Below are 53,783 nucleotides of genomic sequence, written 5' to 3' on the forward strand. Positions count from 1 at the left end.
TGAAGCTTCTGCATCGCACGACTCGGCGTCTTATATTGACGAGTGAAGGAGAGGCATTTCTCGCCAGTTGCCTTCGGGCCATTGACGAGCTGGCAGAATCGGAAAGTTTCCTTACCACCGGCCAGCAGGAGCCCGTTGGTCGGCTGCGTGTAGACCTACCGGCTGCGTTTGGCCGGCGGCACATTTTACCGACACTGATTGATCTTTCGGTTCGATATCACAAGCTTGATCTGTCAGTGAGCTTTAGTGAGCGGCTTGTCGATATCATCAATGAAGGGGTCGACCTGGTGGTAAGGATTGGAACGCTCAAGGATGACGGAGAGATTGTCGCGCGAAAGCTCGGTAGCCAGAGCTTGCTGATTTGCGCCACACCCAGTTACCTTGAGCGGCGCGGTGTCCCGCAGACCCGAGAAGATTTACTGTCTCACGATTGTATAGTCGGTTGGCGAAACGGCACTCGAAAAACTTGGATGCTGCTGGATGATAAAGGGCATGTCAGCGAGCAAGAGGTATGCGTGAAGCACGAGATGGGTGATGGAGAGATGTTGTTGGAGATGACACTTGCGGGGGGAGGGCTGGCGCAACTTCCAACCTGGCTCGTTCACGATCAGATCGAGCAAGGCCTCTTGATTCCTGTCCTTCAGCAGTATGAGGGGGCTGAAATGCCAATCCATGTCATCTGGCCGCGTACACGCTACATTCAGCCCAAAGTACGGATGATCGTCGATGCGCTCCTCGAACTCGCTCAACGGGACTCGAAAATTTTCCGTCCTGACAGATGAAGCGTGACTTTCTATATGAAAAAGGCGACCCACGTTGAGGTCGCCTTTTTGTTCGCAGCGTGCTTGTTGGCCGACGCATGCCACCACCGCCAGGGACTGGGCTCAGGCAGGTTCAGCGCGCAGATGCTCTTCAGGCTGGGTTGTAGAATGGATAATCGACATATCCTTTTTCGCCACTGTTGCCGTAGAACGTTTCACGGTCAGGGGTGGCAAGGGGCCAGCTATTCTTCATGCGCTCAACTAGATCAGGGTTGGCGATGAAGGGGCGGCCAAAGGCGATTAAGTCGAGCTCGCCCGCCTCCAGAGCGGCTTCAGCGGATTCGCGATCAAACCCTCCCGCCGCAATGAGCGTGCCCCGGTACGATGCTCTGAATTGCTTGGCGAATCCTTGAGGCATCCGTTCCGCACCAATGGTCAGTTGGTCGCTCAAATGCACATACGCGATGTTTCGCTTTTGCAGTTCGGCCGCAACCGTTACCCATGTCTCGGCTTCATCTTCAAATGGCGCCATGTCGAAAAGCCGTCCGAATGGGGAGATACGTACGCCCACTTTCTCTCGGCCAATTGCTGCCGCGACTGCATCGATGGTTTCGAGGAGAAGCCTGATTCGATTTTGGATCGAGCCTCCATACTCATCAGTACGGTCGTTCACAGTTGGATTGATGAACTGCTCGAATAAGTATCCATTGGCGCCATGGATTTCAATACCGTCGAATCCTGCTTCCATCGCCCTGCATGCAGCACGGACGAAATCGCCTTTGATGTCAGCAATTTCAGGGACGGTCAGGGCGCGCGGCTTACTGGCCTGGATCGGGCCAGGCTGATTGTTTTCATCGTAGGCGTACGCGTTGGAGTTAGCTGCCAGCTTGGCGCTCGAAGAGACAGGCGCTTCACCGTTGGGTTGCAAGCTGGTGTGTGATACACGGCCCACATGCCACAACTGGGCGAAAATGCAGCCCTGCTTCTGGTGAACGGCTGCGTTGACCCTTTTCCATCCTTCGACTTGTTCTTGCGTATACAACCCGGGGTTGAACAGGTATCCCCGCCCTTGCACCGAAACGGGTACACCTTCGGTGATGATCAGTCCGGCACCAGCGCGTTGCTGGTAGTACAGCACAGTCAGGTCATCGGGAACTGTCGTTTCAGCGCGTGCGCGCGTCATGGGGGCCATGACCACGCGATTCTTCAACGTGAGGCCTGACAAGAAGTAGGGCGTAAAAAGTATGCTCATTAGGATCTCTCTAGGGCGCGCTGTGATGGGCTGATCATGGAAATATACGCGTATTGCCTCTGCTGATAACCGTTGATTGATTCCAGGCATTGCGGAACTCGGTTCCATAATAATGCGTTGTGCCGAGCGTTAGTCACCGGTACTCTCAGGTACATGTCCCTAGCGCACCATCGCGTAGTGCCGATATTTTAAAGCTTTCATGCCGCCGCATGAGGGAGATTTGATTGTCTACTGAGAATTATGATTTTGACCCGGCGCGCCTGCGGTGCCTTGATCTCAATAAGTTAGTCGTCTTTGTTGCCGTTCACCGGGCGAGGAGTGCAAGTGCTGCCGCAAGGATGCTTGGTGTCACTCAGCCCGCCATCAGTAACACGCTTAGTGACTTGAGATTATTTTTTGGTGATGAACTTTTTGTCAGGCGGGGAAATAGACTTCATGCTACGACACAGGCAAACGCCATCGCTGCAATTTTAGAGCGCTCGCTACATTTGCTTGAGGAAACCTTTAACAGGTTTGCGCTGTAGTTCTTTAGTTGCAGGCTCCCATAGTGGGTTTCGATTATGAGCGAGTCGCTATAATGCGCTGTGTGAGTTGGTGCTTACTTTGTGAATGTGGAGAAAAACCAATTCAGAAAGTGAATCGCTAGGCTAGATTTTTGCAATGGTTGCGCGTGGCTGATCACGGTATTTTGGGCGAATGACGCCTTGCCGATGACGAGATTACATGAGAGTCACACTCACAACCCCGCATGATCTTGCCTTTGCCGACCTGAGCCTTGATCTCCCGAAACGTGAGGCTATCTGCAAAAACAAGCGGATAGTGGTGAAGAGCACTTCTTTCAGGCTACTCACGCTTCTGGTCAGCAATGGGGATCATATCGTTAGCCGCGAAAGTATATTCAAGGGCGTCTGGGGCTTCCATTTTGACCCGGGCACCAAGCGTATTGAGGTGCAACTTTATTACCTGCGTAAGGTGTTGCGTTTACTGGACTCAACGACCGTCATTGAGACACACCGTGGTAAAGGTCTTAGGCTGTACGAGGTCGCAAAGTAAAGGTGGGCCCGTCCGTTGTCACTTGGGAGGCCCAAACCAACTCTGAAGTGAAGCTCTTCAAGGCCATCGTCGATTCTCTCGTGAGGCAAGCGGAACAGACAATCGCGTACCGCCGGCAAGACCGTGCTAGCCCACCTGTCACCATGGGGGGCTGAGCGCCGCATCCGTGGCGTAAGCAGGTCATGACGGCTTGGAAAGGGGCAGGGTGGAATTTCTATCCCTAACCTAGCGATTGAGAGTGATCGTGGCCCTCCTGCGAGGGCGGATCGTTTGCTCTGTACCGTATCTGCCGAAGACTGACGGTTAGGTCTCTCCTGGTTTAACTACCTGAGCCACCTAAGCGCCAGAGGGGTCAATTCGGCGTCAGTACCCATGCTGGGCTTTGATTGCTAGGTGGCCAAAAGAGACGCGTGAGTCCACATAGCGCAGCGCAGACTTCATATCCTTCCACCCGACATAACCCATTAGTGCCTTGATGTCCCAGCCATTCGCCGATGCCCAGGTCGCAAAACCCCGGCGCATCGAGTGGCTAGTGTAAAGGGCCTTCGGCAGGCCCGCTTCTTTGAAGACTCGTCATGCCACTGGCAATTGACCTCAATTGGAAGCTGAAGGTCAGCGCAGGCGAACGCGAGGTCCACTCGTTTAGACTTGGGCATGTCGGCCTCTGTAAGCTCCCAGATACCGAACTGCTCAAGCTCTCGGCTGATGAGCATGGCAAAGCGGTCTCTGCAGATGTTCTCAATGTAGGGCATACCGTTGTCGCTCCAGAACATGCTTATCCGATTTGGCCTCCAGTAAACGTAACGGGGGTTTGCGGGAATTTGACCGGAGGTATGTGGGATTGGACACTGACCCTGGCGCCCTTACATAGAACATGATTTAACATAATATGCATTATGAGCATCTTCTTATGGGGCTGCCGGGGCGTGGGGTGGGCAGATTGCAAGCTAGGCCACGTCCGCTCAGGCGCCTTTCTGGCCTTGAGATGGAACATTTGGCGTCATGCCATGGCAAAGGATAAACAAATCCTCACAGCCTCGTTCGCGGTACCAAGACACGACATTGTCAATCAGCTCGCCAAGGATATGGACCAGCGTGTCGTCATAGCCACCAGGTGAGTCGGCCTCGCACGGATAAGTTAGTGAAAACGTTGCGATAACGCTCAATACATTCCTCGTGCCGACTTAGGTCAAGGTGGCTCCGGAGTGTGGCCGGCACTGCATAAAACAATGTCAGCAGATCATGCTTATCAGCCCATTTTCGTTTGATGTCGACTTTGCCGACACGTTGTAAATCTTGATGAGCGGCCTGGATAAGGTCGATATCCAAGTCGTAGGTTTCATCGACCTGGCCATGATTACCGTTTGGTCTGGCAACGAAGGTTTTCAGCAGAATTTCCATGCCAATGGCTGCATTCACCTGGGCAACTGCCATCATGTCGTACCCCTTAAGGAGGTGCTTTGATGCGGTTGCATCGGGATTTTCCAAGAGTAACGGCCCCGGGATTTGGGCTTTCCCTAGTTCAACAGACTATCGGCGGACAAGCTGCGGGATCACTGAAGCAGCCTCAAGATTAACGCTGTGACAGTGACCACAACGGTGATCAGCCCGACAGAAATCGCCACTGGATACCAAAAATTTTCGCGACTCAACTTGGTCGAATCCTGGTTTAGTGCTGCAGTTTCGGCAATCAGTTTCTGGATTTCCGAGTGTATTTCAAAACCCTTTGACTTGCTTGTACCGCTAGCCATACCCTGCCCCTATAATAACCTTAAGGAATAACTACGCTAAATATTCATTTAGTAGAGTTACACTCAGTAAGTGCCTTATTCTGATATCGAACAGAACTCAATTGTTTACCGTCAAACCCTGCCCTGATGACGGCTGCGAAACGCTTCCGCAACATTGAATAATCCCATACCGGCAAGCATCGCGAGCACAAATAGCCAGGCTTGCCAGTACCCCCCGGCGAGCAACACCAGCACCGGCCCCGGACATACGCCGGCAAGCCCCCAGCCTATGCCGAAAACCAGGCTCCCGCCGACGAGTCGACGGTCGATGTCGCGCCTGGCAGGCAGCTGTATCTTACCTCCCAGCAAGGCCGTGGTATGACGTCGCGCCCAAGTCATCGGCAACAGTGCGGCACCTATCGCACCCACCATGACCAGTCCCAGCGACGGGTCCCACTGCCCGGCAATGTCGAGAAACCCCAGCACCTTGGCAGGGTTTGCCATACCGGATAGCAATATCCCCATGCCGAACAGCAACCCAGCGATAAAGCCACTGATCCGCTTCATTTCATGCTCCTGAAAGTACATGCCTGACCACGAAGACCGTGGCAAAGCCTGCTGCCATGAAGCACAGCGTCGCCACTGCCGAACGAGGCGACAGGCGTGACAAGCCACAAACGCCATGGCCGCTGGTGCAGCCACTGCCATAGCGGGTACCGAGGCCTACCAGAATTCCCGAGACCATAAGCAGCCAAGGCGCCACACTGAAATGAACGGGAGGCATTGCTGAGAACAGTTGCCAGGAAAGTGGCGCGGCAAGGAGTCCCAGCAAAAAGCACACTTTTTCGCCCCGCCCTTCCCCACCACTTTGCAGCATAGAACCGAGCAAACCGCTGATGCCCGCGATGCGCCCGTTCGCAACGGCGAACAGCCCAGCGGCCAAACCGATCAACGCCCCGCCTGCCAATGCCGACCACGGCGTGAAGGCAGCCATATCAACAAACATCTCAGCGCTCCATTGTCGAATCAGAGACAAGAAAAGATGCCATCTTAATGAAGTCAGCTGGCGGGTGCAGACCTGATCGTCAGGATGCTGCACGGTGCATGGCTGACAAGCCGCTCGGTGGTATCGCCGATCACCTTGGCCCAATGCCTGGGCTGCACGGTGCCGACCACCACTGCATCGATTTTCAGCGTGGCGATGTAGGACTTGATCACGCGCAGGGGCGCACCTTCGCTGAAATGCCGGTGCGTGTAGGCGATGCCATGTGCATCGGCCAACGCATCGAAAGGCAGCTGCAGTGACTCGCGTAATTGGTTCACCCAAGGGCCGGCAAGGTCAGGGTTGGCCAGCATGGCGATGGGCAGGTCGTAAGCCGAGAGCAGGTGCAACTGCCCCTTGCATTGAGTCGCCAGTTGCTGACCTGCCGCGACCAGGGCATGGTTGAGGGCGTCGTTGTGTGGCGACGGGTTGGCGACATCCACTGCGACCAGAATGTTCTGGGGGATGGCTGGGGCATCCGCCGGTACGAACAACAACGGCGTCTCACTCCCATGCAGCAGCGCCTGGTCGAGCGAGGTCCGAGCGATCTGCTCGAGCAGGGAGTGGCCCGGGCAGCCCTTGATCACCAAATCAGGCGCGTAGCGGGCAATGCACGCTGGCAGCTGATCACGCGGATTGGAGGTTTCAACTGCCTCGAAACCTGGCCGAGCCCCAACGAATGACTGCTCATCCAGCAGTGCTTTGAGTTCGGTACTGAAATGCATGAACGAGGCCGAATGAAGTGGGGCTTCCTGCAATTCGTGAGGCAGGCGCAGTGCACCAGATTCATGGATGCCCAGTACATGCAAACTCGCACCGGACGCCGCAGACAAGGCCATGGCCCGGGACAGCGCGGCATTGGCTTGGGCCTCGGTCATGATAAGCAGAATCCGGCGATACGGCGTCATGGGTACCTCCCGGCGCGTTGCCTGGGTTGCATGCGATGTCATTATCGAAGCAGGTGCTGGTTCGTTCTTGATAAATATCAATGCCCCCTAGGCGCCACTTTGCACCTGCTAGTGAAGAAATCCTAGCGTTGCTGCCGCAGGCCAATGAGCTACCATCCATGCGTTGGTCGACAACTTGAAATGAACCGCCAATCAGGAACCTGCGATGCTCACTGTCACGCTGATCAACATGCTGGTCGTGATCCTGGTGGTGATCATTCACTACGAATGCTTGCTGCGCCTGAATGACTGGCTACCCCGCCTGAACCTCTGGAGCCGGTTTCGCATCGTGGCGGGTGTGCTCGGCGCACTGCTGGCCCATGCCCTTGAGGTCTGGTGCTTTGCCCTGGTGTATTACCTGATGGCCCATGCCGACGGCTGGGGCACACTCAGCGGCAATTTCGACGGGAGTTTCCTGGACTGCGTGTACTTTTCCTTCACCACCTATACCACCATCGGTTTCGGCGACATCACCCCGAGCGGGCACCTGAAATACCTGACCGGCCTGCAGGCATTGACCGGCCTGGTGCTGATCACCTGGACCGCTTCGTTTCTCTTCCTGGAAATGCAGAAGTACTGGAAAGCCAAATAGCGGCGGTTCAGTCGTCTGGCTGCGGCGTCCGGTGCCAGGGCACCGACAGGCGGGCCGGCTCAAGGCGCGGTTGCCTGGGGCTCCTCGGGCAGCAGGTCGAACTGTTCAAGACAGCGCTGCTCATCATCTGCAGTGAGCACCTTCAAGCCGCTCACTTCCTGCATGGGGGTTTCGAACAAGGCCATGCGCAGCACACCGTTGCGCTCCATGAAGGTCTGCGCCAGGCACGTGCACACCGGTTTGCCGACAAGCGCGGTGAGTTTTTCATCTTCGGGTATATCCACTTGAGCCTGCAGGTTGGCCTCGCAGTTCGCCACGATCTGCGTCACTGAGCGCCCTGCCAACCACAAGGTGCTCGTGCCCAGCAGGGCCAGGCACAACAGCACCACCAGCAGGATGTTCGATTCCCGAGCCACTGAGCGAAGGAACGCCAGTCTGGCCTGCCAGCCAGTCTCCAAGCCGTTGAAAATGGCTTTGCCAACGGTGCGCTTCACGCCCCGCTGCACCGCCCAGCCTAGCGCCACGCTCAAGGTCAGCAAGGCCAGCATCACGACCGGATTGTGCATGGGCAGGCGCCAGGTGGGGCTCAGCCCGCGGTAGGCCGATGCGGCGAGCAGTAACACAAGGATCGCTACGATCCAACCCAGGCTGCCCTTGGGGCGATGCAACCACGCTCTCAGTTTCGCCCTAGCTTGTGTGTTCATGAATACCTCCCGTGCCAGCCTGGGCTGTATGAAAAGCCTTGATACTCGGTGATGTTGCGTGGAAAACAGCCTCTAGCGAACAGGGTCGATGGCAACCGTTTCCTGATATTCAGGCACGCACACTTGCCAGCCGAGTTCGAGGCTGATCCGCCGCCGCAAGGTGTCGGCAGCGTGTGGCTCGCCATGAATCACATAGGTCTGACGGGGTGGCCGGGTGAACCCGCGCAACCATTCCATGATTTCATCGGCATCGGCGTGCGCAGAAAGATTCTCCATCGCGTGCACCTGTGCACGGATGGGCACATCCTCGCCTTGCAACCGCACACTGTGGGCGCCCGCGACGATATCGGCACCCCGCGTCCCCCCGGCTTGAAAGCCGGAGAACAGAATGCTGTTGCGCGGGTTTGGCGCCAGTGCCTTCAGGTGGTGAAGCACCCGTCCACCGGTCGCCATGCCACTGGCGGCGATGATCACTGCGGGCTCGCGCAGCTGGTCCAGGTGCCTGGACTCATCGACCGTCCGGACGATGTGCGTGCCTCTGCACATGGCGGCGCACTCGGCTGCGGTCAGCCGATGCTCACTGCGGTACTGCTGGTACAGGGCGGTGGCGTCGGTGGCCATCGGACTGTTCAGGTAGATCGGGATATCAGGGATCAGCCGGTCGCGCTTGAGCGTGTACAGGTAATACATGAGCAGTTGGGCGCGGCCAACGGCGAACGAGGGTACGAGGGTAATGCCATGGCGCAGGAGCGTTTCGTTGATGACCTTGGCCAGGTACTGCTCGGTCGATTCGGCGGGATGCTGGCGATCGCCATAGGTAGATTCGATCAACAGCACGTCCGCCGTCCTGACCAGCTCAGGCGCACGCATGATCGGATCCTGAGGGCGGCCGAGGTCACCCGAAAACAGCACGGTCTGCCCTTCGGCGCTGATCTGGACCGTGGCCGCCCCCAGAATATGTCCGGCGGTACGCAACAGCAACTCCATGCCCTCGGCGATCATGGTCACCTGGTGTAACGCTACGGGCCGAAACAGTGCCAGGGCACGTTTGGCATCCTGCTCGGTATAGAGCGGTTGCGCCGGCGCATGCTTGGAGTAACCGTGGCGATTGGCATGTTCGGCCTGCTCTTCCTGCAGCCGTGCACTGTCGAGCAGGAGGATTTCCGCCAAGGCGCACGTCGCCGGTGTGGCGTAGATCGGCCCGCGGTAGCCTTCCCGAACCAGCACCGGTAGATAACCACTGTGGTCAAGGTGGGCGTGGGTCAGCACCACCGCATCGAGCGCCCGCAGCGCCGGGGGCAGTGGCTGCCAGTTGCGCAGGCGCAGTTGCTTGAAACCCTGGAAGAGTCCGCAGTCGACCAATACCCGCGTGCTGTCACGGGTCAACAAGAACTTGCTGCCGGTCACGGTGCCAGTGCCGCCAAGAAATGTCAGTTGCATGGCCAAGGCTCCCAACTTTCGGCTATTTGGGGATGAACGGCGAGCACGCTGCACGGTGGGCGGCTGACGATACGCTCGGTGGTGTCTCCCAATAGTTTGTCCAGGCCTTCGGGCTGCACCACGCCCATCACCACCGCGTCGATGTCCAGGGCTGCGACCTGTTCCCGGATCACCTGTACCGGGCCTCCTTCCATGAAATGTCGGCGGTCCGGCGCGACGCCTTCGGCATCGGCCAGCGCTTCGAAAGGCTCCTGCAGTGCCTCGCGCATCTCGTCGATCCACGCCTGGGTGACATTCATGTCCGAGGCAAATACCCCTGCCAGGTTGTAGGCCGATAGCAGATGCAGGTGCGCGTCACACTGTAACGCCAGCGCCTGGCCAGCACGAATCAGTCCACGATTGAAGCACGCCTGGACGGCAGGCGTCTCGCTGAACGCAGTATCCACGGCGACCAGCACACGCCGCGGCAATGAAGTGGCCGCCGCCGGCACGAAATGGCTGACGCCTTTGAAACCTCGCATCAGCGCACAATCCAGTGGGGTGCCGAACATGCGCACCAGGGCCGACGCAGCTTCGCTGTCCTTGATGACCATATCGGGCTGCAGTTCGCTGATGTAATCGATCGCCTGGCTGCGGATATCCTCCGCATTCAGGCTGTCGACCGTCAGCGTTATACCGCTGCCGCGATGCCGCTCGACCAGTCCCGTCAACTGAGCGCGATAATGCTCGTACTGGCGCTTGATATCGGCCTCGTTCAGCCGCTCTTCGCGCAGAAGGTGCTCCTCGCTTGGCTCGAACAAGCCCAGTACATGCACGCTGGCGCCGCTGACATGCGCCAAGGCAAGGGCTCTGCGCAAAGCGGCGGAATGCGGTTCTACCTCGGTCAGCAGCACCAGCAATTGTCGATATTGCCCCATGGTGAACCTCCGCGCTTTCGTGAGTGGGTGTGATGCTGACGATATTCCGCGCACAGGACCGCTGCTGCTTGATGCAGATCAGAAAACCGCTACCCAGGCTGAACTTGATGATTGTCAGAACCGAAACGGCCCGCCACGTTAAAACGGCTGCACCAGGTACTGATCAAGCAACGGGAGGCGTCATGAACGGGCAGCAAACAGCACAGCCACAGACCTGCGAACACTGGGTCGAAAACCTCGAGGACGGTTCGGCGGTGCTGATCCGCCCACTGCGCGAAGAAGACCGCGAACGGGACAAGCGTTTTCTGAGCACAATCGCATATGAATCACGGCGCTTTCGCCTCATTGCCGGACTCAGCGGCGGCTTGCCTAGCTTGGACACGCAAGACATGCCCGTGGACTACCACCAGCGCATGGCCTATGTCGCCTTGGTTCATGTAGACGGTCAGTTGCAACAGATCGGCGTCAGCCGCTATGCGGGCATACCTGGCAGTCAACGTTGCGAATGTGCAGTGGCGGTCAGCGAAGACTGGCAGCGCAAGGGGTTGGGCAAGCGCCTGATGCAACACCTGATTGCAGCCGCGCGACGCAATGGCTTTCAGTGCATGGTCTCCAGGGATCTGGCCAGCAACTATGCCATGCACCGGCTGGTCAAGGCACTGGGCTTCACCTCACGCTACCCGGGCGGCGATGTGAGCGAGATTCTGCACGAACTTGACCTGCGGCCTTGAAAAGACAAGGCCCTTGCGGGCCTTGTGCTTCAGCCTTGGGAGCGCTCTGGAGAAATCACCAGCACACTGCTGGACAACCGATGCATAACGCGCTCGGCAGTACTGCCGATGAACCAGCCGATGCCACGGTGGTGATAACTGCCCATGACCAGTACGTCGATATCATTGTTATCCATGAATATCGCCAGGGCCTTTGCCGGGTCGCCTATGCGCATATGGCGGTGTTCGACGGCGATGCCGTTGCGTTCGGCAAGCTCCTGGAAGGCAGCGCTTTGAGCGTCATGCAAGGTCTGGGCATCGTTTGAATCGAACAGGAACGAATGTTCCCGGCTGCCGCCGGCGTCCAGGTACATGGAACCCAAGTCGTAGGCGTACAGCAACTCGATCTGGGCATTGCACTGCAATGTCAGCTTCAGCGCTTCGCTGATGATCAGGTCGTTGAAGCCTTCAAACTGATCCTCCGGCCTGGACAGGTCCACCGCCGCCAGAATCCTGTGTGGCAACGCATGGCTGGCCTTGTGTACCAGGTGCAAGGGTATTCGCGTTTCGCGCAGCAACTGGATATCCAGCGAGGTGAACATTGCGCGCATCCACCAAGGCTCATGCTCGAGCTCTTTGATCAGCATGGCAAACGGTTGCTCACGCAAGTGTATCAGGATCTCATTCAAGGGCTGCTGCACCCACACCACCTCGGTTGTGACGGTGACACCATTGCGCCGCATCGGCAACGCCTGGGTTTCCAGCCATTCACGGTGCTGCTGCACGTAACCCTCGCGCATGACTGCCAGCGCTTGGTCATTCACCAGGCCCGCCGTGGCAAGCCCTTCCACGTAGTCGAAAGCGACGATGTGCAGCGCCATTCCCTTGGCCTTGGCCAGCGCAGCAGCCCGGTCATAGACCGGGGTTCGGCGCATCAGGGGGGAGGCGATCAGCAGCAGTCTTTGCGGAGTTTCCATGGCACACCTCTGAGGTTGCGATACGTAGGTAAAGCATCTGCCACCTACGTGTTGCGAACTTGATGTTTATCAACTGGAGGCACCTGCCGACCAATGGCATTGCCCAGGGCGCAAGAACTTGACGCGGATCAATACCTCGGGACTTCGCTGGCGCACCCTGTACCCAGATCACAGCCACTTCAGGCCCCGCAGGCGCGCCATGGCGACCCCGCCCTGAGCTTCACCTCCGCTGCCGGCAGGGACGCCTTCCTGCATTGTCGACCGATACATGCTTTGGAGGCCCTGATGAACGTTTACGTCGAGAAGAACACAGAGCAGGGACGCTGTTGGGTGCGCATGGATGACTGGCGGGTGGGTTTCAGTACGGCGGCCGAAGCCGAGCGGTTTGTCGAACGGCTTACAAGCCGCCTCAATGCCCCCCACTCGCGGGACATGCTTGCTGATTGGTCGCCCGTCGGGCTCGGTGCGCGTAATGGCGCGGGGGCCCAAAGCGGCCTCCAAAATGCGAAGGAGGCCTGAAAATGCCTGGCCAGCTGAAGGTCACCCTGCTCGACTCACCCAACCCTTTGCCCAAGGCAAACCCTATTCACCTCAAACCGCTGGTGAACCACTGCTTGGATTGCCGGGTAAGCGGCCTGTGCCTCCCCACTGGCCTGCCAGTTGACGAAAACAGCTGCCTGGGCGCGTTGATAGGCCCACGCATGCGCATTCGCAAGGGCGCCGCGCTGTTCAATGCCAACGATCCGCTGACCATGCTCTATGCCTTACGCTGCGGCAGTTTCAAGACCAGCCTGAACACCGCCGAGGGGCAAGGCGTGGTGATCAACTTCTGGATGCCGGGCGATGTACTCGGCCTCGATGCCATTGCCACAGAGCACCATGTCTGTGACGCCATTGCCCTGGAAGACAGCGAAGTCTGCCCTGTCCCCTATCGCCGCTTGCAAACCCTGGCGCGTGAGTTTCCGGACCTGCAGCAAAGCCTGAATCGCTTGATGAGCCGCGAGATCGTGCGTGAGCACGGGCGTGTGCTGATGCTGTGCAACCTGACTGCAGAACAGCGGCTGGCCAGCTTCCTGGTGGGGCTCTCCAGGCGCTTCGTCAGCCGCGGTTACTCTGCCCATGGCTTCATGTTGCGGATGTCTCGTGAAGACATGGCTTCGTACCTGGGTCTACGCCTGGAAACCGTGTGCCGATCCGTCGCCCGTCTGCGCGCGCTGGGTATCGTCGACCTGCATGGCAGGTTGGTAGAAATTCTTGATATGCCTGCACTCATGGCGCTCGAACAAGGTGGCGTTGAGTGTGAGGCCAAAGGCCCCTGAAGGCACCCTGCTCGAGGCCGTGAATGTTGGCCGCGGCACTGTGAGGCGAGCACTCCCCTCAAGCCAACCCGCCAAAACGCTTGTAAAAACTCTCGCTCACGTCCGGCAATGGGCCATCTGCTGTTTCCAGCGCTGCATTCAACCATTCTTCGGCTTTGGCAAACACCAGTCGGTAGAGGTTACGGCACAACTGTCGCGCAGCCCTTCCCTCCCAGTCCCCTGGCAGCAGCTCGTCGGGTAGTTGCGGGTCGCGCAGCAGCAAGCGGCGGTACTCGTGAATCAGCAGCGTGCGCGCAAGGAAGCAATCTTGGGCATCCAGCAACGGCTGCTCTTTCAAACCTTGCCACAGCGGCCTGAACAGTTGGATAAACTCGCTGTATTGCTGCCCCAGTTCGTCGATACGCCAGCTTTCCCGCACCTGGGCGCGCATCGCCTTGGACGCGAGCACCTCTTGGGTGTGGGTTTCGAAGACGATACTGTCGTCGCCCGCCTCAAGATCACGCAACGTGGCCACCAGGTCGGCACGGTCTGCCCGTGGGCAACCCAGCAGGTTCGGCGCCATGACACCAAACCCCTGCCACTCCAGCTCTTCACGCACGGCCTTGCGTTTACCCGCCTCGAGTTGCGACAGCAACACCAGCGTCCAAGCCCCGTCCCAGGCTGGCTGGCTTGGGCTATAGACGCGCTTGAAGGCTTTTTCGAAACGCCGACGGCCAGTGCCTGTCAGGCTGTAATAACTGCGTCGGCCCACCTTTTCTGCAGTGAGCCAACCTTCTTTGGTCAGGCGAAAGATCGACGTGCGTATCAGCCGTTCATTGATGCCGATCGGCTCCAGCAGGTTGATCAGGCTACCGAGCCAGACTGTACCGCCGTGCGGCTCGATGGCATCGCCGTACAACGTGATGATCAGGGAACTGGCGCGGATCGGCGTCTGTTCCTGAAAGCGGGTGATCAAGTGGTTCAGTGGGGCAAGAGTGCTCATGGGCGAACTGTGCGCGGATAAAGCACCGACTATACCTGTGCGGCGGGCCGCCTGGCCATTGCGTGTCACTGCCAGGCTCATGCGCTCGCCTGGCCCTTGGGCCTGACCCCGGTGTCTTCCATGCGCGGGCGCCCCGGCTCTGCCTCGGCCAGCGGCGGGCATTCGACCATGCTGTTCATGCAGCGCTGCGCCAGGTGCTGGTACTCCGTCGTCCCGCGCTGTTTCCAGGCCAGCTCCTTCTCGCTCAGTGGGCGTTTGACCTGGGCTGGCGACCCCATCACCAGGCTCTGCGCCGCGCATTCGAAGCCAGCTTTGACGAAGGCGGTGGCCGCGACGATGCAGCGAGGTGCTACATGGGCGCCATCCATCACCACGGCGTTCATGCCGATCAATGAATCTTCGCCGACGCGACAGCCGTGCAGCACGGCGCCATGGCCGATGTGCCCGTTACGCTCTACTACGGTGTCGCCCCCCGGGAAACCGTGCATCACGCAGGTGTCCTGCAAGTTGGCGCCCTCCTCCAGCACGATGCGGCCGAAATCGCCCCTGAGCGATGCCAGTGGGCCGATGTAGCAGCGGGGTCCAACGATGACGTCGCCGATCAGGACTGCACTGGGGTGCACGTAGGCTGTCGGGTGAACCACGGGCGTCAGGCCGTCCAGTCGATAGCAAGGCATGGCATCACTCCTGAAATGATTTGAAATTTCTTTCGATCTTGTATCAGAAGCTGTTTGGTCGTCAATCGTGTATCGCTTATGTTGATTTGATTCTGCCAGGCAAAAACCGGCGGTAAATACCAGAAAATAACTAGATGAACCGATTCTTCTGCAGGCATTGCTCTGCGGCTTTGGCCGCTGGAAAATAAAAAAGAGATACGCGAATATATTTTGAACCTTGCATTGATGTATCGCATAGAGCATATACTGACCTCACCTGGTCGTGATCCCGCATTACGCCCCTGCAAACAATTCCAAAAAATGCCGGCCACGCGATGTGCCGTGCGTGCAGCCAGAGGAACCCGAGATGCCGCGATATATCGATGTGCAGGCGCCCGAACACGGCGTTCAGCTCATTACCCTGCAACGGCCCGAGGCCTTGAATGCCCTGTGCACCGAGCTACTGGCAGAACTGGCTGCTGCGCTGCAGGCTGCCGGGGACGACGAGCATGTCCGGGCCACAGTGATTACCGGCAGTGCCAAAGCATTCGCCGCAGGCGCCGACATCCGCGAGATGGCTGATCGCGACCTGGTCGGCATCCTCAATGACCCGCGCGTAGCGCATTGGCAAAGCATCGCCGCATTCGCCAAACCGCTGATTGCCGCAGTCAACGGCTATGCCCTGGGTGGCGGCTGTGAACTGGCAATGTGCGCCGACATCGTCATCGCCGGGACCGACGCCCGTTTCGGCCAGCCGGAAATCAACCTTGGCATCATCCCCGGTGCTGGCGGCACCCAGCGCCTGTTACGTGCTGTCGGTAAGCCGTTGGCCATGCAGATGGTGCTGACGGGGGAAGCCATCACTGCCCTCCGCGCCCAGCAGGCCGGCCTGGTCAGCGAAATCACCCAGCCCGAACTCACCGTAGAACGCGCCATGCAGGTTGCCCGCAGCATCGCCGCCAAAGCGCCGCTGGCTGTGCGCCTGGCCAAGGAGGCGTTACTGAAGGCCGGTGATACCGACCTGGCCAGCGGCCTGCGCTTCGAGCGCCATGCCTTCACCCTGCTGGCGGGCACCGCCGACCGCGATGAAGGCATCCGCGCCTTCCAGGAAAAGCGCCAGGCCCGTTTCCAGGGGCGCTGATCATCATTCTCTCGACTGACGGAGCGAGTCTGTCATGACTTTCCAGCACATCCTGTTTTCCATCGAGGACGGCGTTGCCTTCCTTTCATTGAACCGCCCCGAGCAGCTGAACAGCTTCAATACGGACATGCATCTGGAGGTGCGCGAAGCGCTCAAGCAAGTGCGCCAAAGCAGTGACGCGCGGGTGCTGCTGCTGACGGCTGAAGGCCGCGGCTTCTGCGCCGGACAGGACCTGTCCGACCGCAACGTTGCCCCAGGCGCCGAAATGCCTGACCTGGGCCAATCGATCGACAAGTTCTACAACCCGCTGGTGCGCACCCTGCGCGACCTGCCTTTGCCGGTGATCTGTGCGGTCAACGGCGTGGCAGCCGGTGCCGGTGCCAACATTCCCTTGGCCTGCGACCTGGTGCTGGCCGCCCGCTCGGCCAGTTTCATCCAGGCCTTCTGCAAGATCGGCCTGGTGCCGGACTCCGGCGGTACCTGGCTGCTGCCGCGCTTGGTCGGCATGGCCCGGGCCAAGGCGCTGGCCATGCTGGGCGAGCGCCTTGGCGCTGAACAGGCCGAGCAATGGGGGCTGATCTACCGCGTGGTGGATGATGCCGCGCTGCGTGATGAAGCCCTCACCCTCGCCCGCCACCTCGCCGCCCAGCCCACCTACGGCCTGGCACTGATCAAGCGCAGCCTCAATGCCAGTTTCGACAACGGTTTTGAGGCGCAGCTGGAGCTGGAGCGCGACCTGCAGCGCCTGGCCGGGCGCAGCGAGGACTACCGCGAAGGCGTGAACGCCTTCATGAACAAACGCACGCCAGCCTTCAAGGGGCGCTGAACATGGGCGCACTCGCAAGCAATGTGCAGGTGGCGGTGATTGGTGCCGGCGCCATGGGCGCCGGTATCGCCCAGGTCGCGGCCCAGGCCGGTCACCCCGTCAAGCTCTACGACAACCGCCCGGGTGCTGCCGCCCAGGCGGTGACGGGTATCGATCGCCAACTGACCCGGCTGGTGGACAAAGGAAAGTTACTGGCCGCTGAACGCGAAACGATCAATGCCCGCCTGTGCCCGGTCGATACACTCGAAGCCTTGGCAGATGCCGGCCTGGTGATTGAAGCCATCGTCGAAAACCTGCAGGTGAAGCAGGCGCTGTTCAGTCAGCTCGAAACCCTGTGCGCGGCCGACTGTATCCTTGCCAGCAATACTTCGTCACTGTCCATCACCAGCCTCGCCGCTGGCCTTGAACGCCCGCAGCACGTGGTCGGTATGCACTTCTTCAACCCGGCACCGCTGATGGCGCTTGTCGAGGTGGTATCGGGCCTGGCAACCGACCCTGCAGTCGCCGCATGCATCTACGCCACTGCCCAGGCCTGGGGCAAGCAGCCGGTCCATGCGCGCTCTACACCGGGCTTCATCGTCAACCGGGTAGCGCGGCCGTTCTATGCCGAAAGCCTGCGCCTGCTGCAGGAAGGTGCCGCCGACTGCGCCAGCCTGGATGCGCTGATGCGTGACGCGGGTGGCTTTCGCATGGGGGCGTTCGAGCTGACCGACCTGATTGGCCATGACGTCAATTACGCTGTCACCTGTTCCGTATTCGATGCTTTCTATGGCGATTTCCGCTTCCAGCCTTCGCTGGTGCAGAAAGAACTGGTGGACGCCGGTCACCTGGGGCGCAAGACCGGCCAAGGCTTCTATCGCTATGCCGAAGGCGTCGAGCGCCCGCAGCCGGCCGAACTGCACAGCTCCTCCCGCGCAGAGGCCTGCGTTGTCGAGGGCAACCTGGGGGTGATGCAACCGCTGGTCGAGCGCCTTCGCCAAAGCGGTATTGCCGTGACCCAGCGCGCCGGTAGTGGCCTGATCCAGGTGGGCGACGCCACCCTGGCCCTGTCCGACGGCCGCCTGGCTAGCCAACGTGCCCGTGAGGACGGGCTGCGCAACCTGGTGCTGCTCGACCTTGCGCTGGACTACAGCAGCGCCACGCGCATTGCCATCAGCTGGTCAGCGGATACCTGCGACAGCGCCCGTGACCAGGCCGTAGCCCTGCTGCAGCGTGCCGGCCTGAAAGTGACCGGTGTCGCCGACCTGCCCGGCCTGGTGGTACTGCGCACCGTGGCAATGCTTGCCAACGAGGCCGCCGATGCGGTGCTTCAGGGCGTCGGCAGCGCCGCCGACATCGACCTGGCCATGCGCGCCGGCGTCAATTACCCCTGCGGCCCGCTGGCCTGGGCGGCGAACATCGGTATTGCCCATACCCTGCGCGTGCTCGACAACCTGCAGCGCAGCTATGGCGAGAGCCGCTACCGCCCTTCCCTGTTGTTACGCCGCTGTGAAGCCAAAGGAGGCACCCTACATGACTGAAGTGGAACTGGCACAAGCCTGTGCCGACGCCATGTTCGCCCGCGACCCGGCCACTCAGGGCCTGGGTATCAGCCTGCTGGATGCCGGCCCGGGCCGGGCCAGCCTGCGCATGGCGGTACGTGCCGACATGATCCAGGGGCATGGCACCTGCCATGGCGGTTTCCTGTTCGCGTTGGCCGATTCGGCGTTCGCCTTCGCCTGCAATAGCTACGACCAGGCCACGGTGGCGCTGGGCTGCACCATCGACTACCTGGCCCCGGCACTGCGCGATGACGTGCTCACCGCCCACGCCAGCGAAGTCAGCCGCAAAGGCCGCACCGGCCTGTACGACGTGCGCATCGACAACCAGCGCGGTGAGCTGGTGGCGATGTTCCATGGCAAATCCTACAGAGTGCGCGGCACCGTGCTGGCACAGGAGACGCAAGATGAATGAACCGACTCACGCCGATGCCTTGATCATCGACGCCGTGCGCACCCCCATTGGCCGCTATGCCGGGGCCCTGAGCAGTGTGCGCGCCGACGACCTGGCGGCTATCCCGCTCAAAGCCTTGATCCAGCGCCACCCCGAACTGGACTGGAAAGCCATTGATGACGTTATCTTCGGCTGCGCCAACCAGGCCGGCGAGGACAACCGCAACGTGGCTCACATGGCGAGCCTGCTGGCCGGGCTGCCAGTCGAAGTACCAGGGACCACGATCAACCGCCTGTGCGGTTCCGGCCTTGATGCCATCGGCAATGCGGCACGTGCCCTGCGCTGTGGTGAAGCAGGGCTCATGCTGGCCGGTGGTGTGGAATCCATGTCGCGTGCGCCGTTTGTGATGGGTAAGTCGGAGCAGGCATTCGGGCGTGCGGCCGATCTGTTCGACACCACGATCGGCTGGCGTTTCGTCAACCCGCTGATGAAGGCCGCCTACGGCATCGATTCGATGCCGGAAACGGCCGAAAACGTGGCTGAACAGTTCGGCATCTCGCGCGCCGATCAGGATGCCTTTGCCCTGCGCAGCCAGCACAAGGCTGCAGCCGCTCAGGCCCGCGGCCGCCTGGCGCGGGAAATCGTGCCGGTCGAAATCCCGCAGCGTAAAGGCCCGTCCAAAGTGGTCGAGCATGACGAGCACCCACGCGGCGACACCACGCTGGAGCAGCTGGCTCGGCTCGGCACGCCGTTTCGTGAAGGCGGTAGCGTAACGGCCGGTAATGCCTCCGGCGTGAATGACGGCGCTTGCGCCCTGCTGCTGGCCAGCAGCGCCGCGGCCCGCCGCCACGGCCTGAAGGCGCGCGGGCGCATCGTCGGCATGGCTGTGGCCGGGGTTGAGCCCAGGCTGATGGGCATCGGGCCGGTGCCTGCGACCCGCAAGGTGCTGGCGCTCACCGGTCTGGCACTGGCTGACATGGATGTCATCGAACTCAACGAGGCCTTTGCCGCCCAGGGGCTGGCCGTGTTGCGCGAGCTGGGCCTGGCCGACGACGACCCGCGAGTCAACCGCAACGGCGGTGCCATCGCCCTGGGCCATCCCCTGGGCATGAGCGGTGCCCGGTTGGTGACCACTGCCTTGCACGAGCTTGAAGAAACGGCCGGCCGCTACGCCCTGTGCACCATGTGCATCGGCGTAGGCCAAGGCATTGCCATGATCATCGAGCGCCTCTGAGCGGTTCAGACCCTGCGCTTGTTACCGAACTGAACGCAGCCGTATATGCTGCCTCCATGACACTCACCGCGTGGCCTGCAACCGCTGGCGCGCGGCGTACAAGAACAATTCGAGTGAAGCCATGAACATGTACCATGATGCCGATCGTGCCCTGCTGGACCCGATGGAAACCGCCAGCGTCGATGCCCTGCGCCAGCACCAGCTGGAGCGTCTGCGCTGGAGCCTGAAGCACGCCTACGACAATGTGCCGTTGTACCGCCAGCGCTTTGCCGAGTACGGCATCCACCCTGATGACCTCAAGTGCCTGGAAGACCTGGCGAAGTTCCCCTTCACCGGCAAGAACGACCTGCGCGACAACTACCCCTACGGCATGTTTGCCGTGCCCCAGGAAGAAGTGGTGCGCCTGCATGCCTCCAGTGGCACCACCGGAAAGCCGACGGTGGTCGGCTACACCCAGAACGATATCGACACCTGGGCCAATGTGGTTGCCCGTTCGATTCGTGCGGCCGGCGGGCGCAAAGGTGACAAGGTGCATGTGTCCTACGGCTACGGGCTGTTCACCGGCGGGCTCGGCGCGCACTACGGTGCCGAACGCCTGGGCTGCACCGTGATCCCCATGTCCGGTGGCCAGACCGAAAAGCAGGTGCAGCTGATTCGCGACTTCCAGCCCGACATCATCATGGTCACCCCGTCCTACATGCTCAACCTGGCTGATGAAATCGAGCGCCAAGGCATCGACCCGCACGACCTCAAGCTGCGCCTGGGCATTTTTGGTGCCGAGCCATGGACCGACGAGCTGCGCCGCTCGATCGAGCAGCGTCTGGGCATCAATGCCCTCGATATCTACGGCCTTTCGGAAATCATGGGGCCCGGGGTGGCAATGGAGTGCATAGAGACCAAGGACGGCCCGACCATCTGGGAAGACCACTTCTATCCCGAAATCATCGACCCTGCCACCGGCGAAGTGCTGCCGGATGGCCAACTGGGCGAGCTGGTATTCACCTCGCTGAGCAAGGAGGCATTGCCGATGGTGCGCTATCGCACCCGCGACCTCACCCGGCTGCTGCCGGGCACCGCTCGGCCGATGCGGCGGATCGGCAAGATCACCGGCCGCAGTGACGACATGCTGATCATTCGCGGGGTCAATGTGTTCCCGACTCAGATCGAGGAACAGGTGCTAAAAATAAAACAGCTTTCTGAGCTTTATGAGATTCATCTGTATCGCAATGGAAATCTGGACAGTGTCCAGGTGCACGTGGAGCTGCGTGCAGAGTGCCAGCACCTTGACGAGGGCCAGCGCAAGCTGGTTGTCGGGGAGTTGAGCAAACAGATCAAGACTTACATCGGTATCAGCACCCAGGTGCACCTGCAGCCCTGCGGCACGCTCAAGCGCTCCGAGGGCAAGGCGTGCCACGTGTTCGACAGACGGTTGGCCAGCTGACCCATTCGGCTGCCATTTCGGCCCCGGCATTGTCCGGGGCCTTTTTTTGCCTGCGTTCTGCCGGGCACGCGCTGCTGCCCGACAGCCCTCTTGGCTGTAAACGTGATACACAAATCTTACTTGATACACATAAAAGTGTTTGACGTTATGTTTTGTATCGCTTACAAATGACTCATGCCTTAGCAGGAGTCGCAGCACATGTACGCACAGCTAGTGGAAACCGGAGTCAAGCGCATCAAGTCGCTGGAAGAGATGTCCCCCGAGGAACGCAACTTCCAGGAAAAGATCGACGCCGAAATCAAGATCGAAGCCAAGAACTGGATGCCCGAGGCCTATCGCCAGACCCTCATCCGGCAGATCTCCCAGCACGCCCACTCTGAAATCGTCGGCATGCTGCCCGAAGGCAACTGGGTCACCCGTGCCCCCAGCCTCAAGCGCAAACTGCAGCTGATGGCCAAGATTCAGGACGAAGCCGGCCACGGCCTGTACCTGTACAGCGCCATGGAAACCCTGGGGGCTGACCGCGACGAAGAAATCGCCAAACTGCACAGCGGCAAGGCCAAGTACTCGAGCATCTTCAACTACCCCACCCTCAGCTGGGCCGACATGGGCGCTGTGGGCTGGCTGGTGGACGGCGCCGCCATCGTCAACCAGGTGGTACTGCAGCGCACCTCTTACGGCCCCTACTCCCGCGCGATGATCCGTATCTGCAAGGAAGAGAGCTTCCACCAGCGCCAGGGCTACGAAATGCTCCTGACCATGATGCGCCAGGGCACCCAAGCCCAGCGCGACATGGTTCAGGACGCCATCAACCGCCTGTGGTGGCCGGCGCTGATGATGTTCGGCCCGAGCGATGAACACTCGCCCAACAGCGCCCAGTCGATGGCCTGGAAGATCAAGCGCCAGACCAACGACGAACTGCGCCAGCGCTTCATCGACCAGACCGTGCCGCAGCTGGAACTGCTTGGCTGCACTGCGCCTGACCCTGAGCTGAAGTGGAACGCCGAGCGCGGCCACTACGACTTCGGCGAAATCCAGTGGGACGAGTTCTACGAAGTGATCAAGGGCAATGGCCCATGCAACCTGGAGCGTGTCGCCACCCGGCGCAAGGCCATCGAGGACGGCGCCTGGGTACGCGAGGCCGCAGTGGCCTATGCGCGCAAGCAACAGAACAAGAACGCCGCCTGAGCGGCGATAGATGCGGAGATCGAAAATGTCTGTCTGGACCCTCTACGAAGTGTTCGTGCGCAGCAAGCACGGCCTTAACCACAAGCACGTCGGCAGCGTGCACGCCGCCGATGCCGCCATGGCCATCGAGAATGCCCGCGAGCTCTACACCCGCCGTAGCGAAGGTGTGAGCCTGTGGGTGGTGCCTTCGGCGCTGATCACCGCCTCCTCCCCCGACGAGAAAGACCCGCTGTTCGCCCCCTCGGACGACAAGGTCTATCGCCATGCCAGCTTCTACGAGCTGCCCGACGAAGTCGGACACATGTGAGGTGGGCCATGCATAAAGAAGCCCTTATCCCCTACCTGCTGTTGCTCGGCGACAGCGCCCTGGTCCAGGGCCAGCGCCTCTGCGAATGGTGTGGCCGTGCCCCGGCCATCGAGGAAGAGCTGGCCCTGATGAACGTCGGCCTCGATCTGGTCGGCCAGGCCCGCAACTGGCTGGAGTATGCCGCCGAGCTGCTCGACGATGGCCGGGATGCCGATGCCCTGGCGTTCCGCCGTGACGAGCGCGCCTACCGCAACCTGCTGCTGGTCGAGCAACCCAACGGTGACTTTGCCGTCACCATGACCAAGCAGTTCCTTTACGACGCGTGGCACTTCGCCGTGCTCCAGGGGCTGGTCGAGTCCAGCGACGCGCGAATCGCCGGTATTGCCGCCAAGGCCCTGAAGGAAGTCACCTACCACCTGCGCCGGTCCAGCGAATGGGTACAACGTCTGGGCGGTGGTACCGATGCCAGCCGCCAGCGCATGCTCGCCGCTATCCCGGTACTGTGGCGCTTCACCGTTGAACTCACCGCTGGCAGCGACAACGAAGTCCGTCTGGCCGAATGCGGTATCGGCGCCGATCCCGCTACCGTCGGCGCCACCTGGCTGAAGCAGGTCGCCGCGACGTTTGCTTCGGTCGAACTGCCGCTGCCCAAGGCCGCCAGCCACTTCTATCTGGATGGCCGCAAAGGCCTGCACACCGAGCATCTGGGCCTGCTGCTGGCCGAAATGCAGTTCCTGCCAAGGGCCTACCCCGATGCAACCTGGTGAACTGATTGCCGGCGACCGCGGCGCACGGGCACAGCAAGGCGACGACCTGACCCGCGCCTGGGCGGTATTGGGCCAGGTCATGGACCCTGAAGTGCCGGTGGTCAGCGTGGTCGACCTGGGGATCGTGCGCGACGTCGATTGGCGCGCCGGCCACCTGCACCTGGTGGTCACCCCGACCTATTCTGGCTGCCCGGCCACCGAAGTCATCGAAGGGGATATCCGCCAGGCGCTGGAGCAAGCCGGTTTCACCGCGCCAGACCTGGAGCGTCGGCTGACCCCGGCCTGGAGCACCGACTGGATCACCGAACTGGGCCGCGAGCGCCTGCGCGCTTATGGCATTGCGCCGCCGCAAGGCAGCGCCAGCAAGCGCAGCCTGCTCGGCGAAGCCCCCCAGGTGTGCTGCCCGCAATGCGGCAGCGCCCATACCGAATTGCTCAGCCAGTTCGGCTCCACGGCCTGCAAGGCGCTGTACCGCTGCCGCGAGTGCCTGGAGCCATTCGACTATTTCAAATGCATTTGAGCCGTGGAGACCACCATGAGCCAGTTTCACAGCCTGACCATCAAGCAAGTGCGCAATGAGACCCGTGATGCGGTATCGATTGCCTTCGATGTGCCCGAGCACCTGCAGGACCAGTTCCGCTTCACTCAGGGCCAGTACCTGGTCATGCGTACCCAGCTGGACAACGAAGAAGTCCGCCGCTCCTACTCCATCTGCAGCGCCGTGCAGGACGGCGAGCTGCGCGTGGCCGTCAAGCGCGTGCCGGGCGGGCGCTTCTCGGCGTTTGCCAATGAAGTGCTCAAGGCCGGCCAGCAACTGGAAGTGATGCCGCCATCGGGGAGCTTCTTCGTGCCACTGGACCCGGCTCGCCAAGGCAACTATCTGGGGGTAGCTGCCGGCAGCGGCATCACCCCGATACTGTCGATCATCGCCACTACGCTGGCCAGCGAGCCGCACAGCCGTTTCACCTTGCTGTACGGCAACCGCTCCAGTTCGGGGGCGCTGTTCCGCGACAAGCTCGAAGACCTGAAAAACCGTTACCTCGACCGCTTGAACCTGATTTTCGTGTTCAGCCGTGAACAGCAGGACGTCGACCTGTACAACGGCCGCATCGACGCCGACAAATGCGGCCAGCTGTTTTCGCGCTGGCTGGACGTTGCCGGGCTGGACGCGGCATTCATCTGCGGCCCGCAGGCGATGACCGAGACCGTGCGTGACAGCCTGCAGGCCAACGGCATGGCCAAGGAACGCATTCACTTCGAGCTGTTCGCCACCGCCGGCAGCGAGGCCCGCCGCGAAGCCCGTGAGGCGGCACGCCAGGTGGATTCGGCGCTTAGCCATATCACCGTGATCAGCGACGGCCGGGCACTGAGCTTCGACCTGCCGCGCAACACCCAGAACGTGCTGGACGCCGGCAACGCCATTGGCGCCGAGCTGCCCTACTCGTGCAAGGCCGGCGTGTGCTCCACCTGCAAGTGCCGGGTGATCGAGGGCGAAGTGGAGATGGACAGCAACCATGCCCTCGAAGACTACGAAGTGGCGGCCGGGTATGTGCTGTCGTGCCAGACCTACCCGGTGAGTGACAAGGTGGTGCTTGATTTCGACCAGCTGTAGACCGAGGCGACTGCTTCGCGGGTAAACCCGCTCCTACAGGGCCTGCGCAGGGCCTTAGGGCGGCATCCTTACCTGCGAAGAGGGCCTGAGCAGCAACGCAATACCCCGCGTGACCTCAACACAACAATTACAAAACCAAGAGATCGCTTGCCATGACACCCGAACGCATAGAAAGCATCGCCAACCACCCCGACTTCCAGCACCTGGTGCGGCGCAAACGCCGCCTTAACGGCAGCCTGACCCTGGCCATGCTGGTGGTCTACTACGGCTTCGTCCTGCTGGTTGCGTTTTCGCCCAGCACCCTCGGCCAGTCCCTCAGCGGCGGCGTGACCACGGTCGGCATGCTGGTGGGCGTGCTGATGGTGCTGCTGTCCTTTGCCCTGACCGGCATCTACGTACACCGCGCCAACAACGTGCTCGACCCGCTCAACGACAAGGTCAAGCAGGAGTGCGCACAATGAACTGGACAGCCATTTCGATGTTCATGGTGTTTGTCTGCTTCACCCTGCTGGTCACCCGCTGGGCTGCCCTGCGCACCCGCTCGGCCAGCGACTTCTACACCGCCGGCGGCGGCTTGAGCGGCATGCAGAACGGCCTGGCGATCGCGGGCGACATGATCAGTGCCGCTTCGTTCCTGGGCATTTCCGCGATGATGTTCATGAACGGCTACGACGGCCTGTTGTATGCCCTCGGTGTCCTGGCGGGCTGGCCGATCATCCTGTTCCTGATTGCCGAGCGCCTGCGCAACCTGGGCAAGTACACTTTCGCCGACGTGGTCAGCTACCGGCTGGCGCAAACCCCGGTGCGCTTGACCTCGGCTTTCGGCACCCTGGTGGTGGCGCTGATGTACCTGGTGGCGCAAATGGTCGGCGCCGGCAAGCTGATCGAGCTGCTGTTCGGCATCAGCTACCTGTACGCCGTGATGCTGGTCGGTGTGCTGATGGTTGCGTATGTCACCTTCGGTGGCATGCTCGCCACCACCTGGGTGCAGATCATCAAGGCGGTAATGCTGCTGTCGGGCACCAGTTTCATGGCCTTCATGGTGCTCAAGCACTTCGGCTTCAGCACCGAGGCCATGTTTGCCAGTGCCGTGGCCGTGCATGCCAAGGGCCAGGCGATCATGGCGCCAGGCGGCTTGTTGTCCAACCCGGTGGACGCCATTTCCCTCGGTTTGGGCATGATGTTCGGTACCGCTGGCCTGCCGCATATCCTGATGCGCTTCTTCACTGTCAGTGATGCCAAGGAAGCACGCAAGAGCGTGTTCTACGCCACCGGTTTCATTGGTTACTTCTACCTGCTGCTAATCGTTGTCGGCTTTGGCGCCATCGTCATGGTCGGCACCGAGCCGTCCTACCGCGACGCCACTGGCGCCATCATCGGTGGCGGCAACATGGTCGCCGTGCACCTGGCCCAGGCCGTCGGTGGCAACCTGTTCCTGGGTTTCATCTCTGCCGTCGCCTTCGCCACCATTCTGGCTGTGGTCGCTGGCCTGGCGCTGTCCGGCGCATCGGCCGTGTCCCACGACCTGTATGCCTGCGTGATGCGCAAAGGCAAGGCTACCGAGCAAGAGGAAATGCGCGTGTCACGCATTGCCACGCTGGTCATCGGCCTGCTGGCGGTGATCCTGGGCCTGATGTTCGAGTCGCAGAACATTGCCTTCCTTTCCGGCCTGGTGCTGGCGGTGGCCGCTTCGGTCAACTTCCCGGTGCTGCTCCTTTCCATGTTCTGGAAAGGCCTGACCACCCGCGGCGCGGTGTGCGGCAGCATGGCCGGGCTGGTCTCGGCGGTGCTGTTGGTGGTGCTGGGCCCGGCGGTGTGGGTCAACGTGCTGCACAACGAAACGGCGCTGTTCCCCTACAGCAACCCTGCGCTGTTCTCCATGAGCCTGGCCTTCCTCAGTGCCTGGGTGTTCTCGGTTACCGACAGCTCCGAACGTGCCGTTGAAGAACGGGGTCGCTACCTGGGCCAGTTCATCCGCTCCATGACCGGTATCGGCGCGGCTGGCGCCAGCAAACACTGACTGCAAGGACGAACAGACATGTCGGGTAAAACAACAATGAACCGCACACACTTCATGTCAGCCGCCTGGCTGGCCACCCTCGCCCTGCCCATGCCCGCGCTGGCCGACTTCATCGGCGACAGCCATGCACGCCTGGAGCTGCGCAACCACTACATCAACCGTGATTTCCGCCAGAGCAACGCCCCGCAGGCCAAGGCCGAAGAATGGGGCCAGGGCTTTACCGCCAAGCTGGAATCGGGCTTCACCGAAGGCCCGGTCGGCTTTGGCGTGGACGCCCTGGGCCAGTTGGGCATCAAGCTCGACTCCAGCCGCGACCGTCGCAACACCGGCCTGCTGCCTTTTGGCCCGAACAGTCACGAACCGGTCGACGACTACAGCGAGCTGGGCCTGACCGGCAAGGTTCGCGTGTCCAAGAGCACCTTGCGGCTGGGCACCTTGCAGCCGATCCTGCCGGTGGTGGTGTACAACGACACCCGCCTGCTGGCGTCCACCTTCCAGGGTGGCCTGCTCACCAGTCAGGACCTCGATGGCCTCACCTTCAATGCCGGACGCCTGACCAAGGCCAACCTGCGTGACTCCTCTGGCCGCGACGACATCGGCTATGGCGCTGCCAGCAGTGACCACCTGGACTTTGGTGGTGGCAGCTACGCCATCACCCCGCAAACCACGGTCAGCTATTACTACGCCAAGCTCCAGGACATCTACCGTCAGCAGTTCGTCGGGCTGATCGACACCCGCCCACTGGCAGAAGGTGTGAGCCTGCGCAGTGACCTGCGCTACTTCGACAGCCGCAATGACGGTGCCGAGCGTGCCGGCAACATCGACAACCGTAACTTCAACGCCATGTTCACCCTGGGCGTGCGGGCGCACAAGTTCACCGCCACCTGGCAGCAGATGTCCGGTGACAGCGCCTTCCCGTTCGTCAACGGCGGCGACCCGTTCACCGTCAACCTGGTCACCTACAACACCTTCACCCGCGCCGGGCTGGACTCTTGGCAAGTGCGCTACGACTACGACTTCGTTGCCATGGGCATCCCCGGCCTGAGTTTCATGACCCGCTACACCGACGGTCGCCACGCGGAAACTGCCACCGTGACCAATGGCCGCGAGCGCGAGCGCGACACCGACATCACGTATGTCATCCAGAGTGGCCCGCTCAAGGACGTCAGCCTGCGCTGGCGCAATGTCACCTTCCGCTCCGGCAACGGCCTGACCAACGCCGTGGACGAAAACCGCCTGATCATCGGCTACACCCTGGCGCTGTGGTAACAGCGCCCCCCACTTTTTGAACAGCATGGAGAACAGCATGTCTGCCGCCCCTACTCTGCAAAGTTTCATCGCCGGCCGTTGGCTCGGCCAGCACGGCGCCCAGGCCCTGCGCAGCGCCCTCGACGGCCACGTACTGGCCTACAGCCATGAAGAGCGCCCGGACTTCGCCGAAGCTGTGGACTACGCTCGTGCACGCGGCCTTGCTTCGCTGATGGGCATGGATTTCCAACAGCGTGCCCAACGCCTCAAAGCCCTGGCCCTGTACCTGGCCGAACGCAAGGAGCAGCTCTACGCCCTGTCGCACCACAGCGGCGCCACCCGGGCTGACAGCTGGATCGACATCGAAGGCGGCAACGCCACGCTGTTCTCCTATGCCGGTATCGGCAGCCGCGAGCTGCCGTCGGGTAACCTGGTGCACGAGGGCCCAGCCATACCGTTGGGCAAGCAAGGCCATTTCGCCGGTAGTCATATCCTGGTGCCACGGGCAGGCGTTGCGGTGCACATCAACGCGTTCAACTTCCCCATCTGGGGCATGCTGGAAAAGTTTGCCCCGACGTTCCTGGCCGGTATGCCCTGCATCGTCAAGCCGGCGACCTCGACCAGCTATTTGACCGAGGCCGTGGTACGCCTGATGAATGCTTCCGGCCTGCTCCCCGAAGGCAGCCTGCAGCTTGTTATCGGCAGCACCGGCGACCTGCTCGACCGCCTGCAGGGGCAGGACGTGGTGACCTTCACCGGCTCCGCCGACACTGCCGCGAAACTGCGCGTGACGCCCAACCTGATTCGTAACTCGGTGCCGTTCACCGCCGAGGCCGACTCGCTCAACTGCGCCATCCTTGGCCCGGACGTGAGTCCGGACAGCGAAGAATTCGACCTGTACATCAAGGAAGTGGTGCGTGAAATGACCACTAAAGCCGGGCAGAAGTGCACCGCCATCCGCCGCGCGATCGTCCCGGCCAGGCACCTGGATGCCGTTGCCACGCGCCTGCGCGAGCGCCTGAGCAAGGTCGTGGTAGGCGACCCGTCGCTTGAAGGTGTGCGCATGGGGGCCCTGGCCTCCCATGACCAGCAGCGCGACGTCGGCGAGCGTGTGCGCAGCCTGCTGCAGAGTTGTGACCAGCTGTTCGGCGCCAGCGATGGCTTTGCCCCGCGTGGCGAAGGCGTGGCAGAAGGCGCGTTCTTTGCGCCAACCTTGTTGCAGGCCCGCGATCCGCATGCCGAGGGCGGCGCCCACGATATCGAAGCGTTCGGCCCGGTCAGTACGCTGATGGCCTATGACGACCTCGACGAAGCCTTGGCACTGGCTGCCCGTGGCAAAGGCAGCCTGGTGGCGACCCTGGTCACCGCCGACCGCAGCGTGGCCGCCAAGGCTATCCCGGTGGCTGCTGCCTGGCATGGCCGTCTGCTGGTGCTCGATAGCCAGGCCGCCAAGGAGTCCACCGGTCACGGCTCGCCGCTGCCGCAGCTCAAGCACGGTGGCCCGGGCCGCGCCGGCGGTGGTGAAGAGCTGGGAGGCCTGCGTGCGGTGAAGCACTACCTGCAGCGCGCCGCAGTACAAGGCTCGCCGAGCATGCTCACGGCGGTCACCGGCGAGTACGTGCGCGGCGGCGAAGTGATCGAAACCGAAGTGCACCCGTTCCGTCGCTACTTCGAGCAGCTGCGTGTCGGCGAGTCGCTGCTCACCCATCGCCGCACCGTGACAGAAGCTGACCTGGTCAATTTCGGCTGCCTGTCAGGCGACCATTTCTATATGCACTTCGACGAAATCGCCGCCAAGGCGTCGCAGTTCGGTAAACGCATTGCCCACGGTTACTTCGTACTGTCGGCAGCGGCCGGGCTGTTCGTGTCGCCCGGCGCCGGACCGGTATTGGCCAACTATGGGCTGGACACCCTGCGCTTCATCAACCCGGTGGGCATTGGCGATACCATCCAGGCGCGCCTGACCTGCAAGCGCAAGATCGACCAGGGCAAGACCAGCCCGCTGGGGCAGCCGCAGGGGGTGGTGGCGTGGGATGTGGAGGTGACCAATCAGCTGGGTGAATTGGTGGCCAGCTATGACATCCTAACCTTGGTACTGAAAAAACCAGCATGATGTGTTGACGCTACTGGCCTCTTCTCGGGCAAGCCGCCTCTAAGCGGCACTGCACAGCTCCCCCGTAGGAGCGGGTTCACCCGCGAAGAGGCCAGTAGCTGCTCAAGGCACTTGGGATCAATGCACCTAAGAGGCTGCCGTGAATTACTCAGGTACCTGAAACCGTTGGTCAGCGACTGCCGATGCTCAGTGGACCTCTGGCGTGCACCTGTCGCTCTTAATTCATAAGGATCATGAACGAGGACTGCACCATGAATTCCCTACTGCGAATGGGTGGCGGCAATGTTGAAGATGACTGGCCGGAGCTGGAGCCGGATCGACGCAATGATCGGGCAGACGACCCGGATACCGACCCTAATGTGACTGATGATGAGGAAAACCGTCCCGGCGTCCCGGCCAGCGACCCTGAGTCTGGCGCCTGACACTAGGAGTGTCAGCGTACACTGCAGGAGCGGGCACGTCCGTTCCTGCAGTTTCTTTTACCGGTTGCAGGCGAGCTGTTAAACCATCGCCGCCGGATCGCCCACCGACTGGTTGGGCTTGTTCCCCGAAATCCGCCAGCTCACGGCGGTAATGCCGTAACGCTCGGCCATCGGCCGACTGACCTTCCTGATTTTCTCGCGACCGAACTTGGGAATGATGCCGATGCCCGCATCACAACTTGCCCAATGCCAGGCCTCGGCATTGTCCAAGCGTTCCAGGCGGATGATGAAACTGCGCGGCTGGTCATGCAGTTTGTAATCGATTATGTACAGCTGTGGGCTAGGCATCGCAGGGGGCCTCCTCTTCTCCATGGATGACCTTTTGATTGATCGGGCCATGGCCAGAAGATTCAAAGTTTTTGTCGACCTTTGTTACCAGTGGCCGAATGTGCGCCCCTGCCGAGAGCCTGTTTTATCGCTGTGCTTGATCGCTTTGCTGTCAGCTGACCGTCGGTACGAAAAGCAGCACACAATATATTTGCGTGACGGATGTGACCGTTCGTCAGCTTCAACGCAACGTTTATTGCCAGCCAGGGCCGAAACTTCATGCAATGAAGGAATCGCCCAGGAGCCTGAATGAAGCCAGTCAAGCATCGCGCCACCATCATTTGCCGGCATGGCAAGCAGCGCCACAAATGGTTGTGGGTAAGAAAGCCCAACGCGCCCTGGACCCTTCCAGGCGGCAAGATCGAGCCCGGCGAGACACCTATGCAGGCCGCCGAGCGGGAGTTGCTTGAAGAGACTGGGCTAAAGGCTGAATCGCTGGTTTTGTTGATGCGCCACGAAACGCCAGAGCGGATGCATTACGTGTTTGCAGCGGAGTTTGCCGACGCACCGCAGCCTAGGGCCCGGCATGAGATCTCCGATTGCCGCTTTGCCCACCTGGACCAGGTGGCTGTGGTGAAGGGCGAGATCAAGGCCCTGATCCGCTCCTTGCTGGCTTGTGACGCGAGCACTGCAGCGTCCGTTCGGTGAGCTAGGCGTGCACACTCCACTGCGTTGCGTCTGACGCGATGGGCATCTCGTCGATTGCATGGATCATTCCGTTTTCCAGCGCCTCCCGCGGCGCCAGTATCCTTGGATAGGCCATTAGATAGCGCGGTACATCCAAAACCTCGGTCGCGCCTTTCGTGCGCTCCGCCACGATCTGCGCATACAGGCGCAGGTCGTAATCCAGGCTCATCGCATACTCGGACATCCGCGAATGGTCCACCGAACCATGCAAGGTCCAATGAAACGGGTGGAAAAGAAACTTGCTGAAACTGCAAGCCGTGCGTCGCGCTCCGGCAAGGAAGAGGATATTGCCCATGGATTCCACCGTGCCCAGGTTGTGGGTATGCACCTCCACAGGTAACGCCCGCAGAAAGTTGTACAGGGTAAACCCATAGCTGCATTCGCCGCCCATGGTGGCGATGTTCAGTTGCAGAAGCTCGGCACCCTGTTGCAATGCCCGCGAGCAGGTCGTGATCAGGTTGCCGCAGGTAGACGAATTGATCGGTCCGGTGAAGTGGATGATATGTCTGGCCATGCTTGCCTCCACGGGTGGCAGGTCATTGCTTGATCTTTTGCCATCGTCGCCCAGCCCGGCCCTCTGGCGGTGGGCGAAACGCTCGAATGTCATCCTGGCACCCTTCCATGAAACGGGTATGCGGTGGAGACGCCAACTGCCGCAAAGTTCAACTCGGCGTCAGCATTTCCGTTGGTCAAGCGTTGTGAACCCTCGGCGGTCTTTGCCGGTCGCACCTTCAGAGCGACCGAACTAGGAACCGGCAGTGAGGACGGCAGCGTGAGCGATATTCGCATCGGTATCTCCGGGTGGCGCTATGGCCCCTGGCGCAAGGATTTCTACCCCAAAGGCCTGAAACAGGACGATGAACTGGCATTCGCTTCACGGGCGGTGAACAGCATCGAGATCAATGGCTCGTTCTACAGCCTGCAGACGCCCGAGCGCTATCTGGGCTGGCGTGAAGCAACGCCGGAAGGCTTCGTGTTCGCGGTCAAGGGGCCGCGCTATATCACCCATGTCCGGCGGCTGAAGGAAATCGAAGAGCCCTTGGCCAATTTTTTCGCTTCCGGCCCGCTGCTGTTGGGCGAAAAGCTCGGGCCGTTCCTGTGGCAGTTCCCCCCTAGCATGAAGTTCGATGAAGACCGTTTTGCCCGGTTCCTGGAGCTGCTGCCACACACACGCGAAGCGGCCCGTGAACGCGCCCAAGGCTGCGCCGAGCGCCTGAAGGGTAATGGCAGCCTTGCCATCAAGGGCAATGCGCGCTTGCGCCACGCCGTGGAAATCCGCCACGAGAGCTTCCTCTGTGAAGCCTTCGTCAAGCTGTTACGCAAACATCGCGTGGCGCTGGTGGTTGCCGACAGCGCCGGCAAATGGCCCTGTGCCGAAGATGTAACCGCCGACTTCGTCTACATGCGCCTGCACGGGGATGTGGAGTTGTACAGCAGCGGATATACCGCACGCGCGCTGCGGCGCTGGAAGCAGCGTATCCAGCTATGGAGCGAAGGTAACCAGGCGGACGATGCCCGCCTGATCGTGCCGGGGCCGCCGCCTCGGTGTGCGGCACGGGATGTGTTCTGCTACTTCGACAATGACCAGAAGGTTCACGCGCCATACGACGCCAGGCGCTTGCTGCAAAAGCTGTCGCTGGACCATGAGCTGATGACCGAGCCAGGCGTGGTACCGGAGGTGGCCTTGTGAACAAGACCCTACCCGCCCCACGCTGCATCATCGACAAGGTGACCGCTGTTCGTCGGCTGAATGTGCTGACGCTGAACGTGCACAAAGGCTTCACCTTCTTCAACCGGCGCTTCATCCTGCCCGAGTTGCGCGAGGCGGTGCGCGCCACAGGCGCCGACCTGGTGTTTTTGCAGGAGGTGCACGGCAGTCATCAGCAGCATGCCTTGCGCCACCCAGCCTGGCCCGAAACGCCGCAGTACGAGTTTCTGGCCGACAGCATGTGGCCGCAGTTCGCCTATGGCCGCAATGCGGTCTATCCCCATGGCGACCACGGCAACGCGCTGTTGTCGAAATTCCCCATCAGGCGCTTCAACAACCTGGATGTTTCGGTGCAGGGCAATGAACAGCGTGGCCTGCTGCATTGCCAGCTGGAGGTGCCGGGCCATGACGAGGTGCATGCGGTATGCGTGCACCTGGGCCTGCGGGAAGCCCACCGGCAGCGCCAGGTGAAACTGATGCTGGACCTGCTGGCCAGCCTGCCGCCCAACGCGCCGGTCATCATCGCCGGCGATTTCAACGACTGGCGGCTGAAGGCGGACGCGGTGCTGAGCGAACACCTGACAGAGGCCTTCGGCACCCCGGCGCGCAGTTTCCCCGCGCGCCTGCCGTTGTTGCGCCTGGACCGCATCTACCTGCGAAACGCGGTGCCGGGCGCAGCCCAGGTGCTGTCCAAATACCCGTGGTCGCATCTGTCCGACCACGTACCACTGGCTGCGGAGATCAACCTGTGAACCGACCTTGGGTAGACGGCAACAGCGTGCAGTTGCTGATCAATGGCGAGCAGTACTATCCCCGCGTGTTCGAGGCCATGGCCCAGGCGCGGGAAGAAATATTGCTGGAAACCTTCATCATCTTCGACGACAAAGTGGGCAAGCAATTGCAGCAGGTGTTGATCGAGGCTGCCCGGCGCGGTGTACGCGTGGAAGTGGTCGCGGATGGCTACGGCACAGCCGAGCTGCCGGCTGAATTCATTTCAGCGATGACCGACGCCGGTGTCAGCTTTCATGCGTTCGATCCACAACCCCGCTTGTTGGGCATGCGCACCAACCTGTTTCGCCGTTTGCACCGCAAGATCGTGGTGGTCGATGGTGAGCGGGCCTTCATCGGCGGTATCAATTACAGCGCCGACCATTTAGGCGACTTTGGTGCGATGGCCAAGCAGGACTATGCCGTGGAGGTCACTGGGCCGGTAGTGGCGCAGGTACATTCAGCCAGTAAGCGCCTGATGTCTCCCGTGCTGCAGCCACCCAGTGCGGTACGCCCGGTTACCGAACCCGCCGGAAGCAGCAGTGCTGTGTTGATCGAGCGTGACAACGGCATGCGCAGCACCGATATCGAGGCACACTACCTTCAGGCGTTTCGTAAAGCCCGGCAACGCATTGTGGTCGCCAATGCGTATTTCTTTCCAGGCTACCGGCTGATGCGTGAGCTGCGCAACGCGGCCCGGCGTGGCGTGGAGGTACGGTTGATTTTGCAGGGCCAGCCCGACATGCGCTGGGTACGCGCACTGTCGCGCCTGCTGTACAACTACCTGCTGCGCGACGGCGTGAAGATTCATGAGTACTGCCAGCGGCCGTTGCACGGCAAGGTGGCACTGGTGGACGACCAATGGGCCACCGTCGGCTCCAGCAACCTCGACCCCCTCAGCCTGTCGTTCAACCTGGAGGCCAACCTGTTCATTCGTGACCGGGCCTTCAACCAGCAACTGCACCAGCATCTGCAGACACTGGCCAGCGAGCAATGCAAACCGGTCACCCTGGAGCGCATGATTCGCGGCTACTGGTGGCGAGCACCGTTGATCTTCGTGTGCTTCCACGTGATCCGCCACTTCCCGCGCATTGCGGGCTGGTTCCCTGCGCACCGGCAGCGTTTGCGCTCGGTGCAGCCGGAAGCCGAACCCCAGGGCAACTTGCACGAGGGCAACTCCTGATGGCGCGCAAAAGCTGGCAAACGTGGGGCAAACGCGTGTTCACACTCGCGTTTCTGATCCTGATCCCTGTGCTTCTGTACCTGCTGGCGCGCAATCTGGACTGGAACGAAGTACGTCAGTCTTTGCTCGCCTACAAGCCTGGCACCCTTGCCATCGGCTTGGCGATCGCGCTGTGCAGCTACCTCGCGTTTGCCAGTTACGACCTGTTGGCCCGGGCTTACACCGGCCATACGCTACCTGCCCGGCAGGTATTGCCCGTCGCGTTCGTGTGCTACGCCTTCAACCTCAATTTCACTACCTGGGTAGGCGGGGTTGCCTTGCGCTACCGCCTTTATGGGCGGTTGGGCCTGGATACCGCGACCATTACACGAATCCTCACCTTGGGGCTGTTGACCAACTGGATGGGCTATATGCTGCTGGCCGGCACCGTATTTGCCCTGGGCCTGGTCGAGATGCCCGGCAACTGGGCGGTGGGCACTACAGGCCTGCGCCTGATCGGCCTGCTGTTGCTGGCGATTGCGGGCGGCTACCTGCTGGCCTGTGGTTTTGCCAAGAAGCGCACCTGGTGCTGGCGCGACCACGAAGTGACGCTGCCCTCGCTGCGTCTGGCGCTGTGCCAGGTCGCGCTGGGTGCCAGTAACTGGGCACTGATGGCGCTGCTGATCTTCTGGCTGCTGCCGGGCGAAGCGTTCTACCCGTCGATTCTCGGCATCCTGCTGATCAGTTGTGTGGCCGGCGTGGTGGCGCATATCCCTGCGGGGCTGGGTGTGCTGGAAGCGGTGTTCCTCGCCCTCCTGCATGGGCAGATGGGCCAGGGCACGCTGGTGGCTGCCCTGCTCGGCTATCGCACGCTGTACTACCTGATTCCGCTGCTGTTGGCGGTGGTGACCTACCTGATCCTGGAAAAGCGCGCCAAGGCAATGCGCCGGCGCGACAAGCCTGCTCAGACCTGAAAGGGGCTGTGTTCGCTGGAGGTGGCAGACGCGACGCGTTGCATGGCACCGGCTTTGCCGGTGTTCGCGGGTGAACCCGCTCCTACGGGGGCGCGCCAAGAAACCAACCAAGCCCAAGACATGCGCCGTAAATAATGTAGGAGCGGGTTTACCCGCGAAGCAGGCAACACGTTGCATGGCACCGGCTTTGCCGGTGTTCGCGGGTGAACCCGCTCCTACGGGGGGGCGCGCCAAGAAACCAACCAGGCCCAAGCCATGCGCCGTAAATGTAGGAGCGGGTTTACCCGCGAAGCAGGCAACACAACACCCTAGGCCCAAAGGATTGGGCGACCGGGTGAAAAGGCAGCCCGCCTACTGGCTTCAGGGCGAGATCGGATCACTCGCTGGAAAGGTTTCATCCAGCGCATTGTCCACCGCGCTCTCGCCCGGCTTCTCACCACAATGGCAGTCCTGCATCCGGCATGGCTCACCCTTGCGGTGGCCGCTGGCGCAGGCCTCGCAGCAATAGGCCTTGCCGTCGCGTTGCAAGGCATTGGCATCCACCGTGCAGGAACAGTGCGCGCAGGCGCAGCGTTGTTCGTTCATGGCTTGCTCTCCTCGTCATCAATCACATCGTCGGTCCAGGGCACCCCGTCCAGCGGCGCGGATCGGGCCAGTTCGGCCTCGTCCAGGCCAATGCCGCCACCGATCTCATCGGCATCCACCTGGCGCAAACGCTGGTCTGCCGGGCCGCCACTGCCGCCCGGCTCGTGGGGGTCGCGGGCACCGGTTTCGTCCAGCAAGGTGTCCGGGCTCAAATCGTCGTAGGTGACATTGTCCTCATGCAGGCTGTCACTCAGCGCCTCGCCGCCGGTCATGCCACTTTGCGCCACGCGCCGGGGGGGAAACTCACGGTCGACCTCGGCGGCAGGTCGCTCGTCGCCCACACGCCCTTCGCGCTCTTCCAGGCGTTCATCGAAATCCAGCTCATGCACGCTGCCCATGCGGTCTTCGATGTCATCGATTGCGGTGGGGGTGTATGGCTTAGTTGCATCGGGTCGGGTCATGTGCGTTCTCCATCAGGTGGCTTCATTCGGTCGACTACGCCAGCTCACGGAAGATTCAGAGTTTTTTGAACTACCGCCTCGGCCGGCGCCTCCCACGTTAGAGACCGTGATCTGCCCGGAGCCCGCCATGGCCAAGCCCCTGCAGGAATACGCGCGCAAGCGCGACTTCAACGCCACACCCGAGCCCAGCGGCAAACGCAAACGTGGCAAACGGGCCCATGCGCTGCAGTTCTGCATCCAGAAACACGACGCCAGTCATTTGCACTACGACTTCCGCCTGGAGCTCGATGGCACCCTGAAAAGCTGGGCGATCCCCAAAGGCCCGTCGTTGGATCCCAAGGTGCGCCGCCTGGCGGTGCATGTGGAGGATCACCCGCTGGACTACGCCGATTTCGAGGGCCATATCCCGGAAGGCCACTATGGTGCAGGGGACGTGATCGTCTGGGACCGCGGTATCTGGGAGCCTGAAGGCGACGCGCATGAAGCCTACGCCAAAGGCAAGCTGCGATTCCGCCTGCTGGGTGAGAAGCTAGGCGGCGTGTGGAACCTGTTCCGCACCCACCTGGCCGGCAAGAAAGAGCAATGGATGCTGGTTAAGTCGCACGACGCCCAGGCGCGCAGCGAAACCGAGTACAGCATTGTCGAGGCCCTGCCCGACAGCGTGCTCAGCGAGCGCACGCTGGTGCCACGCAAATCCGCTGCCAAAAAAGCCACTGCCCCGCGCAGCAGCCGTAAACGCGCCGACAAAGCTCAGGCTGCACCCTTGCCAGCACAGTTACAGCCACAGCTGGCAACGTTGGTGGATTCTCCCCCCAGCGGCGACTGGCGCTACGAAGTCAAGTTCGATGGCTACCGTATCCTGGCCCGCATCGAGGGCCAGGACATCCGCCTGTTCACCCGCAACGGCCATGACTGGAGCAGCAAGATGCCCCGGCAGGTTGCCGCCCTGCGCGCGCTGGGCATCGACTCGGCCTGGCTCGATGGCGAAATGGTGGTGGCCGATGACACCGGCGTGGCTGATTTCCAGGCGCTGCAGAACGCCTTCGATACCGAGCACGACGAACGCATCACCTATTACCTGTTCGACCTGCCATTTCTGGGCGGTCAGGACCTGCGACAGCTACCGCTGCAGAACCGCCGCGATACATTGCGCCAACTGCTTGAGCACAACCATTCCGACGTCATCAAGTATTCCGCCGACTTCGACGAACCTGTCCAGTCACTGCTCGACAGTGCCTGCCGGCTGAAGCTGGAAGGCCTGATCGGCAAGCGAGCTGACAGTGTCTACAGCGGCCGCCGTAGCCCGGACTGGATCAAGCTCAAGTGCAAGCAACGCCAGGAATTCGTGATCGTCGGCTACACCGACCCCAAAGGCAGCCGCAGCGGCTTCGGTGCCCTGCTGCTGGCCCTGCACGACAACGACAGTGGCGAGCTGCGCTATGCCGGTAAGGTCGGTACCGGCTTCAATGCCACGACACTGGCCAGCATCCACGCGCGGCTCAAGCCCCTGGAAATCGCCAGGCCAGCCCTGCCCTCGCCGCCTGCCGGAGCCGAAGCGCGTGGTGTGCACTGGCTGCGGCCGCAGTTGTTGGCGGAAGTCGCCTTTGCCCAGATGACCCGTGACGGCATCGTGCGCCATTCGGTGTTCCACGGCCTGCGCGATGACAAAGCGGCAACCGCCATTGACCTGGAGCGCGCCATGCCCGCCAAGACTGTATCCAGCCGCAACAAACAGGCCAAGGCGTCCGAGAACCTGGGTGAACTGCGGCTGACCCACCCCGACCGGGTCATCGACCCTTCAACCGGGGTAACCAAGCGTGAGGTCGCCGAGTATTACGCCGGCATCAGCCAGTGGATCCTGCCCCAGCTCAAGCATCGCCCGGTGGCATTGGTACGCGCCCCGGACGGCCTGGGCGGCGAGCTGTTCTTCCAGAAAAATGCGGGCCAGCTGCACATACCCAACGTACTTAGCTACGAAAAGGCCGAGGCCGGCCAGGCAGCGATGGTCATCAATCGCGCCGATACGCTGCTGGGTGCGGTGCAGATGAACATGCTGGAGCTGCACACCTGGAACGCCACGGACAAGGATTTCGATAAACCGGACCGTTTTGTCCTCGACCTGGACCCTGACCCTGCGCTGCCCTGGAAGGCCATGGTGGAGGCGACCCAACTGACCCTCACCCTGCTGGACGAACTGGGCCTCAAGGTGTTCCTGAAAACCAGTGGTGGCAAGGGTATTCACGTGGTTGTGCCCTTGACCCGGCGAGCCGGGTGGGACGAGGTCAAGGACTTCAGCCACGCCATCGTCAATTACCTGGCCAAGCTGTTTCCGAAGCGCCTGAGCGCGGTGTCGGGGCCGAAAAATCGCGTGGGACGCATCTTCATCGACTACCTGCGCAACGGCAAAGGCGCCACCACGGCGTGCGCCTATTCACTGCGTGTCCGTGACGGGCTGCCGGTATCGGTACCTGTCTGGCGTGAGGAACTGGCGCAAATCAAGGCCGCCAACCAATGGAACATCACCAACCTGCGCGAGCGTCTGGCGGAGGTCGACGACCCTTGGGCCGACATGGGCAAGGTACGCCAGTCGATCACCGCGCGCATGCGCAAGCAGCTAGGGCTCGAATGATGACGCCAAAGCGATTGGACACGACCCGGGAGGCCCGCCCATGAGCATCGTTCAGGACTTCAACCTGACCACCCTTGACCGCCTTTTACGCACCTTTGGCGAACGCCAGCTACCGCTCAACCTCGATACCCAATTGCCGCAACTGATCCAGGCGCTGCAAGCTGATCACCTCGACCTGCTACCGTTGCCGGGGCAAGGCAACACCTTGCGTCGCTGGCAGACCTTGGCACGGGTGGCCGGCTGTGACCTGGCACTGGCCAAGCTCTATGAGGGTCATACCGATGCCTTGGCGATCCTGGCGGAATGCGGCGCAGCGCACCACGCCAACGACGGCATCTGGGGCGTGTGGGCGGCAGAGCCACCCGATGCGCGGGTCCACATCACTGCGCGTGAAGGTGACCAGGTGCGCCTCAACGGCACCAAGGCCTGGTGTTCCGGTGCCTTGCAGATCGATCGCGCGCTGATTACTGCCTGGGATGAGGCCGAGCAGCCGCAATTGGTGGCAATCGAGCTGTCACAGCCAAGCCAGGGCCTGAACATCGAACACTGGCAGGCCGTTGGCATGGCCACTACCGCCAGTGTCGAGGTGGCGTTCAACGATACCCCAGGCACGCTCATCGGCACGCCAGGCCAATACCTCTCGCGCCCTGGCTTCTGGCAAGGCGGTGCGGGTATCGCCGCCTGCTGGTACGGCGCAGCCGAGGCGCTGGCGGATTACCTGCGTGAACATTGCCGCAAACCTCGCCCAGACCCGCATGCCGATGCGCATCTGGGCGCTGTGGACGCTGCGCTGCATGGCGCCCGTGCGTCACTGCGTGAATGTGCTGCCTGGATCGATCAACAGCCCGGTGTGGATGCCAGTTTCGAAGTTCGCCGCACCCGCGCCCAGGTAGAACAGGCCGTAGAGCAGGTCATCAGCCACGTCGGGCGTGCCTTGGGGGCCACGCCGTTCTGTCGCAGCAGTCATTTTGCCCGGCTGAGCGCCGACCTGCCGGTGTTCCTGCGTCAGAGCCACGCCGAGCGTGATCTGGCGATGCTGGGCCAGCAGCTGGCCCAGCTGCCAGCCGGGGTGTGGCAACTATGAGCCAGAACCTGATCCAGTCCGCGGGCGGCACGCCTTGGGCAGCCTGGCAGCAAAGCGCGCACCTGGCGCGTGCGACCTGGCTCGACTCACGCCAACTGTGCCCGCCGGGGCGCCGGCTGGTATTGATTGCTCCGCATCCGGATGACGAAATTCTCATGGCCGGCGGCCTGCTGGCAGGCTTCAAGGGGCGTGAGGATGAGCTGGTGCTGATCTCCGCCACCGACGGCGAAGGCAGCCACCCCGGCTCCAGCCACTGGACCGAACATCGCTTGCGCCGCCAGCGTCCCCAGGAAAGCCGACAGGCCCTGCAACAGCTCGACCTGGACCTTGAACGCCTGGACTGGCGCAGGCTCCATCTGAAGGATGGCCAGTTGCCGCGCGAAGAAGCGTTTCTGACCCGTCACCTCACCCAGCTACTGCGACCCGATGACCTGCTGATGGCCACCTGGCGCAGTGACGGCCATTGCGATCACGAGGCCGTCGGCCGCGCCGCTGCGCAGGCGGCGGCAAGCCGTGGGGTGCAGTTGGCTGAGGTACCGGTCTGGGCCTGGCACTGGGCCGAGCCTGACGACCCGCGCCTGCCATGGCCCCGTGCGCACCGCGTGCAACTCGATGAAAGCCGTCTGGCACGCAAGCGCAAGGCCTTGGCCGCCCACGTCAGCCAGCTGCAGCCGGACGGCGAGCAGCCGCCGGTGCTACCGCCGCACCTGCTGGATTGCCTTCTGCAACCTTTCGAACTGGTGTTCCTTTGAATGGAGCTGTCATGAGCCTCGATCCACAGTATTTCGCCGAGCTATACGCCACCAATGAAGACCCTTGGGCCTTTCGCACCCGCTGGTACGAGAGGCGCAAACGCGAGCTGGTGATGGCCAGCCTGCCACGCCAGTGCTATCAGCGTGTGTTCGAGCCAGCCTGCGCAAATGGCGAGCTCAGTGCGCTACTGGCCGAGCGTTGTGCCGAACTGCTGTGCCAGGACCTGGACCCGACGGCCGTAGGCCTGGCCCGTGAACGCCTGGCTCACGTGCACAATGCCTCGGTCGAACGGGCCCGGTTACCGGGGGACTGGCCGGGCGGCCGCTTTGACCTGATCGTGCTCAGCGAGGTGGGTTACTACCTTGATCCCACCGACTGGCTGCAGGTGATCGAACAATCGGTGGCCAGCCTTACCTACGACGGCGCGTTACTGGCCTGCCACTGGAAGCACCCTATCGCGGGTTGCCCGCAGGACGGTCGCGACGTGCACCGCCTGTTGACCCGGCATTTGCCGTTGCATCAGCAGTTCCGACATGAGGAGGCGGACTTTTTGCTGGAGTACTGGTCATGCCAGCCAAGCGTTGTCGATCTCGACGAGACGTGCCCATGATTGCCGTTGTCATCCCTGCACATAATGAAGCCCGCCGCCTTGGGCGGTGCCTGCGGGCAGTGCTGATCGCTGCCCAGCAGGCGCAGTATGCGGGAATGCACGTGGAAGTGCTGGTGGTACTGGACCGCTGCAGTGACGGCAGCGCCGCCGTGGCGCGGCGTTTCGGCGTACACCTACTGGAGGTGGATGCCGGTAATGTCGGCATGGCACGTCGCGTGGGCGCGGCGCACATGGTCGAGCGGGGCGCCACGTGGTTGGCGTGCACCGATGCGGACAGCCGGGTCCCGGCGCACTGGCTGCTGTCGCAGTTGGCCTGTAGCGCCGAGGTGGTTTGCGGCACCGTGCATGTCGAGTACTGGCAACCCTGGCAGACAGCCGCGCTGCGCAAGCTGTACCAGAGCCGCTACCAGGCGTGTGAAGGGCATCGGCATGTGCACGGCGCAAACCTGGGGGTATGTGCCGATGCCTATGAGCGTGTGGGTGGCTTTCAGCCCCTCGCGGCGCATGAAGATGTGCAACTGGTCAGTGACCTGCAGGCCAGCGGCGCCCAGATCGTCTGGACCGCCAGGCATAGCGTGGCCACCAGCAGCCGGCGCGACAGCCGCGCCCGCGAGGGGTTTGGTGATTACCTGGCCGGATTGCAGGCGCAGTTCTGAAATCAATGGATTTCGGCGGTGTTCATGAAGCCTTGCGCGTTTTCTTCACCGGTTTCTTGCCACCCAGGCTGCGCTTGAGCAGTTCGGTCAGGTCGAGGATGTCCGCACCTTTCTCGGCCGCCCCTGCGTCGCCCTTCTCCACCGCCTCGATCTTGCCCCTGCTGGCCTTCTCTTCCACCAGGTCCATGATCGTCTGGCGGAAGGCGTCGTGATAATCCTCAGGCTTCCAGGGCCCGCTCATGTCCTCCACCAGGCGTTTGGCCATCTCCAGCTCACGCTTCTCCACCTTGCTGTCGGTCACGCTGGCATCGAGCTCCAGCGTTTCCAGCCCGCGCACCTCTTCAGGCCAGCGCAAGGTGATCATCACCAGCGCCTGGTCCAGCGGCCGCAGCAGCGCCAAGTGCTGCCGGGTATGCAATACCACGGTGGCCAGTGCCACCTTGCCGGTCTTTTCCAGCGTCTCGCGCAGCAAGGCGTACACCTTGCCGCCACGGCGGTCCGGGGTCAGGTAGTACGGCGTATCAAAATGCTGCAGCGGAATATCGCCCGCTTCCACAAAGGAAAAGATATCGATCGTCTGGGTCGCTTCGGGCCGGGCCTTGCGGATCTCCTCCTCACTGATCACCACATAGCGGCCCTTCTCGAACTCTACGCCCTTGACGATATTGTCCTTGTCGATTTCCTTGCCGGTCACTTTGTTCACCCGCTTGTAGCCGACCGGCTCCATGCTGCGCTTGTCCAGCCAGTCGAAGTCCACGCGCTCGGTGCGCACGGCGGTATTGAGTGCCACGGGGATGTGCACAAGGCCAAAACTGATGGCGCCTTTCCAGATTGCCCGAGCCATGAGGGTGCTCCCAGGGTTGCCTGCTGATACCAGAAGTGACTGCGCCGGGCGACAAAGGTTTAGCTGCCCTGCCCTGCGGCAACTGTCACGCCTGGCTGAACAGCACCCGCTTGAACGCTTCGGCCGCCAGGTGCACTTGCACTGCCCAATCCTGCGCAGCATCGCTGCCGGCATCATCGGAAATGTATTTAAGGCACACGAACGGAATACCTTCGTCACGCGCGATCAATGCCAGCACATAGGCTTCCATGTCGATCACGTCATAAGGCGCGTCGCCATGGTTGATCTCGAAGCTGTCACCGCTGCCACAGGTTTCCACAGCCAGGCCGGGTATTGCCGCCCCGTGTTCGAGTACCACCGGGGTGTCGGACAAGGGCGTTTCATAACGGGCAAAGCCCAGTGGGGTCACATCCATGTCGCGTTGAACGAAGCGGTTACAGCACACGACTTCGCCCTTGCCATGACGCTGGCTGCCAGCCGAGCCCAGGTTGACGATAAGCTTGGGCCTGCGCGTGGCGATCGCCTTGGTCAGGGCGATCGCGGCATTGACCTTGCCAATGCCGGTGAACACGGTGTTCACCTCGGTAAAGACATCGCCAGCCTCGGCCTCGAGGGCAAAGACGAACAGCGTGTCATTCAGGGAAATGTCGGGGAATTGCTTGATCAGCATCATGGAGCAGGTGTTTCCGAGTGGCTGCAAAGGGCGCGGCCATTGTCGGTCAACACAGCCTAAATGCAAGTCCCGCCTCCACCATCACCTTTGGCGAGCGGGTGCTGTCGTGAAGCACTTGACCGGCACAGGGCCGGACCATGCTGCCTCAGCAGTTACGGGTAACGGTGAGCGCCACGGCGGCGATGCGCTCGACCTGTTCGTAGCCCGGCTCAGCCAGTTGCTCGCCAAATACATCGGGGTCGATTTCCCGATACACCCAGGCCCAATCCGGACCGGCCAGGCGCAGGCGGATGGCTTCGAGCAAGGCATCGCGGCCTTCGACAATGGCCACGCCTGTGTATAGCAGCAACGTACCGTGGCGGCTCAGCCGATCGCGAGCCTGCTCCACGATACGTAGCGACAGGTCGACGCCTAGCGCGCATCCGCCGTGACGGTACAGGCGGGCGTTGGGGTCAAGCATGTAGGGCGGGTTGGCAACGATCAGGTCGAACGTGCCGCTGATACCGTCCAGCAAGTCGCTGGGCTCGACCGACACGTTACTCACACCCGCCAAGGCTGCATTGATTGCCGTATAGCGCAGCGCCAGGGGGTTGATGTCAACGGCGCTGACCTGCGCGTGCTGGGCGGCGCGGGCAATCAGCAAGGCGCCCACCCCGCTGCCACAGCCGATATCCACTGCATGCTCGACCCGCGCGGGGCAGTGCTGAAGGTGCTCGTGAATGACCTGGGCAAAGCGGTAACTGTCCGGGCCGAAGAACACGGCATCGCTGGCGTCGGTTGGAAACGCCGAATGCAGCAACAGAAATTCATCCAGGCTGGACCAGCGTACCGTGCTGGTCAGCAGTTCACCCTGCGCAACTAACGCCTGCGCACGTTCGAGCAACTGCAACTGATCTGCCGACAGCAAACCGGGGTCGAAAGGTCGGCTCCAGCCGAATACATCGCGCAGGGTGCTGGCCTGCCCGCAGCCATCGCGGGCATTGACGCGCGCGTGGGTGGCGGGGGTTACGCAGGTAAAGCGGTATCCATCGGCACGCAGGCGCTGTCCCAGTTGCAGCAACGCCTGGCCTGCCTCGATTTGCCTGGGCGCGAGCATCATCAACGCGGTTCCTCCTGGCGCAGCCCGGTTACGCGCATGTAGGCGCGCGTGGCAGACAGACCGTCCGGCGTGGCGTGGCGGTTGCCAGCCATCCGCTGGATCAAGGCCTCGGGGGCCACATTCAAGGCGTCGCCGGGTATTTCCTCATGCACCTCCGGCAGCCCCCAACTGCCAGGGGCCACGCGGCGGATGGACGGCCGCCAGTCGTCGGCGATCCAGTCATGCCAAAGCTGTTTTTCATAGGCGTTGAATACACCGAACATCGCCGCAGGCGGCCCCTCGATCAGCGTCCACCAGCGGCTGTTAGCTGGCGGCTGCCCTCTGCGGATCCAGCCATGAGCCTGTAATGCGGCAACGAATGCGGGCATGGCGCCGGGTTCGGCCAGCCATTGATTGATCGTGCGCTGCTGCAGGCGGCAATGGTCGGCATGCATGAACTGGCCGTATACCCGCTTGCGTTCCAAGGCTGCGAACAGTTCACCTTGCAGGTCGAACTGGCGGATGAGGTCTGGCGTGGCGATACCCCGGTCATTCAGACGGTAGCCGCGGCGCACCCTGGCGTAGAACCCCTGGGGGTCACGCGGGGGGCTTAGCTGGTTCAATGCCTGGATTGCCAGGCGCGCGTGGCCGCTGGCTGCATTGTCGATGGTCACGTGCAGCTGAAAATACTGCCCGTCGATGCCCAGCTCGGCCAGCTCGTACGTGGTGATCAGCAGATGCAGCGGTGGCTGCTCATAACCGAGGTTGTAGCCAACCACCTCTGGTAGGTAACTGTCGCAATGCTGCCCCAGGGCAAGTTGTATCGCCCCTTGCAGATATCGCATGTCATCCAGGGGCATGGCCTCTACGCAACCCAGGCGACCAAGCAGACGCTGATAGATCAGCACATGGTTGCAGCGTGGGTCGCCGTTGCCGAGCTCTTCCAGGTAAGTGCGAATCAGCCCGTGGTAACGTGGATCGCGCCAGTGATGCAGGGTGCCCTGTAGCCAGGCGCCGTCGACGGCCTTGGTCGGCGCAACCTGTTGCAGGAACCACAATGCGTGGGCGCGGTTGGAAAAGTAACGGCGTGGCATGCCTTGACGGCGTTGTGCCAGGTAACGGGTATAGGCCTCGGCGACCTTGGCAGTATGCTTTCTGCTCCAGTCGGGCAACTCGGACGGTGTGTCGGGCAAGTCGTCCGGCATGTTTGCGGCACCCGCCAGTTGTTCCTCGAGCCATGAGGCGCTGCCAGCATCCTGCCCTGCGAGCATTGTTTCATAGCGTTGTCGCAGACTGGTCGATTCGGCGGCCACTTGCCCAGCGCTTGCAGTATTGCGGTTCATCACCGTCATGCCGTGCTCCTTGTCTACTTACTGGCTCGGCTTCTGCCCCGGCATCGGCTCGGGGTCGGGCGCAGGCTGCGGCGCAGGCTTGCTATCCGGTTGCTGCATCTGCAGCGAAGGCTTGCTGGGGTCCGAATCTTTGCCGGGGTGGTCATTGTCGCGGTCGAAACAACCGCCGACCAAGCTCAGCGAACCCATCAGGATGATCAGTGGAGTCAGGCGCATGGAGTACCCCCTTGGATAATTGCAGTGCCAGGTCGCCCCGGCACTGCGCCTCGGTCAGTTACGAACGGCCGCCCTTGTGGCCCGACTCGCGGTCGTGGGGCATGTTGCCGCCCGAGGACTGGCCGCCTTTGCGACCGGCTTCGGAAGCTTTTTCACGGTCATTGGCGAAGTTGCCCGGGTTCTTGTTACCGCCTTGGCTGCCTTGTTGATTGCCGGTGCGGCTGTTGTCTTTAGTGGCCATGGTGTTCAAACCTCATATGACTTCGGAATGCACGGCAAGATGCCGTACACAGATTCGGAGTTCGGCGATATCGGCAGATTCGGTTTATTACGAGAGGTTCGGACCGGTGGCGTTAAATAAGCGGCATCGCCGTATTTGGTGCGCGTGTCAGTGGTGCGGCGGGCGATCCATGCGCGCCTGCCGGCGGCCCAGCCAAGCGCCCGTCGCGCCCCAGCCCACGGCAAGCAACGCGCCGATGAGCATCGCCAATTGCGGGTGTTCGCCCATCACGTCCAGCGCACGCTTGACCCAGCCGCTCAGCGCATCGCCGCCACGGTAGACCACGGTGTCGATGAAGTTCTTGGCTTTGTACTTGTCCTCGGCGGACAGCACGGTGAACAGCATCTCCCGCCCTGGCCGCACCAGTGCGTATTCACCTGCCCGGCGCACCACCATCACCACCACGAACAGGGCAAACACCGGGGCCAGTGCCAGCCACAAGAAGCCGGCAGCCATTATCAGCGGCACTGCAACCAGCAACACACCGACACCCAGCCGACGGGCCAGACGCCCGGTAAGAAAGACCTGGGTGAGGATGGCCAGGGCCTGCACAACCGTGTCGATCAGGCCGAACACCTGTGTCTGCCGGGTGCGGTCAGTGAAGGTTTCGCTGACAATACGCGCCTGCTCGAAGTACAGGAATGTGCTGACGCTGGCCAGCAATACCACGAACAAAGCGATGCCTAGCAGATAGGGCGAGCGCAGGACGGCGGTGGCGCCGGTAAACGGGTTGCCACCCAGTGGCCGCGCGTCCTGGTGTTTGGTTTGCATCGCAATAGGTTGGCGTGCTCGCCAGCGTTGCAGGAACAGTGTCGCGCCGATACTGCCCAGCAGAAACACCGCCGCCAGCACCAGCAACCCGGCATGGCCGAGCGGCGCCACCAGCAACGTGCCAAGCACGGGGCCACTGAGCCCGCCCAGGCTGGCCCCGGCTGCCAGCAGACCGAACAGCCGCTTGCCTTGGGCGGTGGAAAACAGATCGGCGAGCACGCTCCAGGCCAGCGAGATCGTCAGCAAATTGAACACCGACAGCCAGATATAGAACGCCCGGGCGGTCCAGAGATTGTCAGGGTTACCGGCTAAAAGTGCCGCGAACAGCAACAGGTTGCTGGAGAAAAAACCATAGGTCCAAGGCAGGATATGCCTGCGCTGCACCCTGGAGGCCAGCCAGCCAAACAGCGGCAGGCACGCCAACGTGGCAAGGAAGGTGCCGGTGAACAGCCACTGCAGGTTTTCCACGCCACCGGCAACACCCATGGTTTCGCGTACCGGGCGCAGCATGAAGTAACCAGTGAACAGCAGGTAGAACAGCAGCAAGCCGGCGATGACCGCCGGCCCCTCACCAGGCTGGATGTTCAGCCCTCGGTCCAGGCGCCGCCGCCAGGCTTGCATGGTGTCAGGCAAACTGTGTGATCAGCGCCTGTTGCTGCGCCTGGGTGAGCATTGGCTCATGCCCGGCCTTGAGCTGATCGAGCTGGCGGTCAGGCCGACTGGTAGCGGGTATGACCGTGGTCACTGCCGGGTGACTGAGGGCGAACTTGAGAAACAGCTGTGCCCAGCTGCCGATGCCTGCTTCGGCGGCCCAGCCCGGCAAGGCCTGGCCTTTGACCCGGGCGAACAGCCGGCCATCGTCGAAGGCCCGATTGATCAACACCGCAACGCCCTTGTCCTGGCACAGCGGCAGCAGTTCCCGGGCAGCGTCCGGCGCGTTGACCGAGTAGTTGATCTGGATGAAGTCCAGCGGCTCGCTGCGCACGATACGGGCGACGTCGTCGTGGCCACTGTTCAGGTAATGGGTGATGCCGACATAACGTGTCCCGCCCTGCTGCTTCAGCTCGCGGGCATAAGGCAGCTGCGTCTGCCAGTCGCGCAGGTTGTGAATCTGCAGCAAGTCGACCTTGTCGGTGCGCAGGCTCTTGAGGCTGCCGGCCCACTGCGCCTGGGCTTCAGCCCGGCTATTGGCGGCGATCTTGGTGGCAAGGAAGCACTGTCGGTGCCAGCCGCCCTCTTCCAGCAACTGGCCGAGAATGCTGTCGGCGCCCCCGTAGTTGGGCGAGGTGTCGATCACCCGGCCGCCGCCTTCGAAAAATGCCTTGAGCACCGTTTTGAGCTGAAGGTACTGGGGCGAACCGCTTTCTACCTCGAAACTGCCCGACGTACCGGCCCCGATCACCGGCAACGCTTCACCGGTGGACGGGACTTTGCGCGCCAGCAAACCCGCCGGCGCGGCAGCGTGCAGCCAAGGGCTGGCGGCGGCCAGCAACCCCAATGTTGCACCTGCGCGTAGGACTTCACGACGTGCGTACATGGAAAATCTCCCGTCATGAATCGGAAACTTTCAAGGCTAGCCGCTCTGTCCCTCGCCTGCGGGTGTTTCTGTATCTGGATGTTTAGAGATCAGGCCCCCAGCAAGGGGCTCAGATCGACACCCGTCTCGCTCATTGGTGGGCACCAGTAGTAGCCCCCCGTCAGCGGGCGGCTAAAGCGGTACAGCCCGTCGATGATGCCGTCTTCCAGGCCACTCATGCGCCGCAGCTGCACCTCGAATGCCTCGAAACTCTTGCCCAGGGCGACGAAAGCCAGGCCGGCGCCGCGTTGGTCGGCCCAGGATACCGAGCGACGGACCATGAACGCCTCGGGTTCAAAGCTTTCCTGGGCGGTGCGCTTGACGTGCGCGGACGCGGGGGCGTCGTCGAGTTCTTCGTTATCGCTCAAGCGACGGCCGATGATGTTGTCCTGGTCTGCCTGGGGCAGCGACTTGAAGTATTGCAGGTCGTGCTTCCACAGCTGGAACGCGGCAAAGCTGGAGCCATCTGCGGCAATGGCCGCTTGCACCGCCTCTTCGTCTGCCGGGTTTTCGGTGCCGTCTTCATAACCGGTAAGGTCATGGCCGCCCCGGTGCAGGAAGCCATCAACGCTGTCGGCCAGGCTCAGGGCGGGAGCCAGCGCCTGCTCCAGGGCCTGGGCGCGCAGCAGCAGGTCGCCACGTTCGTCGCCACGCAGCCACAGCCACAGGGCGTGTTGGGTGCTGGGGTTCTCCACCGCGGCATCCAGCAGCGGGAACGGGCGCAGGCCTGGTATTTCACGGCCCAGGGCCTTGGCCAGCGGGGCGCCTACGCCCAGCAGCAACTGTTTGCCATCGACCTGCGGCAGCAAGGCATCCAGCGCGGCAGGCAACGCCTCGGGCGACTGCAGGGTGAAGAACAGGTGACGGGCGTGGGCAGGCACCGGGGTGGCAAGCAGACCTTGCTGGAACGGCATATCAGGCTAATCCTAAGGTAAAAACGGAATGCTACTTCGCCTGCATGCCTGCTGCAATGCGGCATGCAGCCTCGCCAGCCGCTGCACGTGGTAACAAACGGTTACCAAGAGCTGGCCCTTTGCAATTAGCTATCAATCAAGGCCGACCTACACTGCTTCAGATCCTTCGCCCGAGAGACCACTCATGACCGCCTCGCCCCTGCTCACTGCGTTTCTGCCGCTTGCCCTGGGCATCATCATGCTTGGCCTTGGGTTGTCGTTGACCCTGGCTGACTTCGCTCGCGTGGTGAAGTATCCAAAGCCCGTGGTGGTGGGCCTGGTGTGCCAGATCCTGCTGTTGCCGCTGGTGTGCTTCCTGATCGCCAACGGCTTTGGCCTGGAATCTGCCCTGGCAGTGGGGTTGATGCTGCTGGCTGCTTCGCCGGGTGGGACCACGGCCAACCTGTTCAGCCATCTGGCCCACGGTGACGTGGCATTGAACATCACCCTGACGGCGGTCAACTCACTGATCGCGATCCTGACCATGCCGTTGCTGGTGAACCTGTCGCTGAGCTGGTTCATGTCCTCGGACCAGGCTATTCCACTGCAGTTCGCCAAGGTCATGCAGGTGTTCGCCATCGTCTTGCTGCCGGTGGCGCTGGGCATGCTGATTCGCCATTTCGCCCCGGCGTTCGCTGCGCGCATGGAAAAACCGATGAAGCTGGTGGCTGCGCTGTTCCTGGCCTTCACCATCGTCCTGGCATTGGCCAAGGACTGGCAGACAGTGGTCGAGTACGCACCGGTGGTGGGCCTGGCGGCGCTCCTGTTCAACCTGCTGAGCCTGACGGTGGGCTATTGGGTGCCGCGGCTGTTGAACATTCCCAAGCGCCAGGCGATTGCCATTGGTATGGAAATTGGCATCCATAACGGGACCTTGGCGATTGCCCTGGCGTTGAGCCCTTCGCTGCTGAACAACGCGACCATGGCGGTGCCGGCTGCGTTGTACAGCTTGATCATGTTCTTTACCGCGGCCGGGTTTGGCTGGTGGGTGAGCCGCGGGCATGTGGTGGCAGAGCCCAAGGGTGAAACCGTGAACTGATGTCACCCGATGCCCGGCAGGTGCCGGGCGTGCCAGGGATGCGTCACGATTGGCTGCGCCTGCTGCGCAGCTGCTGCTTCAACACCTTCAGCGGCGGCGCATAGAAGAACCCGAACGACACGCTCCCCGTGCGCCCCTTCACCGCATGGTGCAGGCGGTGCGCGCGGTGCAAGCGTTTCAGGTAGCGGTTGACCGGCCGCGGCTTGCGCGGCCAGTGCCGGTGAAAGAAACCGTCGTGGGCCAGTACATACAGTGCTCCATAGCCTGCCACACCACCGCCCACCCACTGCAAAGGCGCATAACCACTTTTGCCCAGCGCCACCAGCGCCGTGGCGATCAGCCCCAAGGCCACCAGGTACAGGTCGTTGGTTTCGAGCATGCCCAGGTGTGGCTCATGGTGCGATCGGTGCAGCCACCAGCCCCAGCCATGCATGATGTACTTGTGAGCCAGTGTGCCAACGCCCTCCATGGCCACCAGGGTGCCGAACAATATGGCGAGATTGAACAGCATGGAACGGTCCGGGTGATGGCAAAGGAAGGCGCAAGGTTACCGGCTGCCCAGGGTTTTTTCCATGTGGGCGTGACCGGCAGCAGGCCGTTCCCGGATGAAGCCATTGTCATGTTTTTGACCTTGACCTGCTCTGCCCTGCGGCGTATGGTCCGCGACGCAATTTTGCCTTCCTCAACAGGAGACCTGCCTTGGACAGTAGCCCCAGTCGCTTGCGACAGGCCCGCGTGGCGCGCTAGCCCGGCAGTGTTCCGCACTGTCTGGCCGCTCTGGCAAGACGGTGGTTTCCCGTAACCCCCGCTTCTCCTTCCCTCCGCGTGGTCCTGCGCAATTTCTGGTTATTTCAACCGCGCCAACTGATGGCGTTCATGCGGGCGTGTGCCTGCGGAAGAGGTTTGCTATGGATTGGAAAGTATTTCTGCTGCGCGTCAGCATTGCCCTGGTGCTGGGGGCGCTGATCGGTGCCGAACGGCAATTGCGCCAACGCCTGACCGGGCTGCGCACCAATGCGCTGGTCAGTACCGGTGCCTGCCTGTTCGTATTGATGACCCAGGCGGTGCCAGGCATGGCGCCTGCCGATGCGTCGCGGGTCGCAGCCTATGTGGTGTCGGGCATCGGCTTTCTCGGCGGTGGCGTCATCATGCGCGATGGTTTCAATGTACGTGGCCTGAACACCGCGGCCACCTTGTGGTGCAC

60 protein-coding genes and 1 pseudogene (2 of these 61 running past the window's edge) are annotated in these 53,783 nt (G+C 61.9%); 35 read left to right on the plus strand and 26 right to left on the minus strand.

Translation table 11 applies throughout. The annotated features are described in order from the left end of the window. A protein-coding gene (locus N5D53_RS00515) for a LysR family transcriptional regulator (RefSeq protein WP_108078684.1) crosses the window boundary here: on the plus strand, window positions 1–782 show its 3' portion. It extends 142 nt beyond the left edge of the window; 782 of the gene's 924 nt are visible here — the last part of the coding sequence; the start codon falls outside the window, past its left edge; it ends in the stop codon at window positions 780–782. A gap of 130 nt (window positions 783–912) precedes the next feature. On the opposite strand, the gene N5D53_RS00520 is transcribed toward N5D53_RS00515, so the two are convergent. Continuing rightward, complete coding sequence (locus N5D53_RS00520) at window positions 913–2,013, minus strand: alkene reductase (RefSeq protein ID WP_279839127.1); 1,101 nt, start codon at window positions 2,011–2,013, stop codon at window positions 913–915. A gap of 224 nt (window positions 2,014–2,237) precedes the next feature. On the opposite strand from N5D53_RS00520, the gene N5D53_RS00525 reads away from it, so the two are divergent. Together N5D53_RS00525 and N5D53_RS00530 are read left to right on the plus strand one after the other, a co-directional pair. After that, a complete protein-coding gene (locus N5D53_RS00525; protein ID WP_080756684.1) occupies window positions 2,238–2,537 on the plus strand; it encodes a LysR family transcriptional regulator in 300 nt (99 codons plus the stop codon). Between the two features lie 199 nt (window positions 2,538–2,736). Further along, window positions 2,737–3,066 (plus strand): winged helix-turn-helix domain-containing protein, encoded by a 330-nt coding sequence (locus N5D53_RS00530; RefSeq protein ID WP_064614574.1) that lies wholly within the window; start codon window positions 2,737–2,739, stop codon window positions 3,064–3,066. A gap of 363 nt (window positions 3,067–3,429) precedes the next feature. Here the strand turns inward: N5D53_RS00530 and N5D53_RS00535 are convergent, their stop codons facing one another. The 5 genes from N5D53_RS00535 to N5D53_RS00555 all read right to left on the minus strand — a co-directional run bounded on the left by N5D53_RS00535 (window position 3,430) and on the right by N5D53_RS00555 (window position 6,746). Next, window positions 3,430–3,618 (minus strand): tyrosine-type recombinase/integrase, encoded by a 189-nt coding sequence (locus N5D53_RS00535; RefSeq protein WP_256597968.1) that lies wholly within the window; start codon window positions 3,616–3,618, stop codon window positions 3,430–3,432. Window positions 3,619–4,167: 549 nt separating this feature from the next. Further along, a complete protein-coding gene (locus N5D53_RS00540) occupies window positions 4,168–4,503 on the minus strand; it encodes a hypothetical protein (protein ID WP_223843511.1) in 336 nt (111 codons plus the stop codon). Between the two features lie 425 nt (window positions 4,504–4,928). Further along, a complete protein-coding gene (locus N5D53_RS00545) occupies window positions 4,929–5,363 on the minus strand; it encodes a DUF6691 family protein (protein WP_104961629.1) in 435 nt (144 codons plus the stop codon). Window position 5,364: 1 nt separating this feature from the next. Then, entirely contained in the window at window positions 5,365–5,802 is a 438-nt protein-coding gene (locus N5D53_RS00550) for a YeeE/YedE family protein (protein ID WP_104961630.1), read from the minus strand. 53 nt (window positions 5,803–5,855) lie between these two features. Continuing rightward, window positions 5,856–6,746, minus strand: coding sequence for a universal stress protein (locus N5D53_RS00555; RefSeq protein WP_104961631.1), 891 nt, complete (start codon window positions 6,744–6,746; stop codon window positions 5,856–5,858). 205 nt (window positions 6,747–6,951) lie between these two features. Between N5D53_RS00555 and N5D53_RS00560 the strand changes: the two genes are divergently transcribed. Then, window positions 6,952–7,377 (plus strand): potassium channel family protein, encoded by a 426-nt coding sequence (locus tag N5D53_RS00560; protein WP_190869222.1) that lies wholly within the window; start codon window positions 6,952–6,954, stop codon window positions 7,375–7,377. A gap of 59 nt (window positions 7,378–7,436) precedes the next feature. Here the strand turns inward: N5D53_RS00560 and N5D53_RS00565 are convergent, their stop codons facing one another. The 3 genes from N5D53_RS00565 to N5D53_RS00575 form a co-directional block, all read right to left on the minus strand. Further along, window positions 7,437–8,081, minus strand: a complete 645-nt coding sequence (locus N5D53_RS00565) for a hypothetical protein (protein ID WP_104961633.1) — start codon at window positions 8,079–8,081, stop codon at window positions 7,437–7,439. Window positions 8,082–8,153: 72 nt separating this feature from the next. Continuing rightward, window positions 8,154–9,521 carry an MBL fold metallo-hydrolase gene (locus N5D53_RS00570; RefSeq protein WP_266021691.1) on the minus strand — a complete coding sequence of 456 codons (1,368 nt, stop codon included), beginning with the start codon at window positions 9,519–9,521 and terminating at the stop codon, window positions 8,154–8,156. Beyond that, window positions 9,512–10,438 (minus strand): universal stress protein, encoded by a 927-nt coding sequence (locus N5D53_RS00575; RefSeq protein ID WP_279839140.1) that lies wholly within the window; start codon window positions 10,436–10,438, stop codon window positions 9,512–9,514. Before N5D53_RS00575 ends, N5D53_RS00570 begins: the two co-directional genes overlap by 10 nt. A 182-nt stretch (window positions 10,439–10,620) precedes the next feature. Between N5D53_RS00575 and N5D53_RS00580 the strand changes: the two genes are divergently transcribed. Next, on the plus strand, window positions 10,621–11,169 hold the full coding sequence (locus N5D53_RS00580; RefSeq protein WP_104961636.1) for a GNAT family N-acetyltransferase: 549 nt from the start codon (window positions 10,621–10,623) through the stop codon (window positions 11,167–11,169). A 29-nt stretch (window positions 11,170–11,198) separates the two neighbouring features. Here the strand turns inward: N5D53_RS00580 and N5D53_RS00585 are convergent, their stop codons facing one another. After that, window positions 11,199–12,125 (minus strand): universal stress protein, encoded by a 927-nt coding sequence (locus N5D53_RS00585; protein ID WP_190869224.1) that lies wholly within the window; start codon window positions 12,123–12,125, stop codon window positions 11,199–11,201. A 285-nt stretch (window positions 12,126–12,410) separates the two neighbouring features. On the opposite strand from N5D53_RS00585, the gene N5D53_RS00590 reads away from it, so the two are divergent. Both N5D53_RS00590 and fnrC read left to right on the plus strand, forming a co-directional pair. Beyond that, on the plus strand, window positions 12,411–12,644 hold the full coding sequence (locus tag N5D53_RS00590) for a hypothetical protein (protein WP_266021695.1): 234 nt from the start codon (window positions 12,411–12,413) through the stop codon (window positions 12,642–12,644). Window positions 12,645–12,646: 2 nt separating this feature from the next. After that, complete coding sequence (fnrC, locus tag N5D53_RS00595; protein ID WP_266021696.1) at window positions 12,647–13,444, plus strand: Crp/Fnr family transcriptional regulator FnrC; 798 nt, start codon at window positions 12,647–12,649, stop codon at window positions 13,442–13,444. 58 nt (window positions 13,445–13,502) lie between these two features. On the opposite strand, the gene paaX is transcribed toward fnrC, so the two are convergent. Together paaX and paaY are read right to left on the minus strand one after the other, a co-directional pair. Further along, a complete protein-coding gene (gene paaX, locus N5D53_RS00600; protein ID WP_190869225.1) occupies window positions 13,503–14,426 on the minus strand; it encodes a phenylacetic acid degradation operon negative regulatory protein PaaX in 924 nt (307 codons plus the stop codon). A 77-nt stretch (window positions 14,427–14,503) separates the two neighbouring features. Then, window positions 14,504–15,103, minus strand: coding sequence for a phenylacetic acid degradation protein PaaY (paaY, locus tag N5D53_RS00605; RefSeq protein WP_266021700.1), 600 nt, complete (start codon window positions 15,101–15,103; stop codon window positions 14,504–14,506). Window positions 15,104–15,449: 346 nt separating this feature from the next. Here paaY and paaF point away from each other — a divergent pair, with 346 nt between their 5' ends. The 16 genes and pseudogenes from paaF to N5D53_RS00685 all read left to right on the plus strand — a co-directional run bounded on the left by paaF (window position 15,450) and on the right by N5D53_RS00685 (window position 31,333). After that, window positions 15,450–16,223 carry a 2,3-dehydroadipyl-CoA hydratase PaaF gene (gene paaF / locus N5D53_RS00610; RefSeq protein ID WP_190869226.1) on the plus strand — a complete coding sequence of 258 codons (774 nt, stop codon included), beginning with the start codon at window positions 15,450–15,452 and terminating at the stop codon, window positions 16,221–16,223. 34 nt (window positions 16,224–16,257) lie between these two features. Next, entirely contained in the window at window positions 16,258–17,049 is a 792-nt protein-coding gene (gene paaG, locus N5D53_RS00615) for a 2-(1,2-epoxy-1,2-dihydrophenyl)acetyl-CoA isomerase PaaG (protein WP_104961642.1), read from the plus strand. A 2-nt stretch (window positions 17,050–17,051) separates the two neighbouring features. Further along, window positions 17,052–18,569, plus strand: a complete 1,518-nt coding sequence (gene paaH, locus N5D53_RS00620; RefSeq protein ID WP_190869227.1) for a 3-hydroxyacyl-CoA dehydrogenase PaaH — start codon at window positions 17,052–17,054, stop codon at window positions 18,567–18,569. After that, window positions 18,562–19,002 (plus strand): hydroxyphenylacetyl-CoA thioesterase PaaI, encoded by a 441-nt coding sequence (paaI, locus tag N5D53_RS00625; protein ID WP_190869228.1) that lies wholly within the window; start codon window positions 18,562–18,564, stop codon window positions 19,000–19,002. The genes paaH and paaI overlap by 8 nt, the downstream gene beginning before the upstream one ends. After that, window positions 18,995–20,215: a 3-oxoadipyl-CoA thiolase gene (gene pcaF, locus N5D53_RS00630; protein WP_190869229.1), complete on the plus strand. Its 1,221-nt coding sequence runs from the start codon at window positions 18,995–18,997 to the stop codon at window positions 20,213–20,215. Before paaI ends, pcaF begins: the two co-directional genes overlap by 8 nt. Before the next feature lie 121 nt (window positions 20,216–20,336). Beyond that, window positions 20,337–21,656: a phenylacetate--CoA ligase PaaK gene (gene paaK / locus N5D53_RS00635; protein ID WP_029615400.1), complete on the plus strand. Its 1,320-nt coding sequence runs from the start codon at window positions 20,337–20,339 to the stop codon at window positions 21,654–21,656. A gap of 198 nt (window positions 21,657–21,854) precedes the next feature. Continuing rightward, window positions 21,855–22,844: a 1,2-phenylacetyl-CoA epoxidase subunit PaaA gene (gene paaA / locus N5D53_RS00640; protein ID WP_010954157.1), complete on the plus strand. Its 990-nt coding sequence runs from the start codon at window positions 21,855–21,857 to the stop codon at window positions 22,842–22,844. A 25-nt stretch (window positions 22,845–22,869) separates the two neighbouring features. Then, window positions 22,870–23,151, plus strand: a complete 282-nt coding sequence (gene paaB / locus N5D53_RS00645) for a 1,2-phenylacetyl-CoA epoxidase subunit PaaB (RefSeq protein WP_004374528.1) — start codon at window positions 22,870–22,872, stop codon at window positions 23,149–23,151. Between the two features lie 8 nt (window positions 23,152–23,159). Further along, complete coding sequence (paaC, locus tag N5D53_RS00650; RefSeq protein ID WP_020190806.1) at window positions 23,160–23,918, plus strand: 1,2-phenylacetyl-CoA epoxidase subunit PaaC; 759 nt, start codon at window positions 23,160–23,162, stop codon at window positions 23,916–23,918. Then, window positions 23,905–24,438, plus strand: coding sequence for a 1,2-phenylacetyl-CoA epoxidase subunit PaaD (paaD, locus tag N5D53_RS00655; RefSeq protein WP_021784705.1), 534 nt, complete (start codon window positions 23,905–23,907; stop codon window positions 24,436–24,438). The genes paaC and paaD overlap by 14 nt, the downstream gene beginning before the upstream one ends. A gap of 15 nt (window positions 24,439–24,453) precedes the next feature. Then, window positions 24,454–25,530: a 1,2-phenylacetyl-CoA epoxidase subunit PaaE gene (gene paaE / locus N5D53_RS00660; protein ID WP_104961645.1), complete on the plus strand. Its 1,077-nt coding sequence runs from the start codon at window positions 24,454–24,456 to the stop codon at window positions 25,528–25,530. Between the two features lie 152 nt (window positions 25,531–25,682). Then, window positions 25,683–25,991: a DUF485 domain-containing protein gene (locus tag N5D53_RS00665; RefSeq protein WP_004374508.1), complete on the plus strand. Its 309-nt coding sequence runs from the start codon at window positions 25,683–25,685 to the stop codon at window positions 25,989–25,991. Further along, a pseudogene (locus N5D53_RS00670) lies at window positions 25,988–27,550 on the plus strand (cation acetate symporter); the annotation flags it as partial. The gene N5D53_RS00665 and the pseudogene N5D53_RS00670, both read left to right, overlap by 4 nt. Before the next feature lie 36 nt (window positions 27,551–27,586). Beyond that, window positions 27,587–28,819, plus strand: a complete 1,233-nt coding sequence (locus tag N5D53_RS00675; RefSeq protein ID WP_190869230.1) for an OprD family porin — start codon at window positions 27,587–27,589, stop codon at window positions 28,817–28,819. A 37-nt stretch (window positions 28,820–28,856) separates the two neighbouring features. Next, window positions 28,857–30,911, plus strand: coding sequence for a phenylacetic acid degradation bifunctional protein PaaZ (gene paaZ, locus N5D53_RS00680; protein WP_020190812.1), 2,055 nt, complete (start codon window positions 28,857–28,859; stop codon window positions 30,909–30,911). Window positions 30,912–31,162: 251 nt separating this feature from the next. Next, window positions 31,163–31,333: a hypothetical protein gene (locus N5D53_RS00685; RefSeq protein ID WP_061405658.1), complete on the plus strand. Its 171-nt coding sequence runs from the start codon at window positions 31,163–31,165 to the stop codon at window positions 31,331–31,333. A gap of 78 nt (window positions 31,334–31,411) precedes the next feature. On the opposite strand, the gene N5D53_RS00690 is transcribed toward N5D53_RS00685, so the two are convergent. Next, window positions 31,412–31,681 carry a DUF6555 family protein gene (locus N5D53_RS00690; protein WP_190869231.1) on the minus strand — a complete coding sequence of 90 codons (270 nt, stop codon included), beginning with the start codon at window positions 31,679–31,681 and terminating at the stop codon, window positions 31,412–31,414. Window positions 31,682–31,969: 288 nt separating this feature from the next. Here N5D53_RS00690 and N5D53_RS00695 point away from each other — a divergent pair, with 288 nt between their 5' ends. After that, window positions 31,970–32,368 carry an NUDIX hydrolase gene (locus N5D53_RS00695; protein WP_190869232.1) on the plus strand — a complete coding sequence of 133 codons (399 nt, stop codon included), beginning with the start codon at window positions 31,970–31,972 and terminating at the stop codon, window positions 32,366–32,368. Between the two features lies 1 nt (window position 32,369). Here the strand turns inward: N5D53_RS00695 and N5D53_RS00700 are convergent, their stop codons facing one another. Further along, complete coding sequence (locus N5D53_RS00700; protein ID WP_190869233.1) at window positions 32,370–32,921, minus strand: ATP-dependent Clp protease proteolytic subunit; 552 nt, start codon at window positions 32,919–32,921, stop codon at window positions 32,370–32,372. A 123-nt stretch (window positions 32,922–33,044) separates the two neighbouring features. Between N5D53_RS00700 and N5D53_RS00705 the strand changes: the two genes are divergently transcribed. Genes N5D53_RS00705 through N5D53_RS00720 form a run of 4 tightly spaced genes read left to right on the plus strand, consistent with a single transcriptional unit; the run spans window position 33,045 to window position 37,019 of the window. Continuing rightward, window positions 33,045–34,097 carry a DUF72 domain-containing protein gene (locus tag N5D53_RS00705; protein ID WP_279839167.1) on the plus strand — a complete coding sequence of 351 codons (1,053 nt, stop codon included), beginning with the start codon at window positions 33,045–33,047 and terminating at the stop codon, window positions 34,095–34,097. Beyond that, window positions 34,094–34,867, plus strand: a complete 774-nt coding sequence (locus N5D53_RS00710; protein ID WP_064492044.1) for an endonuclease/exonuclease/phosphatase family protein — start codon at window positions 34,094–34,096, stop codon at window positions 34,865–34,867. Before N5D53_RS00705 ends, N5D53_RS00710 begins: the two co-directional genes overlap by 4 nt. Continuing rightward, window positions 34,864–36,066 (plus strand): cardiolipin synthase ClsB, encoded by a 1,203-nt coding sequence (gene clsB / locus N5D53_RS00715; RefSeq protein ID WP_064492043.1) that lies wholly within the window; start codon window positions 34,864–34,866, stop codon window positions 36,064–36,066. Before N5D53_RS00710 ends, clsB begins: the two co-directional genes overlap by 4 nt. After that, window positions 36,066–37,019 carry a lysylphosphatidylglycerol synthase domain-containing protein gene (locus N5D53_RS00720; RefSeq protein ID WP_104961650.1) on the plus strand — a complete coding sequence of 318 codons (954 nt, stop codon included), beginning with the start codon at window positions 36,066–36,068 and terminating at the stop codon, window positions 37,017–37,019. Before clsB ends, N5D53_RS00720 begins: the two co-directional genes overlap by 1 nt. A 360-nt stretch (window positions 37,020–37,379) precedes the next feature. Here N5D53_RS00720 and N5D53_RS00725 read toward each other — a convergent pair whose 3' ends face one another. Together N5D53_RS00725 and N5D53_RS00730 are read right to left on the minus strand one after the other, a co-directional pair. Further along, on the minus strand, window positions 37,380–37,604 hold the full coding sequence (locus N5D53_RS00725; protein WP_104961651.1) for a metallothionein: 225 nt from the start codon (window positions 37,602–37,604) through the stop codon (window positions 37,380–37,382). Further along, complete coding sequence (locus tag N5D53_RS00730) at window positions 37,601–38,065, minus strand: phosphotransferase system, HPr-related protein (protein WP_190869235.1); 465 nt, start codon at window positions 38,063–38,065, stop codon at window positions 37,601–37,603. The genes N5D53_RS00725 and N5D53_RS00730 overlap by 4 nt, the downstream gene beginning before the upstream one ends. Window positions 38,066–38,192: 127 nt before the next feature. Here N5D53_RS00730 and ligD point away from each other — a divergent pair, with 127 nt between their 5' ends. From ligD to N5D53_RS00755, 5 genes are read left to right on the plus strand one after another with little or no spacing between them, the layout of a single operon-like run. After that, a complete protein-coding gene (ligD, locus tag N5D53_RS00735) occupies window positions 38,193–40,694 on the plus strand; it encodes a DNA ligase D (RefSeq protein ID WP_279839173.1) in 2,502 nt (833 codons plus the stop codon). A gap of 40 nt (window positions 40,695–40,734) precedes the next feature. Continuing rightward, entirely contained in the window at window positions 40,735–41,778 is a 1,044-nt protein-coding gene (locus N5D53_RS00740; protein WP_064492039.1) for an acyl-CoA dehydrogenase family protein, read from the plus strand. Further along, a complete protein-coding gene (locus tag N5D53_RS00745; protein WP_129931757.1) occupies window positions 41,775–42,530 on the plus strand; it encodes a PIG-L family deacetylase in 756 nt (251 codons plus the stop codon). The genes N5D53_RS00740 and N5D53_RS00745 overlap by 4 nt, the downstream gene beginning before the upstream one ends. 11 nt (window positions 42,531–42,541) lie before the next feature. Further along, on the plus strand, window positions 42,542–43,141 hold the full coding sequence (locus N5D53_RS00750) for a class I SAM-dependent methyltransferase (RefSeq protein WP_012052318.1): 600 nt from the start codon (window positions 42,542–42,544) through the stop codon (window positions 43,139–43,141). After that, the gene (locus tag N5D53_RS00755) at window positions 43,138–43,797 is read left to right on the plus strand and encodes a glycosyltransferase (protein WP_104961655.1); all 660 of its coding nucleotides are present in this window, start codon (window positions 43,138–43,140) and stop codon (window positions 43,795–43,797) included. Before N5D53_RS00750 ends, N5D53_RS00755 begins: the two co-directional genes overlap by 4 nt. A 22-nt stretch (window positions 43,798–43,819) precedes the next feature. On the opposite strand, the gene N5D53_RS00760 is transcribed toward N5D53_RS00755, so the two are convergent. The 9 genes from N5D53_RS00760 to N5D53_RS00800 form a co-directional block, all read right to left on the minus strand. Then, window positions 43,820–44,641, minus strand: a complete 822-nt coding sequence (locus tag N5D53_RS00760) for a Ku protein (RefSeq protein WP_104961656.1) — start codon at window positions 44,639–44,641, stop codon at window positions 43,820–43,822. A gap of 85 nt (window positions 44,642–44,726) precedes the next feature. Beyond that, window positions 44,727–45,314, minus strand: a complete 588-nt coding sequence (locus N5D53_RS00765) for a nucleosidase (RefSeq protein WP_104961657.1) — start codon at window positions 45,312–45,314, stop codon at window positions 44,727–44,729. Window positions 45,315–45,459: 145 nt separating this feature from the next. After that, window positions 45,460–46,413, minus strand: coding sequence for a class I SAM-dependent methyltransferase (locus N5D53_RS00770; protein WP_104961658.1), 954 nt, complete (start codon window positions 46,411–46,413; stop codon window positions 45,460–45,462). Next, window positions 46,413–47,744, minus strand: a complete 1,332-nt coding sequence (locus N5D53_RS00775) for an iron-containing redox enzyme family protein (RefSeq protein ID WP_104961659.1) — start codon at window positions 47,742–47,744, stop codon at window positions 46,413–46,415. The genes N5D53_RS00770 and N5D53_RS00775 overlap by 1 nt, the downstream gene beginning before the upstream one ends. 18 nt (window positions 47,745–47,762) lie before the next feature. Next, window positions 47,763–47,960, minus strand: coding sequence for a hypothetical protein (locus N5D53_RS00780; RefSeq protein WP_021784729.1), 198 nt, complete (start codon window positions 47,958–47,960; stop codon window positions 47,763–47,765). A 58-nt stretch (window positions 47,961–48,018) separates the two neighbouring features. After that, window positions 48,019–48,201, minus strand: a complete 183-nt coding sequence (locus N5D53_RS00785; RefSeq protein ID WP_004374456.1) for a KGG domain-containing protein — start codon at window positions 48,199–48,201, stop codon at window positions 48,019–48,021. 147 nt (window positions 48,202–48,348) lie between these two features. Further along, on the minus strand, window positions 48,349–49,632 hold the full coding sequence (locus N5D53_RS00790; protein WP_104961660.1) for an MFS transporter: 1,284 nt from the start codon (window positions 49,630–49,632) through the stop codon (window positions 48,349–48,351). A gap of 4 nt (window positions 49,633–49,636) precedes the next feature. Further along, entirely contained in the window at window positions 49,637–50,548 is a 912-nt protein-coding gene (locus tag N5D53_RS00795; protein ID WP_029615403.1) for an aldo/keto reductase, read from the minus strand. Window positions 50,549–50,637: 89 nt separating this feature from the next. Then, a complete protein-coding gene (locus N5D53_RS00800; RefSeq protein ID WP_121161634.1) occupies window positions 50,638–51,501 on the minus strand; it encodes a Dyp-type peroxidase in 864 nt (287 codons plus the stop codon). Between the two features lie 184 nt (window positions 51,502–51,685). Here N5D53_RS00800 and N5D53_RS00805 point away from each other — a divergent pair, with 184 nt between their 5' ends. Continuing rightward, on the plus strand, window positions 51,686–52,579 hold the full coding sequence (locus N5D53_RS00805; RefSeq protein WP_190869236.1) for a bile acid:sodium symporter family protein: 894 nt from the start codon (window positions 51,686–51,688) through the stop codon (window positions 52,577–52,579). A gap of 43 nt (window positions 52,580–52,622) precedes the next feature. On the opposite strand, the gene N5D53_RS00810 is transcribed toward N5D53_RS00805, so the two are convergent. Then, the gene (locus N5D53_RS00810; RefSeq protein ID WP_004374446.1) at window positions 52,623–53,090 is read right to left on the minus strand and encodes a sterol desaturase family protein; all 468 of its coding nucleotides are present in this window, start codon (window positions 53,088–53,090) and stop codon (window positions 52,623–52,625) included. 397 nt (window positions 53,091–53,487) lie between these two features. On the opposite strand from N5D53_RS00810, the gene N5D53_RS00815 reads away from it, so the two are divergent. Continuing rightward, window positions 53,488–53,783 carry the start of an MgtC/SapB family protein gene (locus N5D53_RS00815; protein WP_004374444.1) on the plus strand. The gene runs 418 nt beyond the window's last position, so only the first 296 of its 714 coding nucleotides appear in the window; the start codon lies at window positions 53,488–53,490; its stop codon lies off the right edge, out of view.

This window comes from Pseudomonas sp. GD03862, assembly GCF_029840855.1.
GTDB classification, from domain to species: domain Bacteria; phylum Pseudomonadota; class Gammaproteobacteria; order Pseudomonadales; family Pseudomonadaceae; genus Aquipseudomonas; species Aquipseudomonas alloputida.

What these genes read in the sequence shown, in the direction of transcription:
- N5D53_RS00520 (WP_279839127.1), bottom strand. Translation starts at nt 2,013, where the DNA reads ATGAGCATACTTTTTACGCCCTACTTCTTGTCAGGCCTCACGTTGAAG.
- N5D53_RS00530 (WP_064614574.1), top strand. Translation starts at nt 2,737, where the DNA reads ATGAGAGTCACACTCACAACCCCGCATGATCTTGCCTTTGCCGACCTG.
- N5D53_RS00540 (WP_223843511.1), bottom strand. Translation starts at nt 4,503, where the DNA reads ATGATGGCAGTTGCCCAGGTGAATGCAGCCATTGGCATGGAAATTCTG.
- N5D53_RS00545 (WP_104961629.1), bottom strand. Translation starts at nt 5,363, where the DNA reads ATGAAGCGGATCAGTGGCTTTATCGCTGGGTTGCTGTTCGGCATGGGG.
- N5D53_RS00550 (WP_104961630.1), bottom strand. Translation starts at nt 5,802, where the DNA reads ATGTTTGTTGATATGGCTGCCTTCACGCCGTGGTCGGCATTGGCAGGC.
- N5D53_RS00555 (WP_104961631.1), bottom strand. Translation starts at nt 6,746, where the DNA reads ATGACGCCGTATCGCCGGATTCTGCTTATCATGACCGAGGCCCAAGCC.
- N5D53_RS00560 (WP_190869222.1), top strand. Translation starts at nt 6,952, where the DNA reads ATGCTCACTGTCACGCTGATCAACATGCTGGTCGTGATCCTGGTGGTG.
- N5D53_RS00565 (WP_104961633.1), bottom strand. Translation starts at nt 8,081, where the DNA reads ATGAACACACAAGCTAGGGCGAAACTGAGAGCGTGGTTGCATCGCCCC.
- N5D53_RS00570 (WP_266021691.1), bottom strand. Translation starts at nt 9,521, where the DNA reads ATGCAACTGACATTTCTTGGCGGCACTGGCACCGTGACCGGCAGCAAG.
- N5D53_RS00575 (WP_279839140.1), bottom strand. Translation starts at nt 10,438, where the DNA reads ATGGGGCAATATCGACAATTGCTGGTGCTGCTGACCGAGGTAGAACCG.
- N5D53_RS00580 (WP_104961636.1), top strand. Translation starts at nt 10,621, where the DNA reads ATGAACGGGCAGCAAACAGCACAGCCACAGACCTGCGAACACTGGGTC.
- N5D53_RS00585 (WP_190869224.1), bottom strand. Translation starts at nt 12,125, where the DNA reads ATGGAAACTCCGCAAAGACTGCTGCTGATCGCCTCCCCCCTGATGCGC.
- N5D53_RS00590 (WP_266021695.1), top strand. Translation starts at nt 12,411, where the DNA reads ATGAACGTTTACGTCGAGAAGAACACAGAGCAGGGACGCTGTTGGGTG.
- fnrC (WP_266021696.1), top strand. Translation starts at nt 12,647, where the DNA reads ATGCCTGGCCAGCTGAAGGTCACCCTGCTCGACTCACCCAACCCTTTG.
- paaX (WP_190869225.1), bottom strand. Translation starts at nt 14,426, where the DNA reads ATGAGCACTCTTGCCCCACTGAACCACTTGATCACCCGCTTTCAGGAA.
- paaY (WP_266021700.1), bottom strand. Translation starts at nt 15,103, where the DNA reads ATGCCTTGCTATCGACTGGACGGCCTGACGCCCGTGGTTCACCCGACA.
- paaF (WP_190869226.1), top strand. Translation starts at nt 15,450, where the DNA reads ATGCCGCGATATATCGATGTGCAGGCGCCCGAACACGGCGTTCAGCTC.
- paaG (WP_104961642.1), top strand. Translation starts at nt 16,258, where the DNA reads ATGACTTTCCAGCACATCCTGTTTTCCATCGAGGACGGCGTTGCCTTC.
- paaH (WP_190869227.1), top strand. Translation starts at nt 17,052, where the DNA reads ATGGGCGCACTCGCAAGCAATGTGCAGGTGGCGGTGATTGGTGCCGGC.
- paaI (WP_190869228.1), top strand. Translation starts at nt 18,562, where the DNA reads ATGACTGAAGTGGAACTGGCACAAGCCTGTGCCGACGCCATGTTCGCC.
- pcaF (WP_190869229.1), top strand. Translation starts at nt 18,995, where the DNA reads ATGAATGAACCGACTCACGCCGATGCCTTGATCATCGACGCCGTGCGC.
- paaK (WP_029615400.1), top strand. Translation starts at nt 20,337, where the DNA reads ATGAACATGTACCATGATGCCGATCGTGCCCTGCTGGACCCGATGGAA.
- paaA (WP_010954157.1), top strand. Translation starts at nt 21,855, where the DNA reads ATGTACGCACAGCTAGTGGAAACCGGAGTCAAGCGCATCAAGTCGCTG.
- paaB (WP_004374528.1), top strand. Translation starts at nt 22,870, where the DNA reads ATGTCTGTCTGGACCCTCTACGAAGTGTTCGTGCGCAGCAAGCACGGC.
- paaC (WP_020190806.1), top strand. Translation starts at nt 23,160, where the DNA reads ATGCATAAAGAAGCCCTTATCCCCTACCTGCTGTTGCTCGGCGACAGC.
- paaD (WP_021784705.1), top strand. Translation starts at nt 23,905, where the DNA reads ATGCAACCTGGTGAACTGATTGCCGGCGACCGCGGCGCACGGGCACAG.
- paaE (WP_104961645.1), top strand. Translation starts at nt 24,454, where the DNA reads ATGAGCCAGTTTCACAGCCTGACCATCAAGCAAGTGCGCAATGAGACC.
- N5D53_RS00665 (WP_004374508.1), top strand. Translation starts at nt 25,683, where the DNA reads ATGACACCCGAACGCATAGAAAGCATCGCCAACCACCCCGACTTCCAG.
- N5D53_RS00675 (WP_190869230.1), top strand. Translation starts at nt 27,587, where the DNA reads ATGAACCGCACACACTTCATGTCAGCCGCCTGGCTGGCCACCCTCGCC.
- paaZ (WP_020190812.1), top strand. Translation starts at nt 28,857, where the DNA reads ATGTCTGCCGCCCCTACTCTGCAAAGTTTCATCGCCGGCCGTTGGCTC.
- N5D53_RS00685 (WP_061405658.1), top strand. Translation starts at nt 31,163, where the DNA reads ATGAATTCCCTACTGCGAATGGGTGGCGGCAATGTTGAAGATGACTGG.
- N5D53_RS00690 (WP_190869231.1), bottom strand. Translation starts at nt 31,681, where the DNA reads ATGCCTAGCCCACAGCTGTACATAATCGATTACAAACTGCATGACCAG.
- N5D53_RS00695 (WP_190869232.1), top strand. Translation starts at nt 31,970, where the DNA reads ATGAAGCCAGTCAAGCATCGCGCCACCATCATTTGCCGGCATGGCAAG.
- N5D53_RS00700 (WP_190869233.1), bottom strand. Translation starts at nt 32,921, where the DNA reads ATGGCCAGACATATCATCCACTTCACCGGACCGATCAATTCGTCTACC.
- N5D53_RS00720 (WP_104961650.1), top strand. Translation starts at nt 36,066, where the DNA reads ATGGCGCGCAAAAGCTGGCAAACGTGGGGCAAACGCGTGTTCACACTC.
- N5D53_RS00725 (WP_104961651.1), bottom strand. Translation starts at nt 37,604, where the DNA reads ATGAACGAACAACGCTGCGCCTGCGCGCACTGTTCCTGCACGGTGGAT.
- N5D53_RS00730 (WP_190869235.1), bottom strand. Translation starts at nt 38,065, where the DNA reads ATGACCCGACCCGATGCAACTAAGCCATACACCCCCACCGCAATCGAT.
- ligD (WP_279839173.1), top strand. Translation starts at nt 38,193, where the DNA reads ATGGCCAAGCCCCTGCAGGAATACGCGCGCAAGCGCGACTTCAACGCC.
- N5D53_RS00740 (WP_064492039.1), top strand. Translation starts at nt 40,735, where the DNA reads ATGAGCATCGTTCAGGACTTCAACCTGACCACCCTTGACCGCCTTTTA.
- N5D53_RS00745 (WP_129931757.1), top strand. Translation starts at nt 41,775, where the DNA reads ATGAGCCAGAACCTGATCCAGTCCGCGGGCGGCACGCCTTGGGCAGCC.
- N5D53_RS00750 (WP_012052318.1), top strand. Translation starts at nt 42,542, where the DNA reads ATGAGCCTCGATCCACAGTATTTCGCCGAGCTATACGCCACCAATGAA.
- N5D53_RS00755 (WP_104961655.1), top strand. Translation starts at nt 43,138, where the DNA reads ATGATTGCCGTTGTCATCCCTGCACATAATGAAGCCCGCCGCCTTGGG.
- N5D53_RS00760 (WP_104961656.1), bottom strand. Translation starts at nt 44,641, where the DNA reads ATGGCTCGGGCAATCTGGAAAGGCGCCATCAGTTTTGGCCTTGTGCAC.
- N5D53_RS00765 (WP_104961657.1), bottom strand. Translation starts at nt 45,314, where the DNA reads ATGATGCTGATCAAGCAATTCCCCGACATTTCCCTGAATGACACGCTG.
- N5D53_RS00770 (WP_104961658.1), bottom strand. Translation starts at nt 46,413, where the DNA reads ATGATGCTCGCGCCCAGGCAAATCGAGGCAGGCCAGGCGTTGCTGCAA.
- N5D53_RS00775 (WP_104961659.1), bottom strand. Translation starts at nt 47,744, where the DNA reads ATGACGGTGATGAACCGCAATACTGCAAGCGCTGGGCAAGTGGCCGCC.
- N5D53_RS00780 (WP_021784729.1), bottom strand. Translation starts at nt 47,960, where the DNA reads ATGCGCCTGACTCCACTGATCATCCTGATGGGTTCGCTGAGCTTGGTC.
- N5D53_RS00785 (WP_004374456.1), bottom strand. Translation starts at nt 48,201, where the DNA reads ATGGCCACTAAAGACAACAGCCGCACCGGCAATCAACAAGGCAGCCAA.
- N5D53_RS00790 (WP_104961660.1), bottom strand. Translation starts at nt 49,632, where the DNA reads ATGCAAGCCTGGCGGCGGCGCCTGGACCGAGGGCTGAACATCCAGCCT.
- N5D53_RS00795 (WP_029615403.1), bottom strand. Translation starts at nt 50,548, where the DNA reads ATGTACGCACGTCGTGAAGTCCTACGCGCAGGTGCAACATTGGGGTTG.
- N5D53_RS00800 (WP_121161634.1), bottom strand. Translation starts at nt 51,501, where the DNA reads ATGCCGTTCCAGCAAGGTCTGCTTGCCACCCCGGTGCCTGCCCACGCC.
- N5D53_RS00805 (WP_190869236.1), top strand. Translation starts at nt 51,686, where the DNA reads ATGACCGCCTCGCCCCTGCTCACTGCGTTTCTGCCGCTTGCCCTGGGC.
- N5D53_RS00810 (WP_004374446.1), bottom strand. Translation starts at nt 53,090, where the DNA reads ATGCTGTTCAATCTCGCCATATTGTTCGGCACCCTGGTGGCCATGGAG.